Origin of the sequence: Desulfosoma caldarium (genome assembly GCF_003751385.1) — a bacterium.
GTDB lineage: Bacteria > Desulfobacterota > Syntrophobacteria > Syntrophobacterales > DSM-9756 > Desulfosoma > Desulfosoma caldarium.
On sequence record NZ_RJVA01000013.1, the window covers coordinates 228311 to 285981 of the forward strand.

At 56.8% G+C, this 57671-nt stretch carries 48 protein-coding genes and 1 tRNA gene (2 of these 49 running past the window's edge); 27 read left to right on the forward strand and 22 right to left on the reverse strand.

Annotated elements, in window-relative coordinates; all coding sequences use genetic code 11:
* Window positions 1–119: the 3' end of a KdsC family phosphatase gene (locus EDC27_RS11420; RefSeq protein ID WP_245994499.1), read on the forward strand. It extends 439 nt beyond the left edge of the window; 119 of the gene's 558 nt are visible here — the last part of the coding sequence; its start codon lies off the left edge, out of view; the stop codon is at window positions 117–119.
* Here the strand turns inward: EDC27_RS11420 and EDC27_RS11425 are convergent.
* Window positions 85–1227, reverse strand: a complete 1143-nt coding sequence (locus tag EDC27_RS11425) for a geranylgeranyl reductase family protein (RefSeq protein WP_123290738.1) — start codon at window positions 1225–1227, stop codon at window positions 85–87. The two genes, EDC27_RS11420 and EDC27_RS11425, sit on opposite strands and share 35 nt — an antisense overlap.
* Before the next feature lie 197 nt (window positions 1228–1424).
* Here EDC27_RS11425 and lptC point away from each other — a divergent pair, with 197 nt between their 5' ends.
* From lptC to EDC27_RS11505, 16 genes are all read left to right on the forward strand, one after another.
* Window positions 1425–1991, forward strand: coding sequence for an LPS export ABC transporter periplasmic protein LptC (gene lptC, locus EDC27_RS11430; RefSeq protein ID WP_123290739.1), 567 nt, complete (start codon window positions 1425–1427; stop codon window positions 1989–1991).
* Between the two features lie 18 nt (window positions 1992–2009).
* Window positions 2010–2621, forward strand: coding sequence for a lipopolysaccharide transport periplasmic protein LptA (gene lptA / locus EDC27_RS11435; protein WP_170161774.1), 612 nt, complete (start codon window positions 2010–2012; stop codon window positions 2619–2621).
* Window positions 2618–3349, forward strand: coding sequence for an LPS export ABC transporter ATP-binding protein (gene lptB, locus EDC27_RS11440; RefSeq protein WP_123290741.1), 732 nt, complete (start codon window positions 2618–2620; stop codon window positions 3347–3349). The genes lptA and lptB overlap by 4 nt, the downstream gene beginning before the upstream one ends.
* Window positions 3350–3364: 15 nt before the next feature.
* Window positions 3365–4816 carry an RNA polymerase factor sigma-54 gene (rpoN, locus tag EDC27_RS11445; RefSeq protein ID WP_123290742.1) on the forward strand — a complete coding sequence of 484 codons (1452 nt, stop codon included), beginning with the start codon at window positions 3365–3367 and terminating at the stop codon, window positions 4814–4816.
* Window positions 4817–4873: 57 nt separating this feature from the next.
* On the forward strand, window positions 4874–5413 hold the full coding sequence (hpf, locus tag EDC27_RS11450) for a ribosome hibernation-promoting factor, HPF/YfiA family (RefSeq protein WP_123290743.1): 540 nt from the start codon (window positions 4874–4876) through the stop codon (window positions 5411–5413).
* An 80-nt stretch (window positions 5414–5493) separates the two neighbouring features.
* Window positions 5494–5955, forward strand: coding sequence for a PTS sugar transporter subunit IIA (locus EDC27_RS11455; protein ID WP_123290744.1), 462 nt, complete (start codon window positions 5494–5496; stop codon window positions 5953–5955).
* A 231-nt stretch (window positions 5956–6186) separates the two neighbouring features.
* Window positions 6187–7065: an RNase adapter RapZ gene (gene rapZ / locus EDC27_RS11460; RefSeq protein WP_123290745.1), complete on the forward strand. Its 879-nt coding sequence runs from the start codon at window positions 6187–6189 to the stop codon at window positions 7063–7065.
* A gap of 51 nt (window positions 7066–7116) precedes the next feature.
* Window positions 7117–7575, forward strand: a complete 459-nt coding sequence (locus tag EDC27_RS11465) for a PTS sugar transporter subunit IIA (RefSeq protein WP_123290746.1) — start codon at window positions 7117–7119, stop codon at window positions 7573–7575.
* On the forward strand, window positions 7547–8074 hold the full coding sequence (rimI, locus tag EDC27_RS11470) for a ribosomal protein S18-alanine N-acetyltransferase (protein ID WP_123290747.1): 528 nt from the start codon (window positions 7547–7549) through the stop codon (window positions 8072–8074). Before EDC27_RS11465 ends, rimI begins: the two co-directional genes overlap by 29 nt.
* Complete coding sequence (locus EDC27_RS11475; protein ID WP_123290748.1) at window positions 8074–12345, forward strand: PEP/pyruvate-binding domain-containing protein; 4272 nt, start codon at window positions 8074–8076, stop codon at window positions 12343–12345. The genes rimI and EDC27_RS11475 overlap by 1 nt, the downstream gene beginning before the upstream one ends.
* Window positions 12346–12382: 37 nt before the next feature.
* Window positions 12383–13708 (forward strand): type I glyceraldehyde-3-phosphate dehydrogenase, encoded by a 1326-nt coding sequence (locus tag EDC27_RS11480; RefSeq protein WP_123290749.1) that lies wholly within the window; start codon window positions 12383–12385, stop codon window positions 13706–13708.
* A gap of 24 nt (window positions 13709–13732) precedes the next feature.
* Window positions 13733–14740: a type I glyceraldehyde-3-phosphate dehydrogenase gene (gap, locus tag EDC27_RS11485; protein ID WP_123290750.1), complete on the forward strand. Its 1008-nt coding sequence runs from the start codon at window positions 13733–13735 to the stop codon at window positions 14738–14740.
* Window positions 14741–14799: 59 nt separating this feature from the next.
* Window positions 14800–15996, forward strand: coding sequence for a phosphoglycerate kinase (locus EDC27_RS16565; protein ID WP_123290751.1), 1197 nt, complete (start codon window positions 14800–14802; stop codon window positions 15994–15996).
* A gap of 2 nt (window positions 15997–15998) precedes the next feature.
* A complete protein-coding gene (gene tpiA, locus EDC27_RS16570; RefSeq protein WP_123290752.1) occupies window positions 15999–16781 on the forward strand; it encodes a triose-phosphate isomerase in 783 nt (260 codons plus the stop codon).
* Window positions 16781–17230 (forward strand): preprotein translocase subunit SecG, encoded by a 450-nt coding sequence (gene secG / locus EDC27_RS11500; protein ID WP_123290753.1) that lies wholly within the window; start codon window positions 16781–16783, stop codon window positions 17228–17230. The genes tpiA and secG overlap by 1 nt, the downstream gene beginning before the upstream one ends.
* Before the next feature lie 54 nt (window positions 17231–17284).
* Window positions 17285–17370: transfer RNA gene (locus tag EDC27_RS11505), tRNA-Leu, on the forward strand.
* A gap of 388 nt (window positions 17371–17758) precedes the next feature.
* On the opposite strand, the gene EDC27_RS11510 is transcribed toward EDC27_RS11505, so the two are convergent.
* The 10 genes from EDC27_RS11510 to EDC27_RS11560 all read right to left on the reverse strand — a co-directional run bounded on the left by EDC27_RS11510 (window position 17759) and on the right by EDC27_RS11560 (window position 33254).
* Window positions 17759–19390, reverse strand: coding sequence for an alkaline phosphatase (locus EDC27_RS11510; RefSeq protein ID WP_123290754.1), 1632 nt, complete (start codon window positions 19388–19390; stop codon window positions 17759–17761).
* Between the two features lie 1762 nt (window positions 19391–21152).
* Window positions 21153–22187, reverse strand: coding sequence for a molybdopterin-binding protein (locus EDC27_RS11520; protein ID WP_123290756.1), 1035 nt, complete (start codon window positions 22185–22187; stop codon window positions 21153–21155).
* A 10-nt stretch (window positions 22188–22197) separates the two neighbouring features.
* Window positions 22198–22857 carry an FmdE family protein gene (locus EDC27_RS11525; RefSeq protein WP_123290757.1) on the reverse strand — a complete coding sequence of 220 codons (660 nt, stop codon included), beginning with the start codon at window positions 22855–22857 and terminating at the stop codon, window positions 22198–22200.
* A 270-nt stretch (window positions 22858–23127) separates the two neighbouring features.
* Window positions 23128–26361, reverse strand: a complete 3234-nt coding sequence (locus EDC27_RS11530; RefSeq protein WP_170161775.1) for a molybdopterin-dependent oxidoreductase — start codon at window positions 26359–26361, stop codon at window positions 23128–23130.
* Window positions 26351–27586, reverse strand: coding sequence for an NrfD/PsrC family molybdoenzyme membrane anchor subunit (gene nrfD, locus EDC27_RS11535; RefSeq protein ID WP_123290758.1), 1236 nt, complete (start codon window positions 27584–27586; stop codon window positions 26351–26353). The genes EDC27_RS11530 and nrfD overlap by 11 nt, the downstream gene beginning before the upstream one ends.
* A gap of 13 nt (window positions 27587–27599) precedes the next feature.
* Entirely contained in the window at window positions 27600–28352 is a 753-nt protein-coding gene (locus EDC27_RS11540; protein ID WP_123290759.1) for a 4Fe-4S dicluster domain-containing protein, read from the reverse strand.
* 48 nt (window positions 28353–28400) lie between these two features.
* The gene (locus tag EDC27_RS11545; protein ID WP_123290760.1) at window positions 28401–28766 is read right to left on the reverse strand and encodes a response regulator; all 366 of its coding nucleotides are present in this window, start codon (window positions 28764–28766) and stop codon (window positions 28401–28403) included.
* 267 nt (window positions 28767–29033) lie between these two features.
* A complete protein-coding gene (locus EDC27_RS11550; protein WP_170161776.1) occupies window positions 29034–31232 on the reverse strand; it encodes a sigma 54-interacting transcriptional regulator in 2199 nt (732 codons plus the stop codon).
* Entirely contained in the window at window positions 31207–32157 is a 951-nt protein-coding gene (locus EDC27_RS11555; protein ID WP_123290762.1) for a substrate-binding domain-containing protein, read from the reverse strand. The genes EDC27_RS11550 and EDC27_RS11555 overlap by 26 nt, the downstream gene beginning before the upstream one ends.
* Before the next feature lie 332 nt (window positions 32158–32489).
* A complete protein-coding gene (locus EDC27_RS11560) occupies window positions 32490–33254 on the reverse strand; it encodes a TIGR01621 family pseudouridine synthase (RefSeq protein WP_211334879.1) in 765 nt (254 codons plus the stop codon).
* Between the two features lie 212 nt (window positions 33255–33466).
* Between EDC27_RS11560 and EDC27_RS11565 the strand changes: the two genes are divergently transcribed.
* The 3 genes from EDC27_RS11565 to EDC27_RS11575 are packed head-to-tail and all read left to right on the forward strand — an operon-like array spanning window position 33467 to window position 39332.
* On the forward strand, window positions 33467–34876 hold the full coding sequence (locus EDC27_RS11565) for a TolC family protein (protein WP_123290764.1): 1410 nt from the start codon (window positions 33467–33469) through the stop codon (window positions 34874–34876).
* A 6-nt stretch (window positions 34877–34882) separates the two neighbouring features.
* Window positions 34883–36136, forward strand: coding sequence for an efflux RND transporter periplasmic adaptor subunit (locus EDC27_RS11570; RefSeq protein ID WP_123290765.1), 1254 nt, complete (start codon window positions 34883–34885; stop codon window positions 36134–36136).
* 10 nt (window positions 36137–36146) lie between these two features.
* A complete protein-coding gene (locus EDC27_RS11575; RefSeq protein ID WP_123290766.1) occupies window positions 36147–39332 on the forward strand; it encodes an efflux RND transporter permease subunit in 3186 nt (1061 codons plus the stop codon).
* A gap of 238 nt (window positions 39333–39570) precedes the next feature.
* Here the strand turns inward: EDC27_RS11575 and ald are convergent, their stop codons facing one another.
* From ald to EDC27_RS11630, 10 genes are all read right to left on the reverse strand, one after another.
* Window positions 39571–40683 carry an alanine dehydrogenase gene (gene ald, locus EDC27_RS11580; protein ID WP_123290767.1) on the reverse strand — a complete coding sequence of 371 codons (1113 nt, stop codon included), beginning with the start codon at window positions 40681–40683 and terminating at the stop codon, window positions 39571–39573.
* A 44-nt stretch (window positions 40684–40727) separates the two neighbouring features.
* A complete protein-coding gene (lipA, locus tag EDC27_RS11585) occupies window positions 40728–41609 on the reverse strand; it encodes a lipoyl synthase (RefSeq protein ID WP_211334880.1) in 882 nt (293 codons plus the stop codon).
* Entirely contained in the window at window positions 41596–42303 is a 708-nt protein-coding gene (lipB, locus tag EDC27_RS11590; RefSeq protein WP_148045747.1) for a lipoyl(octanoyl) transferase LipB, read from the reverse strand. The genes lipA and lipB overlap by 14 nt, the downstream gene beginning before the upstream one ends.
* 262 nt (window positions 42304–42565) lie before the next feature.
* Window positions 42566–43723, reverse strand: a complete 1158-nt coding sequence (gene dsrP / locus EDC27_RS11595; RefSeq protein ID WP_123290770.1) for a sulfate reduction electron transfer complex DsrMKJOP subunit DsrP — start codon at window positions 43721–43723, stop codon at window positions 42566–42568.
* Between the two features lie 12 nt (window positions 43724–43735).
* The gene (dsrO, locus tag EDC27_RS11600) at window positions 43736–44527 is read right to left on the reverse strand and encodes a sulfate reduction electron transfer complex DsrMKJOP subunit DsrO (RefSeq protein WP_123290771.1); all 792 of its coding nucleotides are present in this window, start codon (window positions 44525–44527) and stop codon (window positions 43736–43738) included.
* On the reverse strand, window positions 44527–44904 hold the full coding sequence (gene dsrJ / locus EDC27_RS11605) for a sulfate reduction electron transfer complex DsrMKJOP subunit DsrJ (protein ID WP_123290772.1): 378 nt from the start codon (window positions 44902–44904) through the stop codon (window positions 44527–44529). Before dsrJ ends, dsrO begins: the two co-directional genes overlap by 1 nt.
* Window positions 44897–46522 (reverse strand): sulfate reduction electron transfer complex DsrMKJOP subunit DsrK, encoded by a 1626-nt coding sequence (dsrK, locus tag EDC27_RS11610; RefSeq protein ID WP_123290773.1) that lies wholly within the window; start codon window positions 46520–46522, stop codon window positions 44897–44899. Before dsrK ends, dsrJ begins: the two co-directional genes overlap by 8 nt.
* A gap of 2 nt (window positions 46523–46524) precedes the next feature.
* Window positions 46525–47529 (reverse strand): sulfate reduction electron transfer complex DsrMKJOP subunit DsrM, encoded by a 1005-nt coding sequence (gene dsrM / locus EDC27_RS11615; RefSeq protein ID WP_123290774.1) that lies wholly within the window; start codon window positions 47527–47529, stop codon window positions 46525–46527.
* Between the two features lie 32 nt (window positions 47530–47561).
* Window positions 47562–48101, reverse strand: coding sequence for an RsbRD N-terminal domain-containing protein (locus EDC27_RS11620; protein ID WP_123290775.1), 540 nt, complete (start codon window positions 48099–48101; stop codon window positions 47562–47564).
* A 403-nt stretch (window positions 48102–48504) separates the two neighbouring features.
* Complete coding sequence (locus EDC27_RS11630; RefSeq protein ID WP_123290777.1) at window positions 48505–49830, reverse strand: acetyl ornithine aminotransferase family protein; 1326 nt, start codon at window positions 49828–49830, stop codon at window positions 48505–48507.
* 151 nt (window positions 49831–49981) lie between these two features.
* On the opposite strand from EDC27_RS11630, the gene EDC27_RS11635 reads away from it, so the two are divergent.
* From EDC27_RS11635 to EDC27_RS11665, 7 genes are all read left to right on the forward strand, one after another.
* Window positions 49982–50689: a TetR/AcrR family transcriptional regulator gene (locus EDC27_RS11635; protein ID WP_123290778.1), complete on the forward strand. Its 708-nt coding sequence runs from the start codon at window positions 49982–49984 to the stop codon at window positions 50687–50689.
* Window positions 50652–51761: an aminofutalosine synthase MqnE gene (gene mqnE, locus EDC27_RS11640; RefSeq protein ID WP_123290779.1), complete on the forward strand. Its 1110-nt coding sequence runs from the start codon at window positions 50652–50654 to the stop codon at window positions 51759–51761. Before EDC27_RS11635 ends, mqnE begins: the two co-directional genes overlap by 38 nt.
* A gap of 62 nt (window positions 51762–51823) precedes the next feature.
* Window positions 51824–52915 carry a cyclic dehypoxanthinyl futalosine synthase gene (gene mqnC / locus EDC27_RS11645; protein ID WP_123290780.1) on the forward strand — a complete coding sequence of 364 codons (1092 nt, stop codon included), beginning with the start codon at window positions 51824–51826 and terminating at the stop codon, window positions 52913–52915.
* Entirely contained in the window at window positions 52893–54155 is a 1263-nt protein-coding gene (locus tag EDC27_RS11650; RefSeq protein ID WP_123290781.1) for an amidohydrolase family protein, read from the forward strand. Before mqnC ends, EDC27_RS11650 begins: the two co-directional genes overlap by 23 nt.
* Window positions 54128–55051: a menaquinone biosynthetic enzyme MqnA/MqnD family protein gene (locus EDC27_RS11655; RefSeq protein WP_123290962.1), complete on the forward strand. Its 924-nt coding sequence runs from the start codon at window positions 54128–54130 to the stop codon at window positions 55049–55051. The genes EDC27_RS11650 and EDC27_RS11655 overlap by 28 nt, the downstream gene beginning before the upstream one ends.
* Window positions 55033–55818: a 2-amino-3,7-dideoxy-D-threo-hept-6-ulosonate synthase gene (locus EDC27_RS11660; protein ID WP_123290782.1), complete on the forward strand. Its 786-nt coding sequence runs from the start codon at window positions 55033–55035 to the stop codon at window positions 55816–55818. Before EDC27_RS11655 ends, EDC27_RS11660 begins: the two co-directional genes overlap by 19 nt.
* A complete protein-coding gene (locus EDC27_RS11665) occupies window positions 55815–56381 on the forward strand; it encodes a UbiX family flavin prenyltransferase (RefSeq protein ID WP_123290783.1) in 567 nt (188 codons plus the stop codon). Before EDC27_RS11660 ends, EDC27_RS11665 begins: the two co-directional genes overlap by 4 nt.
* Before the next feature lie 56 nt (window positions 56382–56437).
* On the opposite strand, the gene EDC27_RS11670 is transcribed toward EDC27_RS11665, so the two are convergent.
* Window positions 56438–57671, reverse strand: the 3' portion of a protein-coding gene (locus EDC27_RS11670; RefSeq protein WP_123290784.1) for an IMP cyclohydrolase. Its footprint extends 56 nt past the window's final position; the window shows 1234 of its 1290 coding nt (coding positions 57–1290); the start codon falls outside the window, past its right edge; the stop codon is at window positions 56438–56440.

Below are 57671 nucleotides of genomic sequence, written 5' to 3' on the forward strand. Positions count from 1 at the left end.
ACATAACGCAGCGGGATGGCGGCAAAGGAGCTGCGCGGGAAATTTGTGAACTCATTCTCAACGTTCAGGGTTTGTGGGATAGGGTCACGGCCCGCTATGTCCAAGAAGTCCTAGGCTGAAGCGCTTCAGAAGAAAGTGCTTGTAGGTGGTTTCTCCCAGAGGAATGCCGAGAAATTCCTGCGCCCAAACGGGCCTGCGGGCAAAGAGGCTCACAAAAAACCCCGGAAACCGATAAACCCATCGAGCGAAGAAAGCCGCGTACCGAAGATTGTCCCCTAGAACCTGAAGGCACTGGGACCGGTAGACCTGAGGCAAAGGGCCTTTGATGGATCCTTTCATGGCGTCGGCGATGGTGTCTGCGGCCAATTGCCCGGATCGCATGGCGTAGAAAATCCCCTCTCCGGAAAAGGCTTCTCCAAAGCCGCCCGCATCGCCGGCGTAGAGCGTTCGCTGAGTGCCCAACACAGAAGCGATGCCACAACAGGGTATGGTGCCGCCTCGATAGGCGGAGTGCTTTGGACCGTGAAGCCGGCGCATAAAGTTAAGGAAGGCTTTTCTAGTGGACAACGGCCCACCGTGAAGTCCTCCCACGCCGATGGAAAAGGCGTTGCGAAGGGGAAAAACCCAGCCGTACCCATTGGGATAGGCATCGAAATAGAATTCCAAAACGGGATCTTTGGACCGTAAAGAAGGCCAAAGAACGGAGGCGGCTTCGCGGTGGGTCACGGCTTTCCAACGTGTTCCCGTGCGCGACGGGCCTGAAAGGCGCCGGTTCAAAACTCCTTGGGCCCCGTGCGCCACGATAGCATAGGCGCAGCGGTACTCCCCGCGCGTGGTGCGCACCGTAACATGGTGAGGAGTTTCTTCCAAGGCCAGCACTTTTTCTTCCGTGTGCACGACGGCGCCGGCGTCTCGAGCCTTGTCCACAAGAAAGGTGTCAAAGACTTCCCGGCGCACCAGCACCGCGATGGGCTGAGCGCGCCGAGCTTCCAGAACGCGAGCGCCATAATGGGCTCGAATACCGTACGCGAAACCTTCTTGGACGTAGGCGGGCAGAGCACAATCCAGAGTTTTGACGGCGTTTATGGACAGGGCGCCTCCGCACGGCTTTGCCCGAGGGAATTTTTCCTTTTCCAGACATAGGACCTTGAGGCCGCGCTGCGCGGCTTTTCGCGCGGCACAGGATCCCGCGGGCCCCGCTCCAATGACGATGCAGTCCGCGTTCATTCTCTATCCCTTTGATGGACCAACCCTACGCTGTCTCTTGGCCTCCGCTTTTTCTTGGAGACCCACGGGCGACACTTAAAGACGAAAAGCGGGCCTGTCAATCCCTCGGTGCGGGGTATCATTCTTTACAGTGCGAGAAAGCACATGTTAAATAACCAAAGGGATTAAGTGAAAAGGGCAAAGGAGCAACGCGCATCATGAAAAAAAGCGCCAAGGTGGGTGCTTGGCTTTTCGTGATCGCGGCCATGGTGGCGGCCGTGGTTTTTGTGCAAACCCTCTTTGAAAGCCACGAAGACGAGAAAGTGGAAAAAGCTTTCGCCGTGCCTTCCGTGGATTCTGATATTCGGCTGACGAACATGGACTACACGGAGATGCAGGAAGGCCGGCCCATGTGGCGAATTAGGGCCCAAGAGGCTAAGTATTACGAAGGGGAGCAAAAAACGCTGCTGACACAGGTGGCCTTGACCCTCTTTATGGACGATCATCAGGAAATGTTTCTGGTGAGCGAGCATGGTCTGTTGCACACGGGCCGAAAAGACATCGAACTGTGGGGAAATGTCACAGCCCGCGTTCCCCAAGGCTACGAAGTGCAGTGCGACAAGGTCTATTACGACCATGCGGCGCAAAGAATCGAATCCCATTCCCCCGTACGGTTGATGGGCCCACAGGTGGATCTTCACGGGCTGCAGTGGTACTATGACGTGGCCTCGTCCAGGGTACGTGTGGAAGGAGACGTGCGGGCGGTGGTGCGAGGACTCTTTTGAAGTGCGGACAGGATGGGCATGAGCGGGCACGTGGGAGTCGCGGGTAGGCCGTGGAAAATGAAGGCTCAAAGGATTGGGTGGCGATGCGCCGTGGCAGCAGGCTTTGCGGCCTTGGTGCTGGCCTTTGCCCCCGGACTTTGCGCGCAAAACCAGGTCCCAATGCCTGAGCGTGCGGGGCGAGAACCCTCAGCGCCCATTCAGATTGCGAGCGATCGCATGGTGGCCGACCAGAAGAGTCGCACGGTGGTTTTTGAAGGCCATGTGGTGGTGAAGCAGGGAACCATGACGATCACTGCAGAAAAGCTCACCGTGTACGGTGTTGAAAAGGCCAAGGGTTCCGGTGTGGCATCGGGGCAGGTGACGGGAGACCAGATTGATCGCATCGAGGCGGAAGGCAACGTGGTCATTTCGGAAGGGGATCGCGTGGCCACGTCCAAAAAGGCTCTCTTGGACAACAGGCAGCAAAAGGTTGTCCTCATGGGCGATCCCATCCTGGTGCAGGGCAAGGACAAGGTCCAAGGCGATCTCATCACGCTCTACCTTCAAGAGCAAAGGAGTGTGGTCGAGGGTCGAGCGGGCCGACCCGTGCAAGCGGTCTTTCATCCTAAGGAGTCCTCCCAGAAACCATGACAGCGGGACGTGTTCTTCTCACGGACAGTCTGGTGAAGCAATACGGCGGGCGGGTCGTGGTGGATCACGTGAGCTTGGAGGTGCATCAAGGGGAGGTGGTGGGGTTGCTGGGCCCCAACGGTGCCGGTAAATCCACGACCTTTTACAGCATCATCGGCATCATTCGGCCGGACAGCGGCGCGGTATATTTGGACGGAGACAACATCGTTCGGGATCCCATGTACCTGAGGGCCCGCAAGGGCATCACCTATCTGCCCCAAGAGCCCTCTGTGTTCCGTAAACTCACCGTGGAAGAAAATCTTCTGGTCGTGATGGAAACCTTGAAGATCGGCCGAGAAGAGAGAAAACAGCGGCTTCATGAGTTGCTGCGGGACCTTCGCATCGAGCACTTGGGGCGCAGTCGGGCGGACAGGCTCTCTGGTGGGGAAAGGCGCCGGCTGGAGATCAGCCGGGCTCTGGTGACGCAACCCAGCTTCATTCTGTTGGACGAACCTTTCGCGGGCATCGATCCCATTGCCGTCGTGGAGATTCAAGGGCTGATTCGTTCCTTGAAAGAGCGCGGGATCGGCGTTCTGATTTCCGATCACAATGTCCGAGAGACATTTCGAGTTTGTGATCGAGCCTACCTTATGCACGAAGGGCGCATTCTCGAACATGGCCCTCCCCAGGTGATCGCCCAAAGCGCACTGGCTCGCAGAACCTACCTCGGGCACGAATTCAGCCTTTAGGGACGGGAAGACGGTATGGCCTTGGAACTCAAACAACACATGAAACTGACGCAGCAACTGATTATCACACCGCAGTTGCAGCAAGCCATCAAACTCTTGCAACTGTCTCGACTGGAATTGCTGGAGACCATTCAGCAGGAGTTGGAGGTCAACCCGGTTTTGGAGGAGGTAGCAGAAGGCGTTGAAGACGTGGAGACGAAAGATGAGGTAGAGCCGGAGGTGCCGAGGGTGGAAGAGCGCTACGATGAGGTGGAAATCACGGAAAAGGTGCGCGATGATTTCGACTGGGAGAGCTTTCTGGCCGACTACAACACCCATGCGCCGGTGACCAATGAAAGGGACCCGAACCAGGAACAGCCTTCCTTTGAGCAGCGCCTGACATCCAAGCCATCCCTGGAAGACCACCTGATGTGGCAGCTGTGCCTGTCGGATTTTACGGAAGGGGAGCGTGAAATCGCCGTGCAGATCATCGGCAACCTCAGTTCCGACGGTTACCTTTTGGCCGGGTTGGATGAAATCGCGCAGCTCACCGGCACCTCGGTGGATCGAGTGGAAGCCGTGCTCAAGAAGGTGCAGTTCTTTGACCCTCCCGGCGTGGCCGCCCGCACCCTTCAAGAATGCCTGCTCATTCAAGCGCGCAGCCTGTATGAACCTAACCCCCTAGTGGAAACCATCATTGAAAACTACTTGCCTTACCTGGAAAAGAAGAACTATCAGGGGCTGGTGAAAGTGCTGCGGCGAAGCAAGGAGGAGGTGCAGGCGGCCGTGGAAGTCATCCTCAGCTTGGATCCCAAGCCGGGCCGAGCCTACAGCAAGGAGGACGTCCATTATGTGAGCCCTGATATTTTTGTCATCAAAGTGGACGATGACTTCGTGGTGCTACTCAACGAAGACGGGCTGCCTAGGTTACGAGTGAATCCTTATTATAAGGAAGCCTTGCGCCGCGATTCCACCGTTCCGGAAGAAGCCAAGGAATATATTCAAGGAAAACTCCGTTCCGCAGCCTGGTTGATCAAGAGCATTCATCAACGCCAACGTACCCTCTACAAGGTAGCTCAAAGTATCGTCAACTTTCAGAGGGAATTCTTTGAAAAAGGTGTCGATTACCTTAAACCTATGGTCTTGAGGGATGTGGCTGAGGATGTGGGCATGCACGAATCGACCATCAGTAGGGTTACCACCAATAAGTACATGCACACACCTCAGGGGATTTTTGAGTTGAAATATTTCTTTAACAGTTCCATTAACAGTGTGGTGGGTGAAGCGGTGGCTTCCGAAAGCGTTAAAGAACGTATCCGCCGGCTGATTCGAGACGAAGATCCCGCCAACCCTTACAGCGACAAGGATTTGGTTGATCTTTTGAAAAAGGAAAACATTCAGATCGCGCGCCGAACAGTGGCCAAGTATAGAGAGATGCTCGGCATTCTTCCGTCGCACAAGAGAAAGCGCGTGCTCTGGGGAACGTGACCGAGCCCCTTTGAAAGGGTCGCGATGTGCCCATGAACGGCGAAGAGGAGTGAGCCCATGCAGATCAATGTGGCTTTTCGACACACGGAAGCTTCAGAGGCTTTGAAGAGGTACGCCGAGGAAAAGGTATCCCGAATCAAAAAATATTTGGAAGAACCCATTGAAGCCCATGTGGTGTTGCAGGTTGAAAAATTTCGACATATCGCCGATGTGACCGTGGAATCCAACGGCCTTCGCATCAATGCAAGAGAAGAAACGGAAGACATGTATTCTGCCATTGATATGGTGGTGGGTAAGCTGGAAGGGCAAGTCAAGAAACAGAAAGAGAAACTTCGAAACCGAAAGCTCACCGCGTCAGAAAAGGCACAGCGGCTCACGATGAACATTCTGGAATGGCCTTCCGAAGTGACTTCGGAGCCGCGCGTGGTGACGACGCAGCAGATTTATGCCAAGCCCATGGATGTGGATGAGGCAGTCATGCAGCTCAATTTGTCCAACGGGGATTTTTTGGTGTTCACGAACCGCGCCACGATGAACGTCAATGTGCTGTACCGCCGAAAAGACGGCAACTATGGGCTCATTGAACCCGTGCAGTGAAGCGATACGGGGGTCTGAAGACTGAGACAAGGGGTTCCGTGAACTGGGACCGCGCACCAAGGGAGGATCCCAAAGGATCGATGAAAATCTCGGAGATTTTGCCCAAAGAGGCCATCATTGCCGAACTGGAAGCCAAAACCAAAAGAGAGGTCTTGGAAGAGCTGACCGACGCCGTGTTGCGTCACAAGCCTCAATTGGATCGCCATCGCCTGCTGGAAGTTCTTCTTGAACGGGAAAAGCTGGGAAGCACGGGTATTGGCGAAGGGATTGCCATTCCTCATGGAAAAATCGACAATCTGGACCAGTTGGTGGTCTCCTTTGGCAGATCGACACGAGGGATCGATTTTGAATCCATGGATGGAAAGCCGGCGCACCTCTTCTTTCTTCTGGTGGCTCCGGAAAACTGTGCCGGGACGCATCTGAGGGCCCTAGCGAGAATCGCTCGGTTCTTAAAAAGTGCCACTGTGCGGCGCCGCTTGGGATTGGCGGCCACACAGGAGGAAATCTTCAACATCATTCAGCAGGAAGACGACGTCTTTTAGACGTCGTGCCGCACGGGATCATTGGAGGGGGGCGGCAAAGGGTCGACGCCCCCTTTTCTTTCTCGCACGGACAATGCCGCACCATGCCGGCGACATAAAACCTCCATCCGGCATTGGACCAAAGCCGTTGGGCCATGCTGAAGCCCTGTGGGCTGGCGCTTGGTCCCATGGTCGTCGACACGATCCCGGCGCTTCGCTGCGGCTGAGCTCATCGAGCAAGGAAGGGTCGAGATGGCGAAACGGGAGACTCATCTGGTCATTGTTACCGGGCTTTCGGGTTCGGGTAAAAGCACCGCCATCAAGGCTTTTGAAGACATCGGCTATTTTTGTATCGACAATTTGCCGGTGCCGCTCCTGCCGCACTTTTTGGAACTCTGTGAGCGGGACAAGCCGGATCTCAAAAAAGTGGCCTTGGGCATTGATATTCGAGGTCGAAGCTTTCTTCGGGACGGTGACCGGCTTTTTGAAGACGTGGAAGCAGCTGGGTATGCTTTGGAGATTCTCTTTTTTGAAGCGACCACGGAAGTGCTGCAGCGCCGTTTCAGCCAAACTCGGCGCCTGCATCCCATCAGCGCTGAAGAATCCCGCCTGGTGGCCGCCATTCACAGGGAACGCGAAGAACTGGCGTCGCTGCGGGCCCGCGCCACGCGCGTCATCGACACCAGCGATTTTTCGGTCCATCAATTAAAGGCCCTGATCACGCGAACCTTTTCCTTGGTCAGCGATCGAGCGCGATTGAGCGTACAGGTTCTCTCCTTTGGCTTCAAGTACGGCTTGCCCATGGAAGCGGAGCTGGTCATGGATGTGCGGTTTCTTCCCAATCCCTATTTTGTGGATCATTTGCGGCCCATGAGCGGGTGTGAGGCGCCAGTGCGGGACTGGGTTCTGGGGCATGCCAAGGCGATGGAATTCCTGGACGAATACGCAGCGCTGCTTCTCAAATTGCTGCCTCAATACGTGCAGGAAGGCAAGCGCTACCTCACCGTGGCCGTGGGGTGTACGGGAGGTAAGCACCGTTCGGTGGTGATTGCCGAGCGACTTGCTGACAGGATACGTGAGGCAGGTTATTATACGGTGTTATTCCATCGCGACGTGCATTTGGATAGCTGAGCGCTTTCTCGAGGGCGGGGCTAGAACAGGGGCGAGGAGGCCGCGCCGAAGATGTCGACAATCGGACTGGTTGTGGCGGCCCATTGCCGTGTGGCTCAGGAAATGGTCAGAGCCGCTGAGCTCATCCTGGGACCCTTGGAAGGGGTGCGAGCCGTGTCCATGGATCCGGACATGCCCGTGGAGAAGATGGTGCGGGAAGTGACGCAGGCCATCAAAGACGTGGACGTGGGGCAGGGCGTCATTGTGCTCACCGACCTTTTCGGCGGGACTCCGTCCAATGTGGCCCTGGCTCTTGTGGGGTCGCGCGTGGAAGTGCTCAGCGGCTTCAATCTGCCTATGCTTATCAAGTTCGCGGAAATCCGCAGCACCCGCCCGCTCAAAGAAGCGGCGGAAACCCTTCGAGATTACGGCCGCCGCCATATCGCTTTGGCCAGTGAGATTTTGTCGTCCCGGCCCGAACCCGAGGCACGAGGCGTGGACCATGAGCGCTCTCCTGCCCATAGTGATTGAGCCCGTACGGCCGGAGGACTTGCCCGCCGTTTTGGAGATCGAAAGGGCGAGTCACGTAGATCCGTGGCGGGAGTCTTTTTTTGTGGAGGAGCTGGAACGACCTCATGCCCTCATGCTGGTGGCGCACCATAGAACGGATCGGCGCCGCATTGTGGGCTACATCTGCGTGTGGCTGGTGGCCGATGAGGTGCAGATCTTTAACCTTGCCGTAGACCCTGCGCTGAGACGTCGCGGCATCGGTCGTCGATTGCTTCTCGCGGCGTTGCAGCACGCCTGCCAGCGCAACGCTCGAGTGGCTCTTTTGGAGGTGCGCCGAAGCAACTACGCGGCCCAGCAGCTCTACCTCAGCCTGGGATTTCGACCCTGCGGCGTGCGTCCCAATTATTACGATGGACTTCGGGAGCCCGCGGTGCTCATGGAGCTGGAAATGGACCGGATCTGGAGGAGCCGCTGGTTCAATGGTGAAAATGCGAAGGGGAGCGAGGAGGGGTCCTGTTGATGCAAAGGGCGAGTGTCCAGTCCGACGCGCTGCTCAAGAATCTCATGGTGACCAATGTGCCCGTGATGGTGGATCCGGGCCATGAAGTGCTGGTGGAAGCGGTTCGAGGATACGCCGGCAAGGAAAAACAGGCGCGGGATCTTCTCCAGGAGTATCACCACCGGTACCGCAACTGGGCCTACGTGCTGCAAGAGACCTGGCGCTACGCCACCAGCAACCTTCGCCTCTACCGTGAGCACCCCAAAAGTGGCGCCGTGGTGACCCTTTTGAGCCGCATCTTTGTGCAGGCCCTTTCCGATGCCCAAAACCCCAAAACCCAATCCACTGCCGCCGATTATCTCCTGGCCCTGTGGCTGAAGATTCTCGAAGAAGCCCCCGAATTGTGCCGTGAAGTGCCCCACGGGCCTCCCATAGACGATGACCCCAATGCCCTGCCCACAGGGCGGGCTCATGGAGGCCTTTTGCGATGGTGTTTTGCCCGACTGCACGCCCTGGAAGAGTCCTCTTTTCAATGGGTTGTGCGCAGTTTTCATCAGCCCAAGAAACTGCTTCGCCGATGCCTTGAGCTTTGGTCGTCTTCGGCGTCCTTTGAGGAAGGCCGTCGGCTTCTGGAGCGGGTGCTCACCGAAACGCACACATTTTGGGTTCAAAGGGAAGATCCCCTGGCCTGGCTTTCTCGGCAACTCCAAGGCGAAGAAGATGTGTCGGCGTGGCGCCCCCTTTTCTCGCCCCTGCTCAAAGCCGACCACGAACGGACCCTCCAGCGCCTTCAAGGTCTTCGGGCCGAAAAGGACCCTCGGCGTGCCGTGGAGCAGCTGTGTGAGCTGGCGGATTTTCGCGACATCGTGCGAGCCTATCAGCAGTTGGCGGACAAGGTGGGTCGAAGTGTTCCGGCGGAACAAGCAGGCCATGTGAGCATGCTGCTGCGGCTGCGCATCATGGAGACCAAGGGGCTGGAGCCCATTCATGAAGAGACGCTGCGGGCCATGAATATGGATGTGGGCCGCTGGATTCGCGAAGAATCCCAAGAATTCCTGAGGCCTCGGCTTACTCGGTTCCTGCAGGCGCTTCGAGGGTGCCTGAACACCTATCCGGAAGCGGCCCTGCACTGTGTGCGCACCGTGGGTCTGGAAATCCTCGGCACGGATGACCGAGAACTCATAGAATTCTTCCTTCGCCACGTGATCAGCCTGGGCTTTCAAACACCCAAACTCAAAGGCGTGTCCCAGCACTGGCAGGTGCAGGTCAACCCGGCGCACTTGACCAACGTTCGCGTCTGGTTGGATCTTATTCGAAAGAACCCGCGCCGCACGCGAACCCTTCTTTCAGCCCTCATCGTCAACCTGTTTCTTGCGGGCATCTATGTGCGGGACACGGATCTGTTTCAGAAGGATGTGAGCCTACTGCTGCATGCACCCATTGGGCCGCTGTTCAACCTGGTCAAACAGCTCACCAAACTTTTTCCCGTCTATTTCAACGAGGTGGGCGCCGAGGGGCTGTTACGGGCCGTGTCCACAGACGTGGACGAGATCACGCAGCGAGGGGATCCGCTCATTCATTTTCTGCGCAAACAAAGCCACGTGGAAAGCAACAACCTCGTCGTGCTTTTCATCGAGGCCATCTTTCACTTCTGGCACACGCTGGACAAAGAGCCCCTCAGAAAATTCGTGCCTCCTGAAGTGTTTCGCGACGTGCACGACACCGGCCCCTTTGTGGAGGAGATGCACCGCATTATGAAGCATCTCTTGTCCGGTAACGACGGCGTGCATCACATTAGAGATCTTTTGGATCTTTCCGAGGAAGTGGTTCAATCAAAGATTGAACAGATTCCCAATGTTTCGGTGCGTGAAAAACAGCGCGCCTTTCTCATGATCCGCTTTTACCAGCTGCTGCATGAAAAGTACGCCCTGAGTTACAAGGACATTCAGCTGCACCTGCGACGCGCCGGTCAATTGGGGTTGCCGGATCCTCGAGCTCTGGAGGAGGCCTTGCAGGGGCAAGATCCTCTCGCCAAATTGGAAGCCATTCTGGACTATCTGGAACACCTCAAGGAGATTCTGCTTACCGACCTGGAAATGACCTTCGTGGAAAATATCTACCTCAAGAGGCACATCGCCGTAGATATTCCTTCTATGTACGGTTCGTATAGTGAACGCAAGTTCGATGCTCTAGGCCTTACATTTCGATTGGAAAACCTGGCCAATGTGCTCTTTGAGGAAGTCATTCTTTCATTCAATCTGAGTTTCATTACGAGGGCCACATTCTTTCGCATCAGCCGGGTGTTGCCTCTTTTCATTCGAGCCTTGGCCATTGACGGGATTTCTTCCCGATGGTTGGATCGTCAGGAAGAATTGTTTCAGAGGGCGTTGCAGATTCGAAGGTTTTCCCATTCGCAGTACATGGACATTTTCCGTGGGTTTTCCGAAGCCATCAAGCAAGTCATTCAAAGTTTTTACCATGCGGTTCACGAGGACAATTTGGCGGTGGTAATTCGGCAGTTGAGCCAATCGGGGGACCTGCTGCCTCGGTACCGGCGCCGGGACATGGGAGAAAAGCTTGAGGAGCAGGTCCATCGCATTTCGGAGAAGTTCCTTCGAGATCTCGTGGCGCGCACCTTTGGTTTGCAATACTTCGACCACTTCATCAGCAGCATTCTCACCACGCTGGCAACGCAAAAGGAAGAACTGAGCACGGACAAGCTGGACCTTCTGCTCAGCTACGACCCGGAAAAGACCATTTCCCGCATTCATGTTCCGAACGAAGCCACCTACGACTTGATTCATCTTGGCAACAAAGGGTATAACCTCACTCAGCTGCATTCCTTGGGGATTCGAGTGCCGCCTGGATTCATCATCACCACAGAATATTTTCGCTGTCAGGATGTCATCGAAAGTCTGCAGCAGTCCAACGAAGATTTTAAGAGGCGCGTTCTCGAGCACATTGCGGACTTGGAAAGCCGATCCGGAAAACGCTTCGGGGACCCTCACAATCCCCTGTTGCTTTCGGTACGCAGCGGTTCGGCGGTGTCCATGCCGGGCATGATGAACACGTTTCTCAATGTGGGCATCAACGAGCACATTGTGGAGGGGTTGATTCGGCAGAGTGGGCAGCCGTGGTTTGCCTGGGACAACTATCGGCGGTTCGTGCAGTCCTGGGGCATGTCTTTCGGACTGGATCGCGATCACTATGATGCCATCATGAAGTTTTACAAGAAAAAGTATGGGCGGTTGTTCAAGAGGGAATTTCGTCCGGAAGAAATGCGAGAAGTGGCCTTGGCGTACCGGGATTACACACAGCAGTCCCGAATCGACATCACCGACGACCCGGTGGAGCAGCTCTTTACCGCTATTCGACAGGTCATGGAATCTTGGTTCTTTCCCAAGGCCATCACCTATCGGCAGATCATGGGGCTTTCGGAAAACTGGGGCACGGCGGTGACCATTCAGACCATGGTTTACGGCAACTTGGACCTGCAGTCGGGATCTGGCGTCATGTTCACCCACAATCCGTGGACGTCGGATGACGACATCGACCCCAGGGGCGATTTCACCTTGGGCAACCAAGGCGAAGACGTGGTGGGCGGCCTGGTGGAAACCTTGCCCCTTTCCGAGAAACAACGCATGGCTGCGCCCGAACGCAAGGAACATTCCCTGGAATCCCTGTTCCCTCGCGTGTTTCAGCGCCTCACCGAGATCGCCAAAGAACTCATCGAGCGTCAGAGATGGGGACCTCAGGAAATTGAGTTCACTTTTCAGGGCGCCGACGGAGATGGGCTCTACATTTTGCAATCGCGTAACATGTCCCCGCGCACCCGACGTCGGTACCCCTGTTTCAAGGTGACAAATGAATTGGAAAAAAGTTACCTTGGGCACGGCATCGGGGTGAGTGGAGGGGCTTTGTGCGGCCGTGTGGCTTTTGAAGTGAACGACATCGTGCGGCTCAAAAAAGACTACCCGGGTGAAGCCATCATTTTGATCCGTTCGGACACGGTCCCCGATGATATACATGAGATTTCCATTGCCGACGGCCTTTTGACCGGAAAGGGCGGCGCCACCTCCCACGCGGCCATCGTGGCCCATCGCTTGGGCAAGACCTGCGTTGTGGGGTGTTCCAAGCTGAGGGTCTGGGAACGGGACGGGCAATGTCTCATTGGAGGGCGTTTTGTGAGAACGGGCGATGTGATCGGCATCGACGGGCGCAGCGGCGCCATCTACGCGGGAGTGCACGAAACGGAAAAACTCGATGAGGAGGGCGCCTCAGGCACCGAGTGAGGGTTTGAGGGCACGAGCCTGGACAGGGGAGGAGCGTATGGGCGATCAAGACAAGATGGTCCCTCAAAAATTGGGCATCAACGGGTTGGGCCGGATTGCTAAGTTGAGCATCTGGCATCACGCGGAACGGCAATACTTTTCCGAGTTGGTGGTCAACATCGGCCGAGAAGTGGGAAAAAGCCTGGAGGACATCGCTCTTTTCATCGAAAAGGATTCCACCTACGGAAGGCTGCACCACTTTCTGTACGGCTGTCGAGCTTCGCGGGTCATCGAAGAGCTCAACGACCAAGAGGGCTCCATGCGTATCAACGGTGTCAAGGCCACCTTTTTGCGCTCGGCTCGCAATCCCGCCGATATTGGCTGGAAAGATCACGGCGTGGAAGTGGTGGTGGACGCCACGGGCGCTTTTGTCGACCCCACGGTGCCGGCGGAAGCTCCCAAGGGATCGGTGCGAGGGCACTTGGTGGCGGGCGCGCGCAAAGTGATCGTGTCGGCGCCCTTCAAGATCAAGGACAAGTCCAAAGAGATGCCGCCCGATGTGGTGACGACGGTTATGGGCATCAACGATGCGGACTTTGATCCCAAACGCCATGTCATCGTGTCCAACGCATCGTGTACCACAACGTGTTTGGCTTACATGGTCAAACCCCTTTTGGACTATTTCGGTCCCAAGCGCATTCTGTCCGCCTCCATGGCCACCGTTCATGCGGCCACATCCTCACAGCAAGTGTTGGATCGCGCACCCAAGGCCAAGGCGGACGATCTTAGAAAGACGCGCTCCGTGTTCAACAACATCATTCTGACCACCACCGGAGCGGCCAAAGCTTTGGGATTGGTCATTCCCGAAATGAAAGAGATCGGCTTTATCGCCGAATCGGTGCGGGTGCCGGTGACGACGGGATCCTTGATCATTTTGGTGGTACTCATTCAAGACGAAAGCATGAAAAACCCCATCAACCGCCACCTCATTAACGACATTTACCGAAAGGCGCAAAGCCATTTTCCCGACGGGTACCTTTTGTACTCGGACGAGCAAAACGTCTCGTCCGATATCATCGGCCTGCCCAGAGCGGCCGCGGTCATCGAAGGCCATGAGACCCATACGCGCACCGCCGCGGTAAGATTCGACCTCAACCATGTGCTCAACGTCTGCGCCGCCCTGTCCAAAGAACAAGGGACGGCCTCCGATGTGGAACAGGCCCTCGAACAGGCTGGCAAAGCCATGGACGCGGAACAACAGGCACGAATCATTCAAATTCCGGTGACGCAGGCCGTGATTTACGGCTGGTACGACAACGAACTGGGAAGCTACACCAACATGCTGGGCGATCGAACGGTTAGTATTGCCAAGATGTTGCGCTAATTCCACGGGAAAAAGGAGAAAAAGATGTCCATAAGGGTTGCAATCAACGGTTTCGGGCGAATCGGTCGCATGGTCTTTCGCGCTATTGTAGATCGCGCCAGTCCTTTGGACGTGGTGGCGGTCAACGACCTGGGAAGTCCTTCGGAACTGGCGTATCTGTTGCGCTACGATTCCGTGCACGGCACCTGGCATCGCGATATTTCTGCGGACGACGACCAGATCTATGTGGACGGCAAGGGATACAAGTGCCTCAAGGTGGGCGATCCAAGCCAGGCTCCCTGGAGGGATCTGGGGGTGGACATTGTGTTGGAGACCAGCGGTCGGTTTCGAGACAAGGAGAGCTGCCTCAAACACATGGATGCAGGGGCTCGAAAGGTCATCGTTGGAGCGCCGGGCAAGGGAATGGACGCCACTTTTGTCATGGGTGTCAATGAGGATCAGTACGATCCCGCGAAGCATCACATCGTCTCCAACGCGTCCTGCACCACCAACTGTTTGGCGCCCATCATTCGCGTGCTGCATGACCGGTTCGGCGTCGAACACGGTCTAATGACCACCGTCCATTCTTACACCATGGATCAAAGGCTTTTGGATGCGCTGCACAAGGATCTGCGGAGGGCTCGCGCGGCGGCTCTTTCCATGGTGCCCACCACCACCGGAGCGGCCTCGGCGGTGGCCGAAGTTATTCCGGAACTGAAGGGCAAACTGGACGGAATGGCCATTCGTGTGCCCACGCCAAATGTGTCCATTGTGGACGTGGTCTGCCGCGTGGAAACGGACACCACGGTGGAAGCGGTCAATCAAGCCATGAAGGAAGCCGCCGATGGGCACATGAAGGGCATTTTGCGTTATGTGGACGAAGAACTGGTGTCAGTGGATTTCAACCACTCCACCTACTCGTCCAGCGTGGATGCGCCGCTCACTAAGGTCATCGAAAAGCGCATGGTCAAGGTCCTCAGCTGGTACGACAACGAGTACGGCTATTCCAACCGTTTAGTGGACCTGGCCCTGCACATGGGCAAGGAGCTGTGAGGGGAGGTTTCGCTCGATAAGTTTTTCGAGTGGTTCGAAAAACGCGGGAGGGGCGAACCATGAAGACGTTGGATCTTGTGGACGTTTCGGGAAAGCGCGTGTTTCTCCGCGTGGACTTCAACGTGCCTTTGGACAAAAAGGACGGCCGAGTAGCCGATGATGCCCGAATTCAGGCCATTCTGCCCACCTTAAAGAAAGTGATAGATGGTGGGGGAAAGGCCGTTCTAGCGTCCCATTTGGGCAGGCCCAAGGGCAAGGTGGTTTCGGAGATGAGCCTGGCCCCTGTGGCGCGGCACCTTGCGGTGCTTCTAGGTCGGGATGTTCCTCTGGCCCCCGATTGCATCGGGCCGGAAGTGCGCGCCATGGTGGCAGGGTTGCCGGCAGGAGGGGTTCTCCTTTTGGAAAACCTTCGGTTTCATCCGGAAGAAGAAAAGAACGATCCTGGCTTTTCCAAAGAACTGGCGTCGTTGGCTGACGTCTACGTCAATGACGCCTTTGCCGTTTCCCATCGCGCTCACGCCTCGGTGCACGGCATCACAAAGCACGTGGCGGTGTGTGCGGCGGGCTATCAACTGGCCAAGGAGTTGGAATACTTCAAAAAGTCTGTGGAAAATCCTGAACGCCCGCTGGCCGTGGTGATCGGCGGGGCCAAAGTGTCCACCAAAATCGGCGTGCTGGAAAACCTGATTCCTCGCGTGGATCATTTGGTGATCGGCGGGGCCATGGCCAACACCTTTCTCAAGGCGCAAGGGTACGGAGTGGGAAAGTCCATGGTGGAAGACGATTTTTTGGGCAAGGCCAACGAGCTGTTGGGGTTGGCGAAAAAGCGCGGCGTCCGTGTGCTCTTGCCCGTGGATGTCGTGGTGGCACCTGCTCTGGAATCTGGAGCGCAGGCCACCACCGTGGACGTGACAGCTGTGCCCGAAAATGTCGGCATCTATGATGTGGGAGAAAAGACGCTCAAGGCGATCCAGGAAGCGTTGCAAGAATGTGCCACCATCGTCTGGAACGGACCCTTGGGCGCCTTTGAAACGCCGCCCTTTGAAAAGAGCACCTTTGCCCTGGCGGCATACTTGGGTTCTTGCAAGGCCCTGACGGTGATCGGGGGTGGTGATTCGGCCAGTGCGGTCAAGAGGGCCGGAGCGGCCGACAAGGTCAACTATGTGTCCACGGGAGGCGGCGCCTTTTTGGAAATGATGGAGGGGAAAATTTTGCCAGGCATCGAGGCCCTGGAAGCCTGTATGGGTAAGGAGTAGCCATGTCGACCAATGCGCGCACACCTCTTATGGCGGCCAACTGGAAGATGCACCTAAGCGTGGCGGAGGCAATCTCCTTTATCGCCGCGCTTCATGAAAGGGTGGGAAGCTCTCAGGATCGTGAGGTGCTCATCGCACCGCCCTTTACCCATTTGTGGCCGCTTCGGGAAACCATGGCCGCAGCGGGCTTCTCTCTGGCCGCGCAAAATTGCCATTGGGAGCCTCAGGGAGCCTTCACCGGGGAGGTATCCCTGAGCATGATTCGGGAGACGGGATGTCGTTACGTGATTGTGGGGCATTCGGAAAGACGCCACATTTTCGGGGAACCTGATGAATGGATCGGCCTGAAGACCGCAGCAGCTTTGGCTCGCGGCGTGGTGCCCATTGTGTGCATCGGGGAAAAGATCGAGGAACGGGAAGCGGGTTTGACGGAAGAGGTGCTGCAGCGCCAGTTGACGGCGGCTCTGGACAAGGTGTCCGTGCCATCGGCGGATGCCCTGGTCATTGCCTATGAACCGGTTTGGGCCATCGGGACGGGCAAAACGGCCACGCCGCAGCAGGCCCAGGAAGCGCACGCATTTGTGCGCCAATGGCTGGAAAAGCGCTTTGACAAAGCGGTTGCCAACGGCGTGCGGATATTGTATGGAGGCTCCGTCAAACCGGACAATGTGGACGATCTCATGGCTCAGCCCGACATCGACGGAGCCTTGGTGGGGGGAGCGAGCCTAAAGGCGTCCTCCTTTGCCCGGATCGTGCAATTCACAAGGAGTGCGGGAAACGGCTGATGCAAACGATTCTGATCACCTTTCATGTTCTGGCCTGTCTGGCGCTGATCTTCATCGTGCTTTTGCAGACGGGGCGCGGCGCGGAAATCGGGGCCGTCTTTGGAGGCAGTTCCCAGACCCTTTTTGGCAGCACAGGCGGCACCACCTTTTTGGGCAAGCTGACCACTCTGGCGGCCGTGGTGTTTATGCTCACATGTCTGGGCCTGACGTATCTATCAGGGCAGGTACACACAAAGTCCGTCATGGACAAGGTCCCGGTCAAGGAAGAGCCGCTGCTGCCCGAAGCGAAACCTGTGCAACCGGCTTCGGCGCCCAGTACGGTGGAAACCCAACCGGTGACGCCGCCGCCCAAGGGCCAAGAAGCTGCCCAACCCGCGGCCCAACCGGATACAGCAGCGCCAGTAGAGCCCGAAGCGCCATCCGGCGTGCAAGGGAAGCCCACGCAATAAACCCTTGCACTGCCCAAAAAGGCTGCTATAATCCACGCTTGCCATCCTTGACGTGCCGAAGTGGTGGAATTTGGTAGACACGCCATCTTGAGGGGGTGGTGGGGAGACCCGTGCCGGTTCGAGTCCGGCCTTCGGCACCATGAAAGATGACCAAAGCCGCAGCGCCGAAAACGGCGCTGCGGCTTTTTTCTTGCCTGGCTGACTTTTGCACCTGCAAGACCTTTTTTGTCCATCACAACGCCCAGGGAAAGACTTGGGCCGACATACGAGAGCCGCTGCGTGGTCGTACAATCCTTTGTGGCTAAGACCGCTGCGCCAATACGGGTAGAACCCCGAAGGGGCGGCTGGCCTCGTGGTCACGTGGGCCACACCGTTTTTGTCCTAAACGGGACTCTAGGACCCATGTTTTCCAGCGACCCTCCCGATCGGGGGTTGCCCCAACGGTGTGAAAAACCACGGTGGGCCTAGCGATGAACAGCTCGGCCTGGGGTCGTTCCCATCTCCAGAACCGAGGCGTGGTACGTGGTGCTATTCCAGTTCCAAGTTGATGTAGACTTTGCCCGTTTGGGGGGCGTAGACGGTGGGTGCCTTGAGCCGAAAGACGTCTCCGTCCAGAATCAATAAGTCCTTGGCAAAGGGAAAGCGCGCCGTCCAGCCGTTTCGCAGAACCAGTGTGGGGTTTTCAGGACCTGATTGATCAATGGACAGGGTGGCTCCATATTCAGCGGCCACCGCCTCGGCCGAGCGATAAAGCCGTGTGTCAACATCCGCCAGCGAGAAGCCCAGCACGGAAGCCGAAATATGGGCTAAGTCCGTATTTTCAACAGTGCCGGTCGGGACATTTAGGCCATAGTGGTAAAAGAAAAGATCCTCGCCCGTGTGACCGGTTGTGGTCCAGCCGACATTGGAACGGACACTTATGAGATGGGCCAGGGCCCGGCTTAAAGAATTTGCTTCGGCATCTTGAATGGATCGGATTTCTTTTTCGCTCAGGTCCTCCAAAGCCCAATAAGCACTCAAAACGCTTCGGATGTGCGCGTCACTGCGGTCATCTCCGATTTTCTTGGCCACGCCTTCTGCGGTCAGCTTGGCTCCTCTCAGAGCTTGCACGACGGATTCGAAACTCATTTGGGTGTAATTATTGTTAGTCAGGGTATTCCCGAGGCTCATGCCGCCATTTCCATGATCGGAAAAAACAAGGATGGCAGTGTCCCCATGCTGGGTGGCAAAGTCGAGAGCGACCTGCACAGCAGCATCAGAGGCTAAGTACTCTGTCACGACCCCGACCGGGTCATTGCCGTGGGAAGACCAGTCGATTTGACTGCCTTCTACAAAGAGGAAAAACCCCTGTGGATTTCTGGACAGAATGTCGAGGGCCTTTTGAGTCATCTCTGCCAGGGAAGGTTCATGGGGAGCGAATTCGGCTCGGTCAATGTCGCGCCGCATGGCGTTCCAAGCAAAGAGTCCCCAAAGGCGATCCGCCGTGGCGTTGAGCAGATCATCTCGAGTTTCCACGATGGTGACCCCGCGTTCCTGAAGCACCTCAAGGAGATTTTCGCCATCGGTGCGGGCTCCACCCTGGAATTCAGGCACAAGATAACGCTTACCGCCGCCCAAGACCACGTCGATGTCTTGGTAAACTTGCTGTTCGGCGATTTCGTTATAATTTTTTCGATCGGGCCAGTGGGCGGAGTATGCGGCCGGTGTGGCATGCTGGATGTTGGATGTGGCCACAAGGCCCGTGGCTTTTCCCATGAGCTTGGCTCCTTCCAAGACCGTGGCCACAGGTGTATACTGCATGTCCTCAGGAAGGGGATCAACTCCGGGAATAGTCACCGGGCCGGGAAGAACCCCAATAAACTTGATGCTGGTTTTGTGCCCGGTTGCGAATGCCGTGCCCGATGCAGCTGATCCGGTAACCATGGAATTCGCTGCATAGGTGCGCACGGCACCCACGACCATGGAGTCTACGGCAAGCTTGTGGGATTCCTTGACCCATCGGGCAAGGGTCGTGTGCGTGGCCCCGGCTCCATCAGGAACCATGACAATGAGATTCTTGGCAGCATTGGCCATCAGTGGCGCTGCCACTAAAGTGAAAATCATAACGAGGATGCCCGTGATCCGAGATACCAGTGAGATCTTGAAAGATCGGCGAATCATGGTTTTGTCTCCTTGTTATAAGGCTTCATACAAGAAATTCAGTTGTGGTGTTCGTGCCCAATGATTCGAGTTCTTTCTCCTTTCTTTGGCCGACTTGTTTGCACTTTCCTTTTCACACCAACCCTGAGTTTCGTGTACGGCCATGACGTTTGTGTGGCGATGCGTTGACATTTCGACAAAAAGATGTCTCCAGAAGGTGTTCAGGCGCGCCCATGTCCAATTCTTGAAGCATTTGCAAACGGGGGACCCGAAGGAGGCATTCCCCCTGGAGGTAAGCATCGGGGAGCGTATCCTAACAGGGGCCGCGCGCATCATTCAGCCAAGCGTCTGATCGTCGTACGAAAAGGTTTGATATGTTTACATAGCATTCCTTGAGTACTGAAAGACAAAGCCGGAGACGGTCGTCCATGGCATGCGTCGACGCAATGACCCATGTGATGGCTTATGAGAATATCTGGTGGCGTTGATAAACCAGACCTGTGGTCACCCGAAAAACTCAATCTAGGCGTCAGGAAAACCATGGGCTTCGAGAGGGCTGGCCGTGTTGGCACAGGCAGGAACTGGAAGCGAGAGTTTGGCGCTGTGGCGGCCGCTTGCATCAAGTTTAGCCGTTGCCCGAAAAGCTAAGTCGATCTCAAGCTTCACGGCACATTCTGGCCCACAGCCTCCGGGGCGAATCTAGAGAATGTGCGTGGCTTGCGCCGTGGCGTAAACCCTTTCGGTGTCATTCTTGGATAACTTTTTCTGAAACAGCGCCGCAAAGCGGTCCTTCGCGGCGTAGGAAATCGTCCCCAATACTGCGCCCTTTTGGCTTACGAACGCAGAGGGACGTCACATCGGCGTTCACTTTGTCCTCTTGCACGGGTGCGCGCACGGTTTACCTCAAAATTTCTCCTGGGATTCGGCTGGATGGCTGGGTTAGCTATCTCTTGACATGGTGCACCGTCATTCCGGTCAATACACGCCACAGACCGATGTTCCAAGCTAGCATCCTGCGTATGGCCTGGGTCGCCGTTTCAAAGTCAACCTCGCTGTTTTTGAAAGCTTTGGTCTGCAAGGTGCGGTCTACCATCCCATTCCCGACGAATGGGTCGGGAAGAAAAGGTCGAAGCGCTTAACCCACGGTGATCATTGTCTGCTCGCAAATAGGCGCCTTTCAGGTTGTTCGGCGCATCAAGCCATGAAAGTTTTGGCGTTGCTTAAGCAGAGCTGCCAACATTCGGTGAGAAGCTGCCTCGTACCCGCAGATTATCAAAAAACCGGACGGTCCTTTTAAGTTTCCGAAGAAATTGTCGCCCAAAGTTCGTAACGGTCTACGGGAGTGTGGAGGTTACGAGCAAGGCGAAAAACGAACCCTTCGTGCGGAAGAGGACTTCTAGGGGTTCTGCAACCGCGTTGTGAACGTTCCAGGCTTTGAGATCAATGTCGGGAAGGGATTCATGTTCCAACCGGCAGCTCGTCCAAGAGAGTGCTTTGCAACGTTTCGCAGTATATGCCGCTGCGACAAAAGGCTGGCCGATACGGGTCCATTGGGTGGTCAGGTTCTGCCCCATGCTGTCAGCGAGGCCTCCGATTTTTTTATGTCAAACTCCTCGGTGTCAGAAGCTGGGCCGATTCATGGAGGCCTCAACCAAGCTCTCAGCCTTCCGCCTATCTCACTCAGATCGATGAAGAATTGAAGAAGCTTAAAGCGGTCATGTTGCTTTGAGGTTGCTTAGGAGGCTATTTCCGATGGCATAAAGTGCGTAGGTATGACTTTGGCCTAAGAACCCTTGCCGAAGGGACAATGGGGGTAGCGGCATTGGGGGCAGTCGCGACATAGGCCGCCGTGGCCCAGGAGGGCCAGCTGAGTCTTATTCACCTCTTCGCCAGCCAGGACTCTCGGCAGGATCACATCCAGGATGGTGACCTTGTGATGCAACGCGCAGGCCGGAACGCCCAAAACGGGCACGGTGCCGATACGGGCCGTAAGCATCATGGCACCGGGCAGGACGGCGGAACCATAGTGGATCGATTGGGCCCCAGCGGCCGTGATGGCCGCCCGCGTCACATCGTCGGGATCCACGCTCATGCCCCCCGTGATGAGCAGGAGGTCGCAGCCCTGGACCAGCGCCTCTTCAATGGCACCTTGAATTTGAGTCACATGATCGGGAACGTAACGAAGAAAGCGAACGGCGGAACCCAGGGCCTCCAACTTTTTCTGTAAAATGGGCGCGAAGCGGTCTTCAATAAGGCCGTGGTACACTTCACTGCCCGTGATGATCAATGCGGCCGATGCCGCACGAAGAGGCCGCACGGACACGATGCCGCCGTGGGCAGCCGCGATGGCTGCGGCTTTTTCGATGACGGCCCGCGGCATCACCAGAGGAATGGCTCGTGTCGCGGCCACCTGATCGCCTCGGCTAACCAGAGTTCCGTGGTGCAACGTGGCAAACATGACCTCATCGACCATGTTAAAAGCGGCGAGGGCCGGAATGTTGACGCAAAAGAGCCCGTCCACGGCGGCCTTGAGGTTGATCTTTCCCTCACGAGGGCCTTGGTCCCACACCACATTGTCGCCCGCGAGAGCGTCGGCGAGTATGGCGGCCGCCTCGTCTTCGTGGATTTCGTCCTCGTCCAATTCGAGAACATAAAGGTGGTTCTTGCCGAGCTTTTGCAAATGACAAATGTCCTGCTCGCAGACCTGATGCCCACGACGGAACGCCGCGCCTTTAAATTCGCCGGGACGAATTTCGGTGATGTCGTGAGCCAGTTTCGTGCCGACGGCTTCCTGGACAGGAATAACTTTCATTTTCATGGAATGCCCCTCACGATGGTTTCGCTTCAACCTGACTTGACGACCCTCGCGGCGTTTCGTGCAGAGCCGCCGCCACGGACAGCTCCCTCAGCGGCCTAAAATATCCGCCCTTGGCGCAGGGAATACACAAAGGACCTTCGGGTCCCATCACTTCCTTGCCATCTCGAACCACTTGCCCACAGCGCACGCACGCTACCTTGCGGCGGGTCGGCCCCGGCAAGTCCCATTCCCTCACGGGCACCACGACTTCCTGCACGCGAAAGAGCAATTCATCGGGCATACGGCGATAAGCCTCGAGCTGCTGGGCGGATTTTCCATGCACCTCCGGAGCATAGACCGCGGCCAGATCCCGAGCCTCTTCCGTGGACAGGATTCGAAAGGCTCGGCCGTTTTCAAGATGGACAAACGAGGCGGCCATGATGCCGTAGTCCATGAATTTCAAGCTGCGTCGCCCAAGTTTCACACCGGTCACGTGCGCGATGGCGTCGGCGGCGCACCGGTCCATTTCCACGTAGACCAAAAATTTTTTGATTTGCGATGGGCTGCGCGGCTCATCCAATCCGATGAGACGACAGCCCAACATGGCCATGCGCACGCCTATGACCTGGCCCGGACACAAATGACCATGGGCTTCGGACGATTCCACCAAAAGCGTCTCAAAGTCTTTCATGCCCAGCCCGTCTCACAGCCTTCTTTCATCGTGTCCTCATGGGACAGAGCCATCGTTTCGATGAGGTGGAGATTCCATTGAAGCGCCAACCGGTCCCTGTGAAGTCGGCTTGAGCCACGAGCCCAAGAGCCGGCAATGGTCCACATGCCCGTGGTCACGCAAAAACCTTGCGTTGTGCAGCGTTCCCCTGGGAATAGGTGGAATTAGGGCGCTGCCACAAAAAACATGGGCGATGAACCGTCGCTTTGGCACAATTCAAGATGTGACCCCCTAAACTTTGATGAGCTTGACGCGACTTTGGTAAAAGACCGCGCTGCCTCCTACCGTATCCACAAGACCCGTGTTTTTCAAGATGGGATCTACACGCATGCCGGCATTACCGTGTAATCCCGTCGCTCTTCGGGAATCGGCCGGAATGCGGCGGCCGTCGATGACGAGCTCGCTCGCCCCGTAGGCCCAATGGCCGTGTCCCAAGGAAAAGGCAATGACGCCGGGCCGTATACCTTCCATGATGCGCACGCGCCCAATCATGGGTTTGCGCTGTCCATGGCCCAGGTCCCATTCTCCTTCAGAGTTCGTGGGGGAAACGATGCGCACGCGATCACCTTCCTTGAGCCCCAGACGCTGGGCGTCATAGGTGGAGATGTCCACCATGTTTTCGGGGTAAATGGCCTGGAGCCAGTAGTTGCTGACGGTGCGGGACTTGGTTTGGGTGATAACCTTGTAAGTGATGAGAGTGAGATCAAAACCTTTGGACGCATCATCCAGGAGATTGCCTTGACAATCACACGGCCCTTCCACAAAAGTCGCATGGGGAATGTAGGTCTTCCCTGTCATGGAATGCCGCGTGGTGGCCATTTTTTCCATATAGAGTCCCACCATCTTGCCGTATTTGTTGGTCAGTTTTCCGTCCTTGTAGGCCGCCGAATAACTTTGAAAGCGCCCGCCACGATTGAGCACATAGACCACATGGGGCCACAGATCTGCTCCCACCACCTTTTTCCAGCGATCCAACTGATAGACCGTTTCGGGCAGGTGTCGCCGGGCTTGGGCAAAAATACGCATTTCTTCGGCATCAGCTGCCGGCACCCGTTCCGATCCGTCCGCTTTATCGCCGTGAGCGATGTTGGCCACCATGCGCAGATACATATCCTCGTCCCGTTTGAGATGCAATCCGGGTCCAAAGGCGTCTTCTCCGAAACCGGGAAGTTGCATCTTTTCGGCCAGTCCCAGGATTAAGGATTCCAAGGACAAAGGCATTTTTTCTCCAAACACCGTGACCGTGTCCGTCAAAGGCGCGGAAGCAGGCTGGCGAAAAGGAGCCACCTTGGGCGTCACGGAAGGATGGGAGCCGGAAAATTCCCACCGTTCCAAATAGGTCAAATCGGGAAAGATATAATCGGCGTACATGGATGTTTCCCCAACGACGATGTCGGAAACAAAAAAGAGGGGTATCTTTTTGGGATCCGAGAGGATTTCCACCAGCTTGTGGCCTGCTGGCAGGGCGTAGACCGGAGATCCCATGTAAAGAAAGAGGGCCTTGATGGGATACGGATACGCGTCTCCTATGCTGGGAATGACTTCTTGGTAAACATCGCTGGAAAAAGGATACCAGACCCTTTTGGACGGATAGCCATCAAACAGAGTGGTTTTGTCGTAAACTTTGCCATGTCGAATAATGGAAATACCCCAACCTTTCAAGCTTCCTTCAAAAACGTTGAGATTGAAAGGCTTGCCTTCCTTTTTTCCCGTGATGTCATAGGTGCTGGCCTGAGCCAGACCGCCCATGGCGTCGTGGTTGCCGATGAGGGTGTTGAGGGTCATCCAGGTGAGCACGTTGTAGAAGCCGGACGTGTGCTGGGAGACGCCGCGGTGGCAGTCGGCGACCGCTCGTTTGCCGTGGCTGGTGAATTCCTGGGCCAGTTCCACAATGTCCTTTTCGCTCACTCCAGCCTTTTCGGCCCATTGGGAAAGGGAAAATCGGCCGGCGGCTTCGCGCAGAATGGTCAGAACGCTTTTAACGCGCAGGCCGTTCACTTCCGTGTCCACAAAAAGATCACCTGTCACGGGCGTCTTGGTGTCGTTGGGGTCAAAGGGGACAAAGGCATCTCCTTTCATGACCATGAAAGGATCAAGGTCCCATTCGCCCGAGCCGTCTTTTTTAGGACGTTTTTCCAGAGGCATTCCCAAATCGGATCCGCGCAGGAATGTGCCCGGCTCGCCATTGGGACCGATCTTGACAAGCCACGCCGCCTGAGTCCAAGTGGATTCTTGGTTTTTATCCGCCGCAGCCTTGTTGGCATTGGCCAGATAGCGCGCATCGAAGCGCTTGTTTTCCAGAATCCAATGAATCATGGCCATGCCTAACGCAGCCACGCCGTTGGGTTCAACAGGCAGCCACTTCCAAGCTCGAGCGGCCGTCTTGGAACACCGAGGGTCTACCACGGCGATTTTGAGGCGGCCGTCGATGATGCCTTGCGTGATCTTGGGTACCCGCAACGGTGGTCCATAATTGGCTTCATATGGGTTGGCACCCACAAAGATGATGAATTCGGCGTTGCCTGTGTCGGCCTGCCAGTAAAACTTTTTGCCGCTACCCCACTTGCCCTCTTCAAACTGAACGCTCATGGCCTTGCAGGTGAAATAAAGAGATCCCTGGCACACGGTGGTGTGGCCGTGAACGTTAATGGATCCCAGGGCTTTGTTGACAAACCTTTTGAGAAGTTCACTGCGGCCGTGCTTGAGGCGGCCATAATTGAGACAGAACTGGTTGTTTTTGGGGCCCAGATCCGGATGGTCGGGATCGATGAGATAATGAAGGTTCGCAGCGTGTTTGGTCTTGAACTCTTCCAGAGTCATCTTTTTGGAGGCCACCAGGTCCGCATCGTGAGCCAACGCTTTGGCTATCTTGGGGTCTCGAAGGGCGCAGATATCCTTGAGTCCTTCCACGTGGCCTTCGCCAAAGAGATCACCTCCGTTGACAATCTCGTCCAGAGCCTGTTCAAAGGAGATGGTCTTCCATTTGTTTTCACCGCGTTTACCGGCTCTTTTCAGAACTTTGACCAGGCGATAGGGGTCGTAGAGAGTTTGAATGCCTGCCTGGCCCTTGGGGCAGATGCCGCCTTCCACAGTGCCCGTCTCGCTGATGGGGGTTTCGTAAGGAATATGCGGGGTCATGGTCCAGGGACTGTAGGGGTTTCCGTCGATCTTGGCCACTTTGCCGTCCACGAACTTAACTTTTATGCCGCAATTGGTATTGCACTGCTGGCAGACGGAAAAGATTTGGTTTTCCGGCAGATGGTGACTGAAGGCGTTGGTTTCCAGGCCACTAGGGTCGGTTTGAGCCCAGGCGTTGTCGTCGGCAAAGCCGGGAAACCATCGGGGCAAGGTCAAGGCCGCCGCGGCCGATCCCCCGAGAAGGGCTGAGCATTTGAGGAATTGACGCCGTTCCATGGAGTGGTCCAGCACGTTACTTTTCTTGGTGAACGAAGCCTCAGTGCGCATGTTTCATCCCTCCTCGTTGATCCGAATTAATGACAGGCAGCCAGCGGGATCCCAAAAGGAAGATCAGCAAGCCTAGGGAAATGACCCACACACTGACCAGCCATTCATTCACGTTAGGGGTGTAATGGGTGCGAAGACGAGGGTGGTAAAAAGTATGTTCCAGACCTTCCAATTTATAGACGGCCAGATCGGGAATCACAAAGTTGAAGCGGACGGCCAAAAAAGTCAGGACGATCAGGGCACAAGCCCAAGCTACGGCACCGGGAGAATCTTTTTGAAAGAGCAGAATGAGGAGAGGAATAAAGCTTCCCAGGCCGAGATGAAAGATCCAAAACGTCCACCAGTAGTCCCCAAAAGCGATGAGATTGAGAGCGGCAACCACGCTGAGTACGTTGGCTTGATACCCGACAAAGAATTGCAAAGCTTCCAGAAATAGAAACACCAGCAGGCAATACAACACGGCTCGGCCCAAAGACGTGACCAATTCGTCGTCTTTTAAAAAGACATGGGTGAGAAAGGCAATGAGGGCACCTCCTGACAGAACGGCCGCCACAATGAAAAGAAGGGGTGTGAGTGCACTGTTCCAGAGGGGCCGGTTCATGAGAATGGCGAAAAAGGCACCGTTGGTGCCGTAAAACAAAAGACCCACGGGAAGACTGATGAGCGATAGGCCGTGCACGATTCTGTAGTCGCGCCCATAGTCGTCGGGGCCGTAGCTGGATTTGCCCAAAGCTAAGAGCCGATAAAAGCCACGGCCTTTGCGTTGAGGATCCTTGGACCAGGCCACCAGGTCTCCTCGAATGAGGAAGAAGGTCTTCAGAGCGTAGACGATAAGCATGGCATTAAAAAGAACGAACATCCAGGTCATGAGCGAATTGAAGTTGGGGGTGACGAGAAACCGGTAAATGCGGCTCATGCGCCCGAGATCCAAAGTGATGAAAATCACTTCACACACCAGCACGATGAGCACCGTGTAGGCCGACAGGCGTCCAAGACGATGGAACCTTTCCATATCAAACACATATGCCAGAATGGTGACCAAAAAGGCCCCGGCGGACAGCCCCAGAAAGAGCAGATAAAAAGCCACCCACAGGCCCCAGGGCACGTAAGATCCAAAAGCCACGGGGTTCAGGCCGTGAATCAGCCGCTGGACCATGCCCCAGCTGCCCACGATGAGACCCAACACGGCCAGGCCAACGAACAAAGAAAATCGAGTGCGTTGCATGGCAGCTCCTTTCTCATTTCAAGTAATAGACCGCAGGATGGGTTCCCAGCTCTGGTTTGAGCACAAAGACCCTGGGTGAGCCCAAAAGGTGGTACACGAGGCTCTCCGGGTCGTTTCGATCTCCGAAAAAGGTGGCCCTCGCCGTGCACGTCGTCACGCAGGCGGGAAGCATGCCTGCGGACAGGCGATGGAGACAAAAATGGCACTTTCGGGCGTTGCCAATGGGAGAACCTGTGCCGCGCTGCGGCCAGCGGCGTCCGTATTCCGTGGAAGGGTGGGCTTCGTAGCTTTGCGCCGCGGCCGTACGTCCCAGGAGCACCGAGGGGGCATCCGGGGTTTCTTTGGTATACCATTCGCCGAAATCGGAAGTGCGGGCCGAGTAAGGGCAGGCCACCAAACAGTAGCGACATCCGATGCAGCGATTGTAATCCACGACCACGACGCCTTGCGCATTGGCATAGGTGGCGGTGACCGGACAGACCTTGGTGCACGGCGGGTTCTGGCAGTGCATGCAGGGTCGAGGGAGAAACCGACGACGCACGGCAGGATACCGTCCCACCTCCTCTTCAATGACCGGGCGGTACACGACACCTGGAGGCAGTTTGTTTTCCGCCACACAGCCAAGAGTGCAGGCATGGCACCCTGTGCACTTGCCCTGATCGATCACCATGGTCCAGCGCACGTGCTTGGGATCTCTTTGCAGCGCCCGTTTGAGGTCACGCTGCATACGCACAAGCACATCCTCCGATGGTAAGGTTGTTCCCATAACGTCTCCTTTCTATGAAAGGTCATGAAAGAAAAGGCTTCTACAGCGTCACGATGGCGCGTCCCGCGTAAACGAGCGCAGCCAAAAACTTACTTCGTTCATGTCCACAGGCTTGCGAAGACACACGCGAAGGTGCTGGGCAAAGGCCTGCGCCAATTCAGGATGAAAAGTGCGGCGGGATAGCGCGATGAGTGGGGTACGGGGGAAAAGCGCGGCCGTGCGAACAAGCTGAGCTTCCGACGGAACCGATGTGTCCAAATCCACGAAAATGATGGCCGGATTGTCTTGAGAAGGTGCTTCGGCTAAAGTTGTAAGATCGGAAAAGACAGTCGTTTGTAAACCGAGTTGTCCCGCCGCGTGATGCAACCGCTCCACAAACTCGCAATCCTCACAGACCACCCACACCTTTTTCATGTCGTACCCTTGTTACCATCGAGAAAGAGGCTGGCTTTGTCGTAAGCGGAATTCTGAACAGCGCATTGAAAGCCCATCGCCCTCCGCAGGAAGGCAAAGACCATGCCGAAAGGTCTTGGTGTTGCCACCACAGGTCACGCCCACGATTTCCGGTTTGTGGGGGAGAGCGTGCCACGTCACGATGAGACACACTTTCCACGGTCTAGAAAAATTGTGCTGGAATTCCAGTATCATGACGTGTCCACAATGTGGACACACCGGAGGGTGTCAGGACATGAAGCCGTATTTTTTCATCTTGTTGTATAGAGCACTTCGGCTGATCCCGAGTTTTTGGGCGGCTTTTTTCTTGTTGCCGTGCGCGCTTTCAAGGGCTTCCGCGATCGCCTGCCGCTCCCGTTCTTCCATGGTGGCAAGCCCTTCAGGTGCGGCGACCGTGGAGGTGCTGCGGAAAGCCGAAGGAAGATCCCAAACGTGAATGGTGTCGTTTTTCGACATGAGCACGGCATGTTCCACGGTGTTTTCCAATTCCCGGACATTGCCCGGCCAGGAATATTCGACAAACAGGCGTAGCACATCGCGGTGAAAGTCTTTGACGTCCTTTCTGTAAATCTGCTGATACTTTTGCAGAAAATGGGTCGCGAGCAAGGGAATGTCCATGGGACGGCTTCGCAGGGGAGGAAGCGTGATGGGAATGACATTGAGGCGATAGAAAAGGTCTTCACGAAAGCGGCCGTTTTTCACTTCTTTCAGAAGATGGCGGTGCGTGGCGGCCACGACGCGCACGTTGGCCTGAAGTGTCTTTTCGCCCCCTACCCTCTCAAATTGGTGGGTTTGCAAAACCCGCAGAAGTTTCACTTGCACCGGTGCGGGAATGTCACCCACTTCGTCGAGAAACACGGTGCCGCCTTCCGCTTGTTCAAATCGGCCTTGTCGAGCGCGATCAGCCCCTGTAAAGGCTCCTTTCTCATGCCCGAACAATTCGCTTTCGATAAGGGAAGGCGGATAGGCTGCGCAGTTGATGATCACAAAGGGAAAACTGCTTCGCGGGCTCAGTTGATGAATGGCCTGGGCCACAAGCTCTTTGCCGGTGCCGCTTTCGCCTTGAATGAGGACCGTAGCGTCCGAAGCAGCCACGTTTTCCACAAGGCGAAAGACGTTTTGCATGGCGGGATCTCGACCCACCATGCCACAAAAGGTGGCGCGAGGGTTGGACAGGCGCTGCATGGAGCGCATTTCCATCTCGTGGGCCACGGCCCGTTGAAGCACCCCGGAGGCTTCACGGATTATGGCCCCGATGAGTTCCAAAGCTTCGGAAGGGCAATGGCATCGATCGTCACAGCGAATGATTAGGGTTCCAAAAGCCGATGGCGCTTCGGTGCTGATGGGCACGAGGGCGCAGGCGACCCTTTCGCTCCACAGCGCGTCGAGGACGGGTTCGGGAGGCGCCGGATGCAGCGCGGAGCGCACGCCGACGGTTTTGACCGTATCGAGAAGGTGTGCAAACCAGCCCAAAGCTCTGGGGTTCCCCGTGGTTTTCAATCTCTTGTCGTCCAGTATTATAAGCGTTTCCCGGGCATCGTCGAAAAGCAGAAGGGCTGCCTTGTCGAAGTGCAGCACATCGCGAAAGCGGCTGATGAGAAAGGCGCCAATGTCCTGAAGGGAATGGAGCGCTCCGATGTTTTGAACAATTTCGCAAAAGGCTCTGGTCCGCTGCTGAGCCGCAGCCAGATCCTGGGCTTGTTGCTGCAGGCGATGGGTGTAGTCCTCCAGGCGTTCCATCATGAGATTGAAAGATTGGGCCAGAACGGCCACTTCCCGGTCCCCCGAATCGTCCACGCGCACGGTGAGTTCCCCCTGGCTGGCTCGTTCCACGGCGTGGGTCAGGCGATCTAGAGGGGAGAGGAGTTTTTTCACCACGAGGGAGATGGCCCCGACGGCCATCAGAACAATGGTGGCCGTGATGCCGCCGATCTCAACCCACAGCCGGCGCATTTGGCTCTGATACGCGTTTTCGGTAAAACCCAACCGCAGACAACCGGCTCGACCTTCAAAAATGGGCACGGCGATGTCCAAATACCGCTCTCCCGTTTCCGAAATCACCTCCTGAACCCCAAAGGTCTGTGGCTCTTGAGCGCGGTGAACGTGTAGAAGGTTTGTGGGAAACCCACCGTCAAAGGAATGGACCAGGATTCGGCCATCCTTGACCACAAAGAGGTAAGCCAGGTCGTCATGAATGGCCTTTTGGTGTTGAATCATTTTTTGAAGGCCCACGAGGTCGTTGGTGAGAACGAGATTCGTGGCTTCAACCGCAAGGGAATGGCCCAGCAGTGAGGACTGGGTGCGCAGGGATTCCATCAGGCTTTGGCTGTAGCGGAACGTGGCCAGGGACGCCACGGCCAAGGCGCTGAGGAGCACGAGCCCGATGGCGCCCGCGAGCAGTTTAGTGCTGAGCCGGTTCCAGGCCATCGGTGCGTATCCCGTTGCTGTGTAAGAACTCCAGAAGCTTTTCTGTTTCTTCATACCACGAGGGATCAGGAACCACAAACCGATCGATGCCCAAGGCGTTAAGAAGGCTACGGCCTTTCTCATTTTCATGCATGGTGAGAAAGATTCGACGTGCGGTTTCCTTGTCCTGAGGGGAAAGCTCTGGGGAGACGACGACAGGAGGAATTCCAAAGGGTATGGAACGGCGGATGATTTTAGTCTTGGATGTCCATGTATCATCGCGAGCGTGTTCATATTCCCAGACCAGGCTGTCCACGGCGGCCCCGTCCACCAGACCCTTGGCCACAGCGAGAATGGAATTGTCATGACCGTAGGTGTAAAGCACCTGGGAAAAGAACGCTTCCGGCGTCGATCCGGATTGCACGACCCATGCCGTGGGGACCAGACGTCCCGTGTTGGAATGGGGGTCGGTAAAGGCAAAGATTTTATGGCGCAGCTCGTCGAAGCTCAGGTAGGGTGAGTCTTTGTGAACGATTAGGTAGGACTGATACGTGGTTTGTCCCATAATCTGGGGGGCGACCAGCAGTTCCCAGTGGGTCATGGGGCGATGGAGGACATAGGATCCGGTGCACACAAAGGCCAGATCCACTGCCCCCTGGGCAAAGAGCCGACTCAGTTCACCGTAGGTCTTCTTTTGCACCAGCTCCACCTTTCGATCCATGTGCCAGCCCACATAGTCCAGAAGTTGTCGGTAAAGGCGCAGGGTGGCCCTGGGAGACACCATGGCGCCAACGGCTACCGTCAGGTTTTTGGACGATCCCGACGTTTCAAGCACGGAAGGAATGGTGGTGCGAACGGAAAAATCCACCAGAACCGGGCTCCTGTCGTCGGAACACGCCCAGAGGCACCCCAGTAGGCACAGAAGGCTTAAGATCACTCTGCGCATATTGTTTTTCCCTTCGGCAGGCCTTGACTACGCCCAAGGCCGGTGCTTGGAAGCGAACCCGCCACCTGGCTTCGACCCGAAGCCCCCGTTCCTGCACCGGCCCTCTAAGACCATCAGCATAGCCCCTTTTAACCTAACAAGAAAAGACCTGAGTTCCATACCGATTTGCTCCCTCGACAATGGAACCTTGTTGAACGAAGACAGTTGTATTCACCCTCTTGTCTTCAGCAAGCCGGCGGGATTGTGGAATACAAGCGTCACCCGTTTAAGCGGAATCCGAGATCGAGCAGGAAGAATGGTGCGATGAAAATTGGATGCCGTCCACAAGGCCTTCACGTGGATTCGTAAAGCGCATGTATCAGGGCGGTGAAGTTTTGAAGGGCGTTATGAAAGGCGGGATCGAGAAAGAGGCGGCCGTGGCGTGGAGGGTCTATGAAGGCGTAGGGCACTCCCTTGTGGGCAAAGGCCAGGGCATAGGCGTGAAGGTAGGTTCGATCGGGGGGCGTGGTAAGGCTGCTGGCTTGGCTGCTTCCGTGGCCGTAGAGAGGATCGCCGAGAATGGGGGCGCCCAGGCATTTCATGGCCACCCGAATCTGATGGGTTTTTCCCGTTTCCGGAAACAGGGCAAAGAGGCGAAGGCACGGCGCCATGGAGCGGCTGATGAATCGCGTGACGGCCGGTGCCGTGCGAGACAGGCAGATTTTCCACCGGCCATCTCGAGAGCGGACCATATCACCAATGATGAGCCCCTGTTTCTTGTGAGGTTTGCGATCGGAGAGGGCCAGATAACATTTTCGCACGGCGCGTTCTCGAAAAAGGGCCGTAAGATCGCGGGCCGCTTGCGTGTTCTTAGCAAGAAGCCATAAGCCCGAAGTGACCTTGTCCAACCGGTGCACAGGAATGAGGTTTGAGCCGGCGCTCTGGCGCCGCAGCCGCGCGAGAAGCCCTTCATCGTCGCCATTTCGCGTTACGGCGCAATCCGGCGGTTTGTGAACCACCAGGAAATCTTCATGGTCGAACACCACGGGTACATGAAGGTTTTTGAGGGCCATGTCGTGCACGCTGTCCCTTTTCTCATGGACAAGATGTGTGGGCACGATCCTTGTGGCGCGCTAGGTATTGCAGCAAAAAGTCACGAGGATCCCAATTTCAAAGAAACGTTCCACGAATTCTAGACCTGGTATCTTTACATTCTGCCGATCTTTGCGGTATTTGTAAAGGCACGGTGGAAACCTGCTTTGGAAGGTGACATGGCCATTTGAACGTCAAGGCACGTTCCCTTCACCGGCGGCGCACAAGGCGGATCGCTATGAAAGCCCGTGGAAACGCTGGAGCTCTGATCGGCACCTTCGTCTTTCTTTGTCTTGTTTTTTCCGTTCCCTCGAGAGCCTCCAACCCCGAGCCCGCAGCGGCCCCCATGGTGCCATCGACGGCCGAGGCGCCTGCAGGCACGCTCGCCCATGCCCTGCAGACAGCGTTGGCGCACCATCCGAAAATATCCATGGCCAACCTCAAAACCCAGGCCGCCGAAGCCGGTCGCAGAGCCGCTCAAGCCGGGTATTACCCCAGAATCAGCCTTTCTCATAAAATCCTTCGAAGCAACAATCCCGTCTTTGTCTTTGGTTCCCTGTTAGAGCAGGCCCGGTTCGGTGAGGAAAATTTCGATCCCGCCTTCTTGAACGCACCCAACCCCTTGACCAACGCGCGGACCGAAGCCGTGGCTTCCCTAAGCCTCTTTGACCAGCTGTACACGGCCACGCGCGTCGCCGAAGGTCAAGGAGCTCAGAACAAAGCCCGCTTTATGGAGGACTGGGTAAGGCAGGAAATTTTCCTCGGTGTCATTCGAAGCTTTTACGGCGTCCGTGTAGCACGGGAAAGGGTTGGCGTGGCCGAGGATGCGGTCAAGGAAACGAAAGCGCAGGTCCGGCGCATTCAGGATTTGTTTGAAAACGGCCAGGTGGTGCGCTCCGACCTTCTGGCCGCACAGGTGCAGCACCTGGAATTCTCCCAGCAACTCGTGGAAGCTCAGGGCCACTACGCCACGGCGCAAGCGGCTTTTCAGACGGCCTTAGGCCGACCCTCGCCGCCCTACCCCGAACCGACCCAGAAGATTCCCAGCCTCTTGGTTCCCTTGCATTCCCTTTCCCACTACACGGAAGAGGCCCTGGCGTCTCGACCCGATGTGGCCATGGTTCGGGAGGATCTGCGGGTGGCCCGCCTGCGGTTGCGGGAAGCTCGAGCCCGTTATCTTCCCAGAGTGGATGCGTTTTCTTCCTATGGGGTGAGCGGCCCCGACTGGGAAAGCGGCAGTTCAGACTACACCCTGGGCCTGGCCTTTCGTTGGGATCTCTACGAGGGACAACGCCGTCCCGGCATCGATCAGGCCCTAGCCCTCGTGGCCGCCGCGGAAGCCCAGGTGCGGGAAGCCGAAGACCAGGTGCGTTTGCAGGTGGTGGAAGCCTTTGAAAGCCTGCGGGCGGCTCGAGAACGCTTGAACCTGTCCCTGCAAGCTGTGGCGCAGGCTCGAGAAGCCCTTCGCATCGTCAGGGACCGCTACGCTGAAGGGTTGACGACCATTACGGAAGTCTTGAGGGCGGAGACGGCGTATCGCCGAGCCCAGTGGATGGAGCTGGGAGCTCGCTACGACCATGTGGTGCGCTACGCAGAACTCCTGTTCCGCACCGGCCGGCTTCATGATGCCGCCCCTTTTGAAGGATGAGGGCCCATGAGTGCGCGTGATCGGCAAGGATTTTTTCGAGTCTCTTCAACGAGGATGAACATTGTGCCTCTGGTCTGCGCCGTTTGGATGGCCATGGCCACGGCATGTGGAAAGGAACCGCCGCCTAGATCGGTATCGTTCTCGACCGTGTCTGCCCCTGTGGTGACGGTCGGTTTAGAAAACATTCCGGAAATTCTGGAACTTTCCGGCACGGTGCGCGCGGCGCGCATCAGTGTGCTTTCATCCAAGGTGCCGGGGCGCATCACGGCCATCCTGGTGCGCGAAGGGGATCGCGTGCGCCAAGGGCAAGTCCTGGCTCGCATCGATGATCGCGAAACGGCGGCCGGTGTGGCGCAGGCGCAGGCTTCCTTGCAGCAGGCTCGATTTGCCGTGGACGAAGCGGAAAAGGCCCTTCGAATGGCTCAGGCCGAACGGCGCGCCGCAGAAGCTCGCCACGAGCTGGCTCAAGCCACCTTTAAAAGGTTTCAAGCCCTGATGGCGCGCGAGTCGGTAAGCCGCCAGGAATTCGACGAAGTCAAAGCCAAGTTTGCGTCCGCGGCGGCCGATGTGGATCGAGCCCGCCAAGCCGTGAAAGCTTTGCAGGCCAAGAAAGAACAAGCTTTGGAGGCTTTAAATGCCGCGCGAGCCGCACTAGAAGCCGCGCAGGCTGTCCAGACCTACGCAGAGGTCACGGCGCCCATGGACGCCCTGGTCACGGCCAAACATGTGGAAGTGGGACAAATGGCCGCACCGGGTCTTGCCCTGCTGACGGTGGAAGATTACTCAGCCTATCGGCTGGAAGTTCCCGTTCCCGAAAGGGTGCTGTCGCGCGTGCGCGTCGGGGATGCGGTGCCTTTGTTTCTAGATTTTTCGCAAGAGCCGCTGACCGGGCGTGTGGTGGAAGTCCTTCCTTCCGTGGATTCCCAGACTCGCTCCGGACTTGTCAAAATTTCTCTGCCTTCGCCGGCCTCCGTCCATGGCCGAACCCTTCAGTGGCGCACGGGCACGTTTGCTCGAGCCCGCTTTATCACGGGGTCTCGAGAAGCCATTACGGTGCCCGCTTCCGCTGTGGTCCAGCGAGGCCAACTGACGGGCGTTTTTGTGGTGGATGACGAGCAGGTGTGTCGATGGCGCTTGGTCCGCACGGGACGTTCGATGCATGAGCGTGTGGAGATCCTTGCCGGTCTGAAGCCGGGAGAGCAGGTTGTAGCTCCGGTCGTTCCGGGACTGGAAGAGGGTTTGCGCATCACAGCCGACTGAGAGGGCGCTCATGACAACTGCGCATCTGGGACTGGCCGGTCGCGTCGCCAAAGCCTTTATCGACTCCAAACTGACCCCTCTGCTCATTGTGGCCTCCCTGGTTCTCGGCGTGGGCTCCGTTTTCCTGCTGCCTCGCGAAGAGGAGCCTCAGATCGTCGTACCCATGCTGGATATCTTTGTGAGCATGCCTGGGGCGTCCGCCAAGGAAGTGGAAGAGCGTGTCACCAAACCCATGGAGAAGCTTTTGTGGGAGATTCCCGGTGTGGAATACATCTATTCCACGTCTTCTCCCGAACGGTCTTTCGTGGTGGTGCGCTTCAAGGTGGGCGAAGACGAAGAAAAAAGCATCGTTCGGCTCAATCAGAAGATGTTCGCCAACTTCGACCTCATTCCCCCGGGAGCCAGCCCACCTCTGATCAAGCCCCGATCCATTGACGATGTGCCCATTCTGGCCGTGACCCTGTGGAGTGACGAACTGGATCATTTTGCCCTGCGCCGCCTTGCGGCGCAACTGCATGACCATGTGAAACAGGTGCCCGATGTCTCCGAAGTGCACATCATTGGAGGGCAGCGCCGTCAGGTGCGCGTGTTGCCGGATCCGGCCCGAATGGCCGCCCACGGCGTGGCTGCCGAGATCCTTCTCGCCAGACTCGGCCAGGCAAACCAATCCCTGGCTTCCGGTCGCCTGGTGTCCAACAATCAAGAAATCCTCGTGGAAACAGGGGATTTTTTGAGATCGGGTGAGGATGTAGCGGCGGTGGTGGTGGCCGTCCATGAGGGTCGGCCGGTGTTTGTGCGGGATGTGGCCGAAGTGGTAGACGGCCCAGAGGAGCCTTCAGATTATGTTTTTTTCGGAACAGGCCTCGCTTTTGGCGAGAAAGCTTCGTCAGGACTCTACCCCGCGGTGACCTTGTCCGTGGCCAAGCGCAAAGGCACCAACGCCATTCATGTGGCCCACGCGGTGCTCCGCAAGATCGAAAGCCTCAAAGGCCGCCTGATTCCCGATAACGTCCAGCTCACGGTCACCCGAGACTACGGGGAAACTGCTCGAGAAAAATCCGATGAGCTCCTCTGGCACATGACCATTGCCGTCATTTCCGTAACCCTTTTAATTCTTCTGACTTTGGGCGTGCGCGAATCCGGCATTGTGGCCATTGCCATTCCCGTCACCTTGGCGCTCACACTGGCCGTGTTTTACCTAGCCGGGTATACGTTAAACCGTGTGACCCTGTTTGCTCTGATTTTTTCCATCGGTATTTTGGTCGACGACGCCATAGTGGTTGTGGAAAACGTGGTGCGCCATTACCGCATGCCGCACAATCGAGGGCGCAATCCATTGGAAGTGGCCGTGGAGGCCACGGCCGAAGTGGGCAACCCCACGATTCTAGCCACCTTTACCGTCATTGCGGCCATTTTGCCTATGGCTTTTGTGCGAGGCCTCATGGGCCCCTACATGAGGCCCATACCCGTGGGCGCCACGGGGGCCATGCTGTTTTCCCTGGCCGTGGCCTTTGTGGTGACGCCCTGGGCCAGCGTGCGCCTGATTCACACGGAAGCGGAAGCGAAACACGAAGCCGAAGGCTGGACCACGCGGCTGTATCGGCGGCTCATGCGGCCGCTGATCCATCATGCCTTGTGGCGCAACGGGTTTCTGGCCTTTGTGGTGCTGCTGCTTTTGGGCGCCATGAGCCTGGTGGCTTTCAAGGCCGTGCGCGTCAAGATGCTGCCCTTTGACAACAAGAGTGAATTGCAGGTGGTGATCGACATGCCGGAAGGGAGCACGCTGGAACAGACGGCGGCTGCGACTCGACACATGGCTCAAGTGATTGCCGAAGCTCCGGAAACCGTGCACTATCAGCTCTACATTGGTACAGCGGCTCCCCACAATTTCAACGGCTTGGTCCGTCACTATTTTCTTCGCCGCGGTCCGAACGTGGCGGACATTCAGGTGAACCTTGTGCCCAAGGGGGATCGCACGGCTCAAAGCCACGATATCGCGAAACGGCTGCGGCCAGCCATTCAGAACGTGGCGCGGATCTACGGAGCTAACGTAAAGATCGCCGAAATTCCGCCTGGCCCCCCGGTGTTGCAGACGCTGGTGGCTGAAATCTACGGCCCGGATGAAGCCGGTCGATTGGCGGTGGCTCGACAGGTGAAGGAGATCTTTGAAAAAACCGATGGCGTGGTGGATGTGGACTGGTTTGTGGAAGACGACCAGCCCAAGGTCATCCTCACGGCGGACAAGGAAAAAGCCGCTCTGCACGGCATCGCCACGAGGACCATCGCGGAGACCGTGAAGGCGTTGGTGCAAGGGCAGGGGGTTGGCCTGGTGCACCTTGAGGAAGAAAAGGAAGATGTGCCCATCTGGGTGCAGCTTCCTTTGGCCATGCGATCGCGCGTGGAAGACCTTCTGGTCATCAAGGTGCAGGGGGCCGACGGTCGTCTGGTTCCCTTGTCGGAGTTGGTTCAGGTTCGCGAAATCGTGCAAGAAAAGAGCCTCTACCACAAGAACCTCATGCCTGTGGTCTACGTTACGGGCGATGTGGCGGGAAAAGAAGAAAGCCCCGTGTACGCCATTCTCAAGATGAACAAGGCCCTGGATCATTTGAAGGTACCCGAAGGGTATCATTTGGAGCGCTACGTGGCGAGCCTGCCGCCCACGACGGAGCGCTATGCCATGAAGTGGGATGGGGAATGGCACATCACCTATGAGGTTTTTCGGGACTTGGGCATCGCTTTTGCCGCGGTGCTGGTTCTGATCTACATTCTGGTGGTCGGTTGGTTTGAATCCTTTGTGACCCCCTTGGCCATTATGGCTGCCATTCCCTTTTCTTTGGTGGGGATTCTTCCGGCTCACGGGCTTTTCGGCATCTTTTTCACCGCCACGTCCATGATCGGTTTCATTGCAGGGGCCGGCATTGTGGTGCGCAATTCCATCATTCTTGTGGACTTTGTGGAATTGCGCCTAAGGGAAGGCATGCCGTTGGAAGATGCGGTGGTGGATGCGGGCGCGGTGCGATTTCGTCCCATGATGCTTACGGCCGCATCCCTTATCGTGGGCGCCTCCCCCATGCTCTTGGATCCCATCTTTCAGGGGCTCGCTTTGGCCCTGATGTCTGGTGAAGTGGCTTCCTTGCTCTTGTCCCGCGTGGCCGTTCCCATCGTCTACTTTCTGATCCGCCGCAGGACCCTCTAAACAGTTGGACGATCACACACGGCCCGATTGCTTTTGTTGTGTTTATAACATCACGCATAAAAACAATTTGACCGAGATTCATCGGCTTGTGCCGCCAAGGGCCAGGCTCGGTGTGCCGTGAAATGCGTTAAGCCTCGAAAATAACGCACTTGTCGGGAATTTTTTGGCCTGTCTGGCCTTGACTCTTCGAGCACGTAAAAGGAGGCGCTGAAGAAAGGCTTTTTCAGTGAGCGCCTTGTCATAGGAGGCGTTCCACGGGCAGGTAATTGAAGCCAAAGGCTTCCGCAACGCCCGGGTGGGTGACGTGGCCGGCAATGACGTTGGCCCCTTTGGCAATTTCTGGATTGTCTTTCATGGCTTGGCGCCAGCCCTTGTTGGCGATTTCCAGAGCATAAGGCAGCGTGGCGTTGGTTAATGCCAAGGTGGACGTTTTAGGAACGGCGCCGGGCATGTTGGCCACGCAGTAGTGCACGACCCCGTCCACGGTGTAGATGGGGTTTGTGTGCGTGGTGGGTTTGGAGGTTTCAAAGCATCCGCCCTGATCGATGGCCACATCGATAAGAACCGCCCCTTTCTTCATGGTGGGCAGCATATCACGCGTGACCAGTTTGGGAGCCTTGGCGCCGGGAATGAGCACGGCCCCGATAACTACGTCGGCTTTCTTGACCACGTCTCGAATGGCGGCCGGAGACGATGCCAAAAGAAAACAGTTGGCTGGCATCACGTCGCTCAGGTATCGAAGCCTTTCCAGATTCTTGTCCAGAATAAACACCTTGGCGCCCAGGCCGCAGGCCATCTTGGCTGCATTGGTTCCCACGACGCCGCCTCCAAGAATCACAACCGTAGCCGGCTCCACGCCGGGCACGCCGGCCAGCAAAATGCCCTGGCCGCCGTAGGCCATTTCCAAGTACTTGGCGGCTTGCTGGACGGCCATTCTTCCGGCCACTTCACTCATGGGCGTGAGCAGAGGCAGAGATCCGTCGGGTTTCTGGATCGTTTCATAGGCGATGTTGACGGAGCGCCGGTCCATGAGCACGCGCGTGAGGGCCTCATTGGCGGCCAGGTGAAGGTAGGTGAAGACGATTTGGTTTTCTCGTATGAGGTCGTATTCAGGAGGGAGTGGTTCCTTGACGTGCATGACCATGTCGGCTCGAGCATAGATGTCGGCGGGGGAGTCCACAATCTGAGCACCCACTCGGCGGTAGGCATCGTCGGAAAAACCGCTGCCCACGCCGGCCCCCGTTTCCACAAGGACGGTGTGGCCGTGCTGCACGACCACCTCGGCCCCAAAGGGGGTCATGGAAACGCGGTTTTCTTCGGCCTTGATTTCCTTGAGAATACCGAGAATCATCAGCTCGACTCCTTTCTTTCACGTCACGAGAAGCCACGGAGGTTTCACAGTCTGCGGTGCAGTTCATGGGCATGATAGGAACTACGCACCCAGGGTCCGGACGCCACCTGACGAAAGCCCATGGACAAGGCTTTCTCACGCCAGGTATCAAAGGCGTCGGGAGTCACATAGCGGGCCACAGGATGGAGATGGGGGGTCGGCTGCAGGTATTGGCCCAGGGTGAGCAGGCGGCAGCCGGCCTCCAAGAGGTCGTCTAAGGTCTGGAGAATTTCATCGTCGGTTTCCCCGAGGCCTAGCATGATGCCGGATTTGACAGGAATATGCGGTGCGGCGGCAAAGGCGGCACGCAGGACCGCCAAGGATCGGCGATAGTCGGCTTGGGGTCTGACGGTGCCATAGAGTCGAGGGACCGTTTCAATGTTGTGATTCAAGACGGCTGGGCCGGCCTGCAACACCGTGTGCAGGGCCGAGAGACGGCCTTGAAAGTCGGGAATGAGCACTTCCACGAGCGTGCCGGGAACGGCGTCGCGTACGGTCCGAATGGTTTGGGCAAAGATAGAAGCGCCGCCGTCCAAAAGGTCGTCTCGCGTCACCGAGGTGATGACCACGTAGCGAAGCCCAAGGGCCTGCACGGTCTGGGCGATGCGAGCGGGTTCTTGAGGGTCCGGGGCGGAGGGCCGGCCTTGGCGAACGGCGCAGAATCGACATCGGCGCGTGCACACATCGCCGAGAATGAGAAACGTGGCCGTCTTTTGCGAAAAGCATTCCCAGTGGTTGGGGCATCGAGCTTCCTGACAGACCGTATGAACGCGCGCGGTGCGAAGCAGAGCGCGCACGTTATGGTAGGGTTCCATGGGGGGCAGGCGCTTTCGCAGCCACGAAGGTTTTTGAAGCGTTTGAACTGCGGGTGGGTCATGCGTGGGCATGGAGGTTTTCCCCTGTGTCAAGGTGAAGCGCCGAGAGATCCATCGGTTCGAAGTGCACATCCAGAACTGACTGGGCGCAGTCCATGAACACTTCTTTGACCTGCGTCATAGATAACACGGTTTGTGTTTCCACGGCGAGGGATGTGACGGCCACGTCGGTTAGGCCGCAGGGACGAATCCAGCCGAAAGGTTCCAGGGACGTGGTAACGTTGAGGGCCAGGCCGTGAAAGCTCACGCCGTGCCGAACGGCAATGCCTAGACTTCCCAGTTTTTTTTCACCGACCCAGACGCCGCGGTTTCGAGGGTTTCGTGTCGCTTTCACGCCGAAGCGCCGGGCCGTTTGAATCATGATCTCTTCCAGGGCCGTGACCCATTCCACGACCTTCCATCCCGCGGAAGGAAGATGGACAATGGGATAGGCCACGAGCTGACCTGGCCCATGGTAGGTGATGGAACCGCCCCGTTCCACGGGAAAAAGGGAGATTCCCTGGGCTTTCAAAAAATTTTGAGTGACACAGAGGTGTTCCGTGCCGCCTTGGCGCCCGCAGGTGAAGACGGAAGGGTGTTCGACAAGAAAAAGCACGTCGCGGGCCAAGATGCCGAGCCGGCGCTTTTCCACGCACGCCTGTTGCAGGCGAAGCGCCAACCCATAGTCGAACAAGCCTAAGTCCACGAGGTGCCAAAGGCGGGGCATGGGGTCACATCTTGATTTGTGCCACAACAGCTGCCTGGCGTCCTCCAGCACTCATGCTCCAGCCCCCTCGCACTGGGCTGCCAATGGATGCCCTTCGCTGTGGGCTCTTCGGCGTGCGCTGCGATGACGGTTTGGGCCCCGGGGCAAGACAATTATCCGGAAATGTGCTTTTCATGATTCTAAAGGGGCGCGCCGAGCCGCGAAATTAGGGTTCGCGACCGGCGCGACGCCCCTACCCGAAAGAACTCTCCGCACAAGGCCCCTAGGCTCGTATTTCCTCCTTGACTCCAATGGCCACTTTATACAACACGGTCATAATGAGAAAGCCGGTTGCCCACACGCCCAAGGTAATGGCCAATTCGGGAGCGGTGGGCACGTAGGGTGTCACCTTGTCAAAGACATTGGGAATAAAACCGGTGACGACCAAGCCCACGCCTTTTTCGAGATAGAGGCCGAAGAAGACCGCAATGCAGGCGAGCTTCAGGAGTTTTTCATTATTTCGAAACGCCGGGGGTACAAGAAGAACCAGGGCCGTGATGGACAAAATCACGGAAAGCCACATGAAAGGCACCAGTTCTCCATGGCCTTCATAGCCCACAAATTGGTAGAGGAAGCCATGCATGTGTCCGGGAATCTGGCTGTAAAAAGCGGTGAAGACTTCCAGGAGGAGGAAGAAGACGCTGGTGATCATGGCGTAGGTGACAATCTTGGAAAGCTTTTCGATAGCCGATGGACCCGGATCGAAGTTGGTGCGTTTGCGAATGAGGAAGCACAGCAGGATGAGCAATGAGGGGCCCGAGGCAAAGGCCGAAGCGAGAAAGCGGGCGGCCATAATGGCCGTCAGCCAAAAATGGCGACCGGGCAGGCCGGCGTAGAGAAAGGCCGTCACCGTGTGAATACTCACTGCCCAGGGAATGGACACGTAAATGAGCGGCTTGACCCACTTAGGCGGCGGCACCTCTTTGCGTTCGGCGCTGAGGACGGTCCAGCCGATGACGGCGTTGAGGAACAGATAGCCGTTCAAGACCACCATATCCCAAAACAGAATGGAGTTGGGGGTGGGATGGAGCAACACGTTCAAGAGGCGCATGGGTTGGCCGAGGTCCACGACGATGAACAACAAGCACATGGTCACGGCACTCACGGCCAGAAATTCCCCGAGAATGGTGATGCGGCCGAATTCCTTGACGTTGTGCAGGTAATAGGGAAGGACCACCATGACGGCCGATGCGGCCACACCGACGAGAAAAGTGAATTGGGCGATGTAAAAACCCCACGACACATCCCGGCTCATGCCGGTGATTCTCAACCCTTGGTTAAGCTGGAGCATGAAGCAGGCAAAGCCGATCCCTGAAAGAATCGCCAAGCCCAGCAGAAGGCTCCAGTACTTTTGACTGCCTTTGAATGCCTTTTCCAGCATGTCGTCCCCTCATCAAATCAGGTAGTAAACGTTCGGCCCTGTGCCCAGTTCAACCTTTCGGCGCAGACTGTAATGGTCGGACAGGATCTTGCGCACTTCGGAGTTGGGATCCGTCACGTCGCCGAAGATCAAGGCTTTGGCTTTGCACGCTTCCACGCACGCCGGCTGCAAACCTTCATCGATGCGTTCGTAGCAGAAGGTACATTTTTCCACCACGCCTTTGCGCCGGGTTGGGTACGTCATGTTGATCTCTTCGGTTTTTAGATAGGGTCGAGGATCGCCCCAGTTGAAGCTCCGTGCCCCATAGGGGCAGCCTGCCATGCAGTATCGGCACCCGATGCAGCGGTGGAAGTCCATCATGACGATGCCGTCTTGCGCTCGCTTAAACGTCGCCTTGGTGGGACACACGCGCACGCACGGCGGATTGGTGCAGTGGTTGCACAGGAGCATAAAGGGACTTTCCTTTACCTTTTGTGGAGCGTATTCATGGGCCTGGTCTGGAAAGGCGTGTTTGTATTCTTCCAACCAAATCCATTTGATCTCCCGCTTCGGGTCGGGAATGTCCGGGACATTGTGCGTCTTGTGGCACGCCAAAATGCAGTCTTTACACTGGCGTTTTTCTTGTTCTTCCCAACACTTCTCCATGTCCACGACCATGGCCCACTGAGCTCCCTGGAGAGCGTTGGGATCGGGTTTGTATCGAGGCCCCTGTTGTTGGGCGAGCGCCTGAAAGACAGGCAGAGCACTCAGCCCCAGGACGGATATTCCGCCTATCTTCAGGAATTCACGGCGATCCTTTTCCATCACATGTTCTCCTTAGGCTCGATGTGACACTGCCAGCAATAAGGCGTGACTCCGGCGTAGGTGTGACATTGGTCGCAGAATTTGACCTTGCTGCTATGGCATTTCATGCAAGAGTTCTGAAGACTCATGAAATGTTCCCTGCCGTCGGGTCCCACCCACAATCTGTTGGCGTCACGAACCACCAGATCCCGCCACTGGTTGAGAAGCACCATGTGTTCCGTTTTCATGTAGGCCGTGTCCATGACACAGACCTTTTCCGTAGTGGGAAGTTCGGGTTTGGGTGCCGGAGCGGCCTTTCCCAAATTGGACCACAAGGGAAAGGTGAACAGCACCACAAAGATCAGAATGCCCGGGACGATCTTTTTGGCATCATACATCTTCAGCCTCCTCCTCTTCTTCCATCCCCGGCAGGGGTTCATAACGGAGGTCGGTGGTCCGTTTCTTTTCACCCTTCATCACCAGGGCGTTGCCGACAAGTTCGTGAAGCCCCGTCACCTCGACACCCGGCACCCAGTAGTTCATTAGGGGCGGCAACACGGCGCGATCGATGGCGCAGATACATGCCAACATGTTCACGCCGTATTTTTCGTGGACATAACGCACCGCGTTAGCGCGTGGTAGGCCTCCACGCATGCGCATTTCCATGAACTCATCGGTGTTGAGTCCTGATCCGGAGCCGCAGCAGAATGTCTTTTCTCGAATGGTGTTTTCCGGCATGTCATAGAAATGGTTGCACACGGCCTTGAGGACGTAACGGGGTTCTTCAAAAAGCCCCATGGCACGGGACGTATTGCATGAATCGTGGAAGGTAACGATTTTATTATCATTACGGCTTGGATCCAGGTTGAGTTTGCCGTGGCGAATGAGGTCGGCCGTGAATTCGGCAATGTGCACCATCTTGGTGCTTTTGGCGTTCTCAAAAACGGTGCCGGTGATGGGGGACTTGGGAACTTCCAGGAAATCGGCCGGTCCGTTCATGGTGTCCATGTACTGATTGATGACGCGCCACATGTGACCGCATTCGCCGCCAAGGATCCATTTGACCTTAAGGCGCTTGGCTTCCGCGTACATTTTGGCGTTAAGGCGTTTCATCATTTCATGGGATGTGAACAGGCCGAAGTTACCGCCTTCGGAAGCATAGGTGCTCCAGGTATAGTCCAGCCCGATCTCATGGAAGAGCATCATGTAGCCCATGAGGGTGTAGGTTCCGGGATCGGCAAAGACGTCTCCCGAGGGGGTGATGAACAGCACCTCGGCGCCCTTGCGGTTGAACGTCGGCTCCACGCGCACGCCCGTGACCGCTTCGATCTCGTCCACGAAGAACATGATCATGTCCTTGAAAGCGTGAGGCTGAATCCCCAGGTGGTTGCCGTTCATGTAGCAGTTAGCGACGGGCCCCATGATCCAGTCGATGTTGCAGCCCAGTTCATTGAGGAGCTCGCGGCCCATCATGGTGATTTCGGCCGTGTCAATACCGTAAGGGCAAAAAACGGAACAGCGCCGGCACTCTGTGCACTGATAGAAGTAATAGAACCATTCCTTAATGATCTGTTCCGTCAAGGCGCGAGCACCGGCATATTTCTTCAAAATCTTCCCGCTTCCGGTAAAGTAGTTGCGGTAAATGGAGCGAATCAGTTCCGCCCGCAACACGGGCATGTTCTTGGGATCCCCGGATCCGATAAAGTAATGGCACTTGTCCGCACAGGCGCCGCACCGAACGCAGATATCCATAAAGAGCTTGAAAGAACGGAATTTGTCCAATCGATCCTTCATGCCCTTGAGGGTGATGTCTTTCCAATCGTCGGGCAACTTCCAGTCTTCATCCGTGGGACTCCACTCGCGGGGGTTGGGTAGCCCTACCACCTCAAGGTTCTTGGGCTTGGCACTATAGCAATACGTGCCGGGTCGAAACTCCGGGAACGTTTCGGTCCACGGCCTCTGCGGCGGCCGATGGTCCACTTTGCCAAGTTCGCTGGGTTTCGGGACAGTAGCCATGTTTACTCCTTCTTTTCCACTGGAAGACCCGCTTCAATCATCTTTTCCCTGAACTCGTCTTCATACTCTTCGTAGGTGTGCACCTTGACCGGGTAATTCCACGGATTAATGTGGCGCACCATTCGGCTGTTGTTGGGTAGATTTCTTGTTGGACTGAGGAAAACCCCGGCCATGTGCACCAGCTTGCTGAAGGGAAAGTAAGCAAAAAGCACACTGACCAAGAAAAGATGGATGTAAAAGATGGTACCGATGCCCTCGGGAATCACCGGGTGAAACGTGGCCAGCCCCATGGTGAGTTCCTTGACGCCCACGATGTCCACCTTGTAGATGTAGCGCATGAGTACGCCGGTGGTGGCAATGGCGAAAATGAGAAAAAGAGGAAAATAGTCGGACGGCAGGGAGATGTACTTAAGCTGCGGAATGGTGACGCGGCGCAGAAAGAGATAGGCCACGCCGGCCAAAAGAGCCAGGCCGGAAATGTAAAGCCGCGGCAGGCCCACTTCCAGAAAACCGTCCACGCTTTCCAAAAGGGTTACCAGGGGGACTACCGGTTCCGAGAAAAACCTCAAGTGTCTCAGCAACACCACAAGAAAGGAATAGTGAAAGACAATGGCGCCGAGCCACAACCATTTGGCCGAGGCGTATCGAATTTTTGGACCGTCGTAGTATTCCAGGCGCGTGTTGCGAAAGAGGGACCGGAACAGCAGCACCTCGAGGATCATGCGAAGAACCACGCCCTTAGTATCCGTTGGATTTTCCAAGGGATCTGCTTTGATCCAGGAGAAGCTCTTTTGCTGTCCACAGGTGGTCGGGATGCGAAAAGGGACCGGGGAGCGGGCCCACCGCACCACGCGCGCCACAACCCCCACGAAAAACAGGGCGACGGCCGCATAGGGGATGATCACCGCAAAAAGGGACGTCATCCCGGCCGTCACGCCGATCAGGGGGAGGCACACGAGGATCCCGACGGCGACAAGGGAAAAGACCATGGCTTGTGATGCGTTCATAACCACCCCACCTCGTTTTGGTTAGTAAGATATTAGGATTCCTCCCGGGAGCCACCCTCCGCACGGCGGCTCTCCCATATGGCATTGGCCCGTTCCAGAAGCCTTCCGGTCCGGTTCTTGATCTCGTCTACCCGAAGCTGGTAGAGATTTTCGCGGCATTCCATGTAGATGTTAAAGGCCATAAGGGCCGCTCGATCCACCGTGCGATCAAACCCGACCAGATCGGCTGCGTATTGGGTCGTGAGGCCGTCCTTGTCCGTCTGAGACCGCACCACGTCCTTTAAGGCAAACATAAAGCCCACGGCCTGAGCCGGCGTAAAGTCCTGCACGGCGCGCACGCGCACGATGCGATCCAAAAAGGCCAGCACATCGTCCGAGGGCAGCCCTTCCAGAATCTGCCTAAATACGCCCTCAATCCCTTCAAGAATGGAACGGCCCACAGGATTGGCAAAGGGATCCTTTTCTTTTTTGAGGAACTTGGCGGTCTCTTCCGGATACGTTTCCACTACGGATTGAAACCACTCTTTGAGGATGGCCTTTTGATTGCGCTGCAGGTATTGGCTAAAGCTCATGACACCACCGTTTGTGCTCAAGGCTGGTGTGGCCGAAGCAGCCCCGCCCCCTTAGTGGGCTTCCTGCAGGCCGCTACGGCGCTCATCTTGTGAAGTATCTCACTTTAAAAAAATCAGATAAGAATGTCAAGCTTTGGAAATACGCACACCGCCGCCTCCGCGCGGTGTCTCAAGGCGCCCTTGGCGCAAAGGCAACCGAATTATAGGAACCGGGTTTCTGCAGGGTCAAGGATTTTCGAGCCCTTTTTTAAAGGGCCTGCGGCGGCCAAAGGGGCCACCCGAACATGTGGGCACCTCAGGGCGTTAAAGGGGGGCATCGCCCACGAAGGGGCAGTCGCCAAGGAGCCCGCGATGTGTGAAAGAAGGTGCGAAATAATCAAATGATGGAGAACTCATGTTTTCTCTAGTGGAAGAGGGCGGCCACAGCCTGGGCAAAAAGGTCCAGGCAGCAGTCCACCTCATCCGCCGTGACGGTCAGAGCCGGGCAAAAGCGCACAGTGTTTTCGCCGCATCCCAAAAGCAGCAAACCCCTTTGAAAGGCTTCCTGTATCACGCGGTTTCGCCACTCGGAGGCCCGTTCCTTGGTGTGGCGGTCTTTCACCAGTTCCACGCCCACCATCAGTCCCAGGCCGCGCACATCGCCCATGCATTCCCAATCCTGCTGCAACCGGCGCAGGCCTTCCAGCAGCCTCTGGCCCATGACGGCGGCGTTGTGCATAAGTTCCGATTCCACCAGGGCCAGGGTTTCCAAGGCCGCCTGGCAAGACAAAGGGTTTCCGCCAAAAGTGGAGGCGTGGGAACCCGCTTCCCAGGTCATAATGCGGCTCGGGGCCATCATGGCGCCCAAAGGCAACCCGGAAGCGATGCCCTTGGCCAGGGCGATGATGTCCGGCACCACACCGAAATGTTCCATGGCGAACATCTTTCCTGTGCGGCCGATGCCCGTTTGCACTTCATCGGCCACGTACAAAATGCCGTGGGAGCGCGCGATGGCGTGCAGTCGCCGGTGAAATTCCGGAGGCGGCACAATGTAGCCCCCTTCACCTTGAATGGGTTCCACAAAGATGGCTGCAACCTCGTCCGGAGGCATAGTGGTACGAAACAGGGTGTCTTCCACCCAGCGCACACATTCCAGATCGCAGGACGGATAGGTGAGATTGTACGGGCATCGGTAGCAGTACGGATAGGGGATGTGCGTGATGCCCGGCACAAAGGGATGGTAATGGCGCTTTTGAATGGTCTTGCTAGCCGTCAGGGATAAAGCCCCCATGGTCCGTCCGTGAAAGGCCCCGAAAAAGGCGATGTTGAGCTCCCGTCGTGTATGCCACCGGGCCAGTTTAAAGGCCGCTTCCACGGCTTCGGCGCCCGAGTTGCCGAAATAGACCTTGTAGTGATCTTCTTGAGGTAAAAGTGATGAAAGCTTTTCCGCCAGCCGAATCTGTGGCGTGTAATAAAAATCCGTTCCCGACATGTGCAGCAGGTGCTGCGCCTGGTCTTGCACGGCCCGCACCACGCGAGGATGACAATGGCCTGTGGCGCATACGGCAATGCCCGAGGTAAAATCCAGAAACTGATTGCCATCCACATCCTCCACCCAAACCCCTTCACCCCGTTCGACCACGAGAGGGTAAATGCGCGTGTAGGACGGGGACACATACAGTTGATCCTTGGCTGTCAGGGCCTGAGCCTTGGGGCCGGGGAGTGGTCCATGAAGAACGGGACGTCGCATGGTGCACCTCCTGCCTGGCATTTTTCCAGGCCCTATACCCCTTCGCACCGCCCTTTGACAAGAGATCGGTTGACAATCATTTCCGGGCTTCGCTAAAAATGACCACCTGGTCATTATCGTGCGTTGCTTAATGGACAAGGGAGAGTGGGCCATGGGCATGGATCGTTTCATGAGGCTCAAGGCGCCGAAACGGGAAAGAATCGTGGAGGCGGCGGTGGAAGAATTTTCCCGCCATGGCTTTCGCCAGGCGAGCCTCAACCGACTGGCCGAATCCCTTGGGATTTCCAAGGGATCCCTCTTTCAGTACTTCGGTAACAAAGAAGGCCTTTTTCTTTTCATCTTTGATCATGCGGTGGAATTGGTCCGCCAACGGCTGGCTCGGGTGAAGCAGGACACGGCGGATAAGGATTTCTTTGATAAGATTCGCCAAAGCCTGATGGCCGGCGTGGACTTCCTTGAGAAACATCCTCGAGTCTACCGCATTTACCTCAAAATGCTCTTTCAGGAAGACTTTCCAATGCGGGATCAGCTGTTACAGCGTGTGCGTTTCTTTTCTGCCGAATATTTGCGTCCCATCGTCCTTCAAGGCATGGCTCGAGGGGAACTGCGTTCGGACTTGGACCCGGATTTTGTGGTCTTTTTTTTGGACGCCGTCATGGACCGGTTTCTTCAGGCCCATTGCGTCGCTTTCTTGGACGGGGGCATGGGGCTTTACGAAGGATCTCGGGACGCGACGGGGCGGGTGATCGACGACTTCATCACGGTGCTGAGAAACGGCTTGGCCGGGGACGGCGTGGCGTCCCAGGAAAAGAGGACCGAAAATGCTTCCCACATCGGTGTACAGGTCTTTGGGTCTTGAAGATGTCTTGCACAAGGTCATGGACGGCCGGCGCTTGAGCCTTGATGACGGGCTTCGGCTCTTTCGATGTCCGGATTTGGGAGCTGTCGGGGCTTTGGCCCATGAAGTGCGCTGCCGCCTACACGGGCTCACCACCTATTATGTGGTCAACCAGCACATCAACTACTCCAACGTGTGCGTGAACGGGTGTCTGTTTTGCGCTTTTCGGCGTCGCAAGGGACAACCGGGGGCGTTTGAGCTCACCGTATCGGAGGTAGCAGCCAAGGTGCGGGAGCGGCTTATGGAGGGCATCACGGAAGTGCACCTGGTGGGAGGGTGTCATCCAGAGCTGCGCTTGGAGACCTTTGAAGCCATGCTGCGAGCCATTCGGCAGGTTCGGCCGACGGTGCACATCAAAGCCTTTACGGCGGTGGAGATTGCGCACTTTGCGCATTTGGAAGGGCTTTCCGTTCGAGATGTGCTTGTGCGGCTCAAAGCGGCGGGTTTGGATATGCTGCCCGGCGGCGGTGCCGAAATTTTCAGCCCCCGCGTGCGTGCCCTACTGTGTCCTCAAAAACTGAGTGGTGAAGGGTGGCTGCAGGTAATGCGTGAGGCGCACCAACTCGGAATCAAAAGCAACGCCACCATGCTTTTTGGACACAAGGAAACCCTGGAAGAACGGCTGGAGCATTTGGACGCGCTGCGCCGGCTTCAGGACGAGACGGGCGGCTTTGTGTGTTTCATTCCTCTGCCCTTTCAGGCAAAGCACACGGAGATTCGGGGCGCTCAGGGCCCCACGGGCGTCGACGAGCTAAAAACCATCGCCGTCTCCCGCCTCATGCTGGATAACATTCCTCACATCAAGGCCTACTGGGTCATGCTTGGTGTCAAGCAGGCGCAGGTGGCGCTCTATTTCGGCGCAGACGATTTGGACGGCACGGTGGTGGAAGAAAAGATCGGGCACATGGCCGGGGCGGATTCCGACGCGTGCCTCACCAGGGATACCCTGGAGCATCTCATTGCGCAGGCGGGTTTAGAGCCAGTGGAACGCAATTGCTTTTTTGAGCAGGCCGCAGCCTCGGCGGCGCCGTGAGCCGTCTCGGGCCGATGTGAAGAACGGGTACGATCCTTTGGGGAAAGGCGGGTTTGGGATTTATGGGCCAAGTTTCCAAGGTGCCATCGATTCATGAAGAGTGGCTGGAAGCCGTGGTGGAAGGCGACCGGCGTCTCAGCTGGCATGAGGCCCGGGACATTTACCTTCATGCGGATTTTCATCGTCTGGGTTTTGCGGCCCATCGCATGCGGCTCAAAAAGGCCCCGCATAACGTGGTCACTTATGTGGTGGACCGAAACATCAACTATTCCAACATCTGCGTGTGCGGCTGTCGGTTTTGCGCCTTTTTTCGACCTCCGGGCCATCCGGAAGGCTATGTTTTGGAAAGGGACGTTCTGGCCAAGAAAATCGAAGAGACTCTGGCCCTGGGCGGCACGCAGATTCTGCTTCAGGGAGGGCACCATCCGGATCTTCCTTTGCGCTTTTACGAAGACATGCTGCGGTTCATCAAGGACCGTTATCCTGTGCACGTGCACGCGTTTTCCCCGCCGGAAATTGTTTTTTTTGCCCGTCAAGAAGGTGTGGACGTGGCCACGGTCATTGCACGCCTAAAAAATGCCGGGCTGGATTCCATTCCCGGCGGTGGGGCGGAAATCTTGGTGGACGCGGTGCGGCGCAGGGTTTCTCCCAACAAATGTTCCGCTCAAGAATGGCTGGGGGTCATGGAGGAGGCGCACCGTCAGGGACTGCGCACCACGGCGACCATGATGTTCGGGCATGAAGAATCCATGGAGGATCGGCTGAGCCATCTTTTTGCGCTTAGGGATGTGCAAGATCGAACGGGAGGCTTTACGGCTTTTATTCCATGGACGTTTCAACCGGGAAAAACGGCCATAGATCGACGTCCGGAAACGGCGGTGGGGTATCTTCGCCTTTTGGCCCTCTCACGCCTGGTCCTGGACAATTTTGACAATCTGCAGGCGTCATGGGTCACCATGGGTCCCAAGGTGGCCCAAGCGGCGCTCTTTTTCGGTGCCAACGATTTCGGCTCGACCATGATTGAAGAAAACGTGGTGGCTGCCGCTGGGGTTCATTTTCGTTTATCCGTTGAAGAGATTCGCCGCCTCATTGCCGACGCCGGGTTTGTGCCCAAGCAACGGACCATGGCCTATGAGTGGATTGAAGGGCCCTAAAGACGGCGGCCTCAGGGCCGTGGCCATTCATCGAGCTCCCTGGGTGTTTTCCGGCATAGGGCCAACCGTCTTTGACGGGGCCGTGGTGGTGTTGAACGGCCGAATCCTGGAATGCGGCCCGTATCGGGCGATGCGTTCCCGGTACGGCGGCACGGCGGTGCGCGTCTGGGATCACGAGAGCGCGGCCTTGGTTCCCGGAGCCGTGAATGCGCACACCCATCTGGACTTCAGCCTCCTGGATTTCCCCAAGCCGTTGAGGCCCTTGGGGTTTCCCGGGTGGGTAAGGGGGGTGTTTAAAGCCGCAGCGCAGCTCACTCCTTCGGCCCGCAGGGAGGCTCGAGACGCGGGGCGCGCTCAGGCTTCACAAACGGGCACTCGATGCCTGGCCAATGTGATCAATCCACCCCTGGAGGGTTCTTCCAGCCCATGCGCCCCATCCCGGGAATATCGGTTTGTGGAGTTGTTGGGGTTTCACTATCGAAGTCTTCAGGAGGCCCTTTCCATGGAGGATGTGGCTGAGGGGGATTGGGTGTCTCTGGCTGCTCACTCTCTGTATGCCACGTCCTGGAACGTTGTGGTTCAGGCCAAAGCCTGGTGTCGATCGCGCGGGTTGCCCTTTTCCATACATGTGGCTGAACATTCTGAGGAACTTTCCTTCGTTCAGGACGGCACAGGTTTTTGTCGAGATCTTTTGGAATCTCTGGGCCGATGGGATGCGTCCTGGCGACCTTTAGGATTGTCTCCCGTCAAGACCTTGCAGGCCCTGGGAATTTTGGATCCTCGAACCCTTTTGGTCCACATGGTCCATGTGAACGAGGAGGACTGGAACCTGGTGGCTCAAAGCGGTGCCGCCGTGTGTTTTTGTCCACGAAGCAATTTGTGGATCGAAGGGAAAATGCCCAACATGCAAGCAGCCTTTGATCGGAGCATTTCCTGTGCCCTGGGCACGGACAGCCGGGCCAGCAATGAGGACTTGAACCTTTTTCGAGAGGCTGCGGCCGTGTTGGATGCTGTGCCGGGCCTTCACCCATCGCATGTTTTGCGCATGGCCACTTTCGGCGGCGCTCGTGCCCTTGGCCTGGAATCATCTTTTGGGCATCTGGGCCCTGGAGCGAGCGCGCCTTTCTTGGCTGTTTTCCTTTCGGGTTCCTGTTCGACGGAAAACGATGTGGCGGAAGCAATCATCCATCAGGCAGCACGGGAGCAGATGGCATGGATTGGCACGGGGATGGTAGGCTGAGACTTGGAAAAATCGACTACTTGAACGTTTGGCCGGTCTATTACGCCATGGAGCACGGCCATACGCCCAACCCGTGTCACATCACGGCGCGGCCGCCCTCCGAACTCAACGCCATGATGTGTCGTGGCGATTTGGATCTCAGTGCCGTGTCTTCGGTGATCTATGCGCGGTATCCGGACCTGTTCAAAATTCTTCCCGGTTTAGCCATTGCCTGCGACGGGCCCGTGCACAGCGTGCTGTTGTTGAGTCAAAAGCCTTTGGAGTTTTTGGCTGGTGAGGATATTCTTTTGACTCGGCATTCGGACACATCGGTGGTCTTGCTGAAAATCCTCGTGGAAAAATATTGGGCTCTGAAGCGTGTGCGCTATCACCGCGGTGCGCTCTCGCCCGCCCTGGCTAACGGATCGTCTCCTGCAGCCTTTTTGGCCATCGGCGATGAGGCTTTGATGTGGAGCCGGCATGCCCGTTACCCATATCGATATGATTTGGCGGCAGTGTGGCACGGCTGGACGGGACTTCCCTTTGTCTTTGCGGTGTGGGTTGTGCGCCGAGATGTGGCGGCTCGAGCACCGGCCCTGGTGCAGGAGGTGACGCGGTGCCTGTGGGAGTCCAAGTCCTGGGGGCTTCGGCATGTGGATGTCCTGTGTCGCGAAGCGGCTCGTTTGGGCATTCTGGATCCCATAGCCTTACGCCGTTACTACGACACTTTCACATTTGACCTGCATGAAAGGGCTCTGAAGGGCTTGCAATTTTTCTATGGCCTCATGGCCGACATGGGCGATATTCCCGCATGTCCCTCCTTGGATTTTTGGACCCAAGACGACTCACAAGGGGTCGCCGTGCATGGAGCTCAGGGTGGTGAAGGAGACGGCAAAAAATGGGCGGCAAGACTTTAAGGTTACGACGCTTTTTTGCTCGAGACGACGGACGCCTGGTGCTGTTCCCTTTGGACCATGGCGTCAGCTGCGGCCCCATACGCGGTTTAGAGCACATGGAAGCCGTGATGCGATACGGCATCGCCTCGGGAGCAGACGGGCTTGTGCTGCACAAGGGCATGATGGCTTATCTGGAGCGCCTTCCCGGGCGTCTTCCCGGCATCTTCATGCATCTTTCGGCCAGCACGCAGATCGGTCCCTCTTTTCATCACAAGGTTCTGGTCGGATCCGTGGAAGAGGCCATTCGGCGAGGAGCTGATGGGGTGTCGATTCATGTGAATTTGGGGGACGACGCCGAACCGGATATGTTGAAGGATCTGGGGCGCGTCGGGGAAGCCTGTGCCCAATGGCATCTCCCTTTTCTGGTCATGATTTATGTTCGAGGTGTGCACGCTCCCAAGCCGGTGACCGATGACGCGGTGGCGCATGCCGCGCGCGTGGCCGCCGAGTTGGGCGCGGACATCATCAAGATACCGGCTCCGCAGCATGTGGAAAGCATGGAACGGATCGTGGCCGGAGTTCCTGTGCCGGTGGTCATGGCCGGTGGCAGCAAGGAAGCCGATGAGCAGGCTTTCTTAAAAAAAATTCAACAGGGACTTCAGGCCGGTTTTGCAGGGGTTGCGGTGGGTCGAAACGTTTTTCAGCATGCCAATCCGGAACGGTTTCTGAAAGCCATCGTGGCTTTGGTCCACGAGGGACGAGCGGTGGAGGAGGTTTGGAATCCGTGAAGACCCTTCCGGTCATTGTGGCGGTAACGGGGGCCAGTGGAGCGCCCTATGCTCGGCGGCTTCTTCAATGCTTGGCCGATCAAGGTGTCTTGGCCCACGTGGTGGCTTCTTCCGCCGGCCGACTTGTTTACCGTCTGGAAACGGGAAAAGACATCGAGGAAGACCTTCCGGATGGGACACCTCTTTACGATGAAGATCAGTTCAGTGCCCCCATTGCCAGCGGCTCCTTTCGTACCCGAGGCATGGTGGTGGTGCCCTGCACCATGGGCACTCTGGCCGCTATCGCCCACGGCCTGGCCAATAACCTCATTCATCGAGCTGCCGATGTGTGCCTCAAGGAACGCCGTCCGCTCATCGTGGTGCCTCGAGAAACCCCGCTCAGCCTCGTGCATCTGAAAAACATGGTGGCGATTACCGAAGCCGGCGGTCTCGTGTTGCCTCCGGCTCCGGGTTTTTACCACCATCCTCGCTGTGTGGACGATCTGGTGGAATTCATCGTGGGCCGCATTCTAGAGCACCTAGGCCTGACCCAGGAGTTCATGCCTGCCTGGCAGGGCCTTTAAACCGAAGACCTTCTGGAATCCGGCCGATCCGCCTCATATTTCCCTCGGCAGGGCCCTTAGTGTTTGAAGGCCCTCTGGCCCGTGAACACCATGGTCGCGCCCGCTTCGTTGCAAGCTTCGATGACTTCCCAATCCCTGAGCGACCCGCCTGGCTGGACCACGGCCGTGACCCCTTGACGAAGCCCCACGTCCACGCCGTCTCGAAACGGGAAAAAGGCATCGGAAACCATGGTGGACCCCGGAAGGCCCGCTTTGACCTCGCGCACCGCCGCGTCGATTTCCTCTCGATCCTTTCGAGGGCGTTGTCCCGTTTCCACGGCACGCTCCAGTTCCTTGTAGGAGAGGCCGTATTTTTCAAAGCAGAGCGCATCCCCGTAGTTGCGGTACGCCTTGTAGACGGCCAGTTCAGCCACGCCCACGCGGTCCTGTTCCCCGGTGCCAATGGCCACCGTGCACAAATCTTTGACGTAAAGGACGGAGTTGGAGGTCACCCCTTGTTCCACATACCAGCCGAACAGAAGATCTTGAATTTCCTTTTCAGTGGGCATCCTTTGAATGCGGTAAGTTTTGCCTTCGTGCACGGCTTCCGCCAGTTTGAGATCCTGGGGGCCTTTGACGGCGCACAGCTGGGATTGCTGCACGATGAGGCCGCCATCCATGAGGGATTTGAAATCCACGAAGCGAAGATGCCGATATTCTTCTAGGCGATCCATGCGCCGCACCTGAATGATGCGCAGGTTCGCTCGTTTCTTGACGATTTCCAGAGATCCTTCCTCAAAATCCGGAGCGGCCAGAACTTCCAGGTAGTTTTGAGCCACCAGTTCTGCCGTAGTCTTGTCCAAGGGCCGATTCAACACCAGACAGCCTCCAAAAGCCGCGATGCGGTCCGCGCGGTTGGCGCGCGCGTAAGCTTCCGCCAGAGTCTGGCCGTGGGCGACGCCGCAGGGATTGTTGTGCTTGAGAATGACCGCGCAGGGGCGGTCCATGAGATATTTAACGATATTCAACCCATTGTCCAGGTCCGTCAGGTTGATCTTACCCGGGTGTTTTCCTGCCTGCACCATGTCCTCCTCGGTGATGGCGCTCACAAGCCCGCGTTTCGGTTCGATAAAACGGCAGTCACCAAGGGTCAGATTACCGGAAATCAGCTCATAGAGGGCGGCTTCCTGGCCCGGGTTTTCGCCGTAGCGAAGGCCTTTTTCGATGAGTTCCCCCGTTTTGTCGTCGGGAAATTTCCATGTGCGTTTGCGATAGACGAGTTCTTGATGACCAAACCGAATGGAAAGCTCT

Bases quoted from the DNA above. Each gene is read 5' to 3' on its own strand.
- EDC27_RS11425 (WP_123290738.1), bottom strand. From the start codon at position 1,227: ATGAACGCGGACTGCATCGTCATTGGAGCGGGGCCCGCGGGATCCTGT.
- lptC (WP_123290739.1), top strand. From the start codon at position 1,425: ATGAAAAAAAGCGCCAAGGTGGGTGCTTGGCTTTTCGTGATCGCGGCC.
- lptA (WP_170161774.1), top strand. From the start codon at position 2,010: ATGAGCGGGCACGTGGGAGTCGCGGGTAGGCCGTGGAAAATGAAGGCT.
- lptB (WP_123290741.1), top strand. From the start codon at position 2,618: ATGACAGCGGGACGTGTTCTTCTCACGGACAGTCTGGTGAAGCAATAC.
- rpoN (WP_123290742.1), top strand. From the start codon at position 3,365: ATGGCCTTGGAACTCAAACAACACATGAAACTGACGCAGCAACTGATT.
- hpf (WP_123290743.1), top strand. From the start codon at position 4,874: ATGCAGATCAATGTGGCTTTTCGACACACGGAAGCTTCAGAGGCTTTG.
- EDC27_RS11455 (WP_123290744.1), top strand. From the start codon at position 5,494: ATGAAAATCTCGGAGATTTTGCCCAAAGAGGCCATCATTGCCGAACTG.
- rapZ (WP_123290745.1), top strand. From the start codon at position 6,187: ATGGCGAAACGGGAGACTCATCTGGTCATTGTTACCGGGCTTTCGGGT.
- EDC27_RS11465 (WP_123290746.1), top strand. From the start codon at position 7,117: ATGTCGACAATCGGACTGGTTGTGGCGGCCCATTGCCGTGTGGCTCAG.
- rimI (WP_123290747.1), top strand. From the start codon at position 7,547: ATGAGCGCTCTCCTGCCCATAGTGATTGAGCCCGTACGGCCGGAGGAC.
- EDC27_RS11475 (WP_123290748.1), top strand. From the start codon at position 8,074: ATGCAAAGGGCGAGTGTCCAGTCCGACGCGCTGCTCAAGAATCTCATG.
- EDC27_RS11480 (WP_123290749.1), top strand. From the start codon at position 12,383: ATGGGCGATCAAGACAAGATGGTCCCTCAAAAATTGGGCATCAACGGG.
- gap (WP_123290750.1), top strand. From the start codon at position 13,733: ATGTCCATAAGGGTTGCAATCAACGGTTTCGGGCGAATCGGTCGCATG.
- EDC27_RS16565 (WP_123290751.1), top strand. From the start codon at position 14,800: ATGAAGACGTTGGATCTTGTGGACGTTTCGGGAAAGCGCGTGTTTCTC.
- tpiA (WP_123290752.1), top strand. From the start codon at position 15,999: ATGTCGACCAATGCGCGCACACCTCTTATGGCGGCCAACTGGAAGATG.
- secG (WP_123290753.1), top strand. From the start codon at position 16,781: ATGCAAACGATTCTGATCACCTTTCATGTTCTGGCCTGTCTGGCGCTG.
- EDC27_RS11510 (WP_123290754.1), bottom strand. From the start codon at position 19,390: ATGATTCGCCGATCTTTCAAGATCTCACTGGTATCTCGGATCACGGGC.
- EDC27_RS11520 (WP_123290756.1), bottom strand. From the start codon at position 22,187: ATGAAAATGAAAGTTATTCCTGTCCAGGAAGCCGTCGGCACGAAACTG.
- EDC27_RS11525 (WP_123290757.1), bottom strand. From the start codon at position 22,857: ATGAAAGACTTTGAGACGCTTTTGGTGGAATCGTCCGAAGCCCATGGT.
- EDC27_RS11530 (WP_170161775.1), bottom strand. From the start codon at position 26,361: ATGCGCACTGAGGCTTCGTTCACCAAGAAAAGTAACGTGCTGGACCAC.
- nrfD (WP_123290758.1), bottom strand. From the start codon at position 27,586: ATGCAACGCACTCGATTTTCTTTGTTCGTTGGCCTGGCCGTGTTGGGT.
- EDC27_RS11540 (WP_123290759.1), bottom strand. From the start codon at position 28,352: ATGGGAACAACCTTACCATCGGAGGATGTGCTTGTGCGTATGCAGCGT.
- EDC27_RS11545 (WP_123290760.1), bottom strand. From the start codon at position 28,766: ATGAAAAAGGTGTGGGTGGTCTGTGAGGATTGCGAGTTTGTGGAGCGG.
- EDC27_RS11550 (WP_170161776.1), bottom strand. From the start codon at position 31,232: ATGGCCTGGAACCGGCTCAGCACTAAACTGCTCGCGGGCGCCATCGGG.
- EDC27_RS11555 (WP_123290762.1), bottom strand. From the start codon at position 32,157: ATGCGCAGAGTGATCTTAAGCCTTCTGTGCCTACTGGGGTGCCTCTGG.
- EDC27_RS11565 (WP_123290764.1), top strand. From the start codon at position 33,467: ATGAAAGCCCGTGGAAACGCTGGAGCTCTGATCGGCACCTTCGTCTTT.
- EDC27_RS11570 (WP_123290765.1), top strand. From the start codon at position 34,883: ATGAGTGCGCGTGATCGGCAAGGATTTTTTCGAGTCTCTTCAACGAGG.
- EDC27_RS11575 (WP_123290766.1), top strand. From the start codon at position 36,147: ATGACAACTGCGCATCTGGGACTGGCCGGTCGCGTCGCCAAAGCCTTT.
- ald (WP_123290767.1), bottom strand. From the start codon at position 40,683: ATGATTCTCGGTATTCTCAAGGAAATCAAGGCCGAAGAAAACCGCGTT.
- lipA (WP_211334880.1), bottom strand. From the start codon at position 41,609: ATGCCCACGCATGACCCACCCGCAGTTCAAACGCTTCAAAAACCTTCG.
- lipB (WP_148045747.1), bottom strand. From the start codon at position 42,303: ATGCCCCGCCTTTGGCACCTCGTGGACTTAGGCTTGTTCGACTATGGG.
- dsrP (WP_123290770.1), bottom strand. From the start codon at position 43,723: ATGCTGGAAAAGGCATTCAAAGGCAGTCAAAAGTACTGGAGCCTTCTG.
- dsrO (WP_123290771.1), bottom strand. From the start codon at position 44,527: ATGGAAAAGGATCGCCGTGAATTCCTGAAGATAGGCGGAATATCCGTC.
- dsrJ (WP_123290772.1), bottom strand. From the start codon at position 44,904: ATGTATGATGCCAAAAAGATCGTCCCGGGCATTCTGATCTTTGTGGTG.
- dsrK (WP_123290773.1), bottom strand. From the start codon at position 46,522: ATGGCTACTGTCCCGAAACCCAGCGAACTTGGCAAAGTGGACCATCGG.
- dsrM (WP_123290774.1), bottom strand. From the start codon at position 47,529: ATGAACGCATCACAAGCCATGGTCTTTTCCCTTGTCGCCGTCGGGATC.
- EDC27_RS11620 (WP_123290775.1), bottom strand. From the start codon at position 48,101: ATGAGCTTTAGCCAATACCTGCAGCGCAATCAAAAGGCCATCCTCAAA.
- EDC27_RS11630 (WP_123290777.1), bottom strand. From the start codon at position 49,830: ATGCGACGTCCCGTTCTTCATGGACCACTCCCCGGCCCCAAGGCTCAG.
- EDC27_RS11635 (WP_123290778.1), top strand. From the start codon at position 49,982: ATGGGCATGGATCGTTTCATGAGGCTCAAGGCGCCGAAACGGGAAAGA.
- mqnE (WP_123290779.1), top strand. From the start codon at position 50,652: ATGCTTCCCACATCGGTGTACAGGTCTTTGGGTCTTGAAGATGTCTTG.
- mqnC (WP_123290780.1), top strand. From the start codon at position 51,824: ATGGGCCAAGTTTCCAAGGTGCCATCGATTCATGAAGAGTGGCTGGAA.
- EDC27_RS11650 (WP_123290781.1), top strand. From the start codon at position 52,893: ATGAGTGGATTGAAGGGCCCTAAAGACGGCGGCCTCAGGGCCGTGGCC.
- EDC27_RS11655 (WP_123290962.1), top strand. From the start codon at position 54,128: ATGGATTGGCACGGGGATGGTAGGCTGAGACTTGGAAAAATCGACTAC.
- EDC27_RS11660 (WP_123290782.1), top strand. From the start codon at position 55,033: ATGGGCGGCAAGACTTTAAGGTTACGACGCTTTTTTGCTCGAGACGAC.